This window comes from Phocaeicola massiliensis B84634 = Timone 84634 = DSM 17679 = JCM 13223 (genome assembly GCF_000382445.1).
Taxonomy (GTDB): Bacteria; Bacteroidota; Bacteroidia; order Bacteroidales; family Bacteroidaceae; genus Phocaeicola; species Phocaeicola massiliensis.
Map to the genome: position 1 here is coordinate 1,059,505 of NZ_KB905472.1, position 57,671 is coordinate 1,117,175.

Sequence of the window (57,671 nt, forward strand, 5' to 3'; positions counted from 1 at the left end):
GATAAGAGGTTTTTTCTGTATAGATTAGCAAAGGTGTATGCATAAAGGGAAATTAACAAATGTTAATCCCCCAAGAATTACAACTGAGCCCAAAAATGTGCTCTTTGACGCGGGAGCGATACGGTATTATGGCATTCCCATATCTGGTAAGCTTTAGGGGTAATCTGAAGATTGGTTTAACTTAAAAGTATTGAGGGGGGGCTTTGATAGCTTTCACACAGAATCCTTATGGATAGAAGGTTTCAATATCTGTTATGTGTGAAAGGAGATTATATTGACTTTACCGATGGGTAGAATTCCTTTCATCGACATAATATTACTTTCTCTTAGAAAGCATGTTGTGTCTTTCGGAAAGCATGTTGTTTTTCGCTGCAATACTATAATAGGAACTTTCGAAGTTTTTGATTTAATTTCCCGGGGAGGATAAACGGAACCGGACAGAAGCTTTGGCGGTCCGGTCCTAAGGGGCTGAATAAAAAAATCCGAGCTTTAGGGAAACTCGGATTTTTAAGCTTTTAGAAAAAAGTCTTTCTATGTGGTGTATAATTTCACAAACATAGATGGATGTGGAGGAACTTTTTTTCTTTTTACTTGCAATATTTCTGAATTAAGCTGTCCACTACAGTGTCTCCTAATTCTTTTGCTTTGGCAAAGTTCGTACAAGCTTCTTTGTTATTCTTTTGCTGCACCTGACAGTATCCCAGCATACGATATGCTGCAGCTGCTTTAGGATCGAGGGAAATTGCTTTCTTTAATGCTTCTACAGCTTCATTAAATTGTCCTACACGCAGATGTACAGAACCTTTTTCTATCCACATTTCTACATTTTCAGGAGACATTTCTACGGCTTTGTCGATGTCGTTGATGGCTTGTTGATACATTTTGCATTGAATTTCGGCTTGTTCACGTTGTAGATAGAAAGCAGCGGTGACACGCCCTCCGATGGCATCGTAAAATTTATCATAGTCAACCACCGCTTCACGATATTTGCCTGTTTGTGCTTTCATCTCGGCGCGTTCGTAAAAATAAGGAGCAGCTTCGGAAGTGTAAGGAGGAGTGAAACGGGCAATGGCACTATCCATAAGAGCAATCACTTCATTCATCTCGGTTCCTTCTATTAACTGCTTTGTTTTGGCGGCCGAATAGAAAGTGGCGGCAGATGCTAAAGGAGTCTGATTTACTTGCTCATAACTCTTATACGCATCTGTATAGTTGCGCATTGCAAATAAAATATCGCCTTCCAATTGAATATAAACCGGTTGTGCATCTGTTGCGATAGCTTCGCGAATGATATTTAATGCTTTGTCGTAACTCCAGTCTCCGTATGCTTTTTTGCCTTCTTCAAGGTTAATGCAATAAGAGTAGATTATCTTAGCCACATTATATTGTCCTTCTGTTTTGTTGCCTGATACGTCCATAGCCTTTTTCAAATCGGCTTCGGCCAATGCATTATGTTCATCATCTCCGATGTTCATGTAGTAGCCGGCACGACGTGTATACCCTTCGGTGCTGTTGGGGTATGCTTGTAAAAAATCGTTTAGAGTTGCCAGATAGTTTTTGGCATCCATCTGTGATGAAGACATATAAAGATATACCAAGGCCTGGTCTTCTGTTTCGGGTAATGCCTTTGCAATGCCTATTTTATTCAGATTGATGTCATTGGCAGATAAGGGGGAAATACTTAATGATTCGCCGTAAGATGCACCGATGGCATAGCTTTCTTTATCTTCTTCGGATGCACTTTTCTGAATCAGTCCCAGTACTTCGCCATTTGCATTCATAATGGGGCAGCTTACGGTTTTGTCACTTGTGGTCATTGTCAGTGTGTAGTAGTAAGCTTTGTCGGCAATAGTATCTACTTGGGTCACTTTACCGGTTTGGCAGGTAGCCGCTTTTTGTGTGGAGTAGGGGAGCAGATAAACAGTTTCTCCTACTGCGGCAGGTTGTGTGGCTACTTTCAGAGCGGTTATTTTTTTCTCGGTTTCTGTACGGAATTTAATGACATCATACATTGAATTTGCACCGGCAATGCGTGTTACCGGCAGTTCTTTGCCATCGGCGTTGATAATGACGGCACGTTCTGCGTCTTCAAACAAAGAGTAATCAGACAGGGCTGTACCGTTATTATTGATATAAAAACCGTTACCGGTATTTTTAATTTTGTTTTCTTTATCGTAAGTTACGATAGAAAAAACAGCTTTCTTAGCTTTGTCGGCCCATTTGGGAGTGTCTTGGGCATGAACCGATTGGATGGCCATGCAACACATCAGAATCAAAAGTACTTTCTTCATGATATAGTTTTTATTGTTATTCTTCAGTAGTAAAGCCACGCTGTTTCACGGCTTCGTAAATCAGGATACCGGCGGCAACAGATACGTTCAGTGATTCGATTTTGCCCAGCAATGGAATTTTAATCCATTCGTCACACAATGACAAGTGCTCGTAGGGCACACCCGTATCTTCTGCTCCCATAATAATACAAACAGGGTCTTTGTAGTTTGCCTTGGTATAGTCATAGTCGCCTTTTTCGGTAGCTGCGACAATCTTGAAACCGCTGTTCTTCAAGAATTTGATGGTTTCGGTCAGGCTTTGTTCACGGCAGACGGGCAGCGTATGCAAGGCTCCCGCAGAAGTCTTCATGGCATCTGCATTGACACTGACACTGTTTTTGGCAGGAATGATAATCGCATCTATTCCGGCACATTCGCAAGTGCGGGCAATGGCACCAAAGTTGCGCACATCGGTAATGCCGTCCAGCATGATGAGCAACGGATTTTTTCCTTGTTCAAAAAGGTAAGGAACAATATCTTCTGTTTTTTGATAAGTAATGGCTGAAATAAAAGCTATGACTCCCTGATGGTTTTTGCGGGTGATGCGGTTGATGCGTTCCACCGGCACGCGTTGCACAGGAATCATCCGTCCCTTCAATTCGGCAAACAATTCTTTGGAGAGTTCGCTTTGTATGTCTCTTTTTACTAATATCTTGTCTATCTCTTTTCCGGCTTGAATGGCCTCGATAACGGCACGTACACCGAAAATCATTTCATTTTTCTCTGTCATATTCTTTATTTATATCCTAATAAAACTTTTGCATTGTTCAGTGCGGCATCCGTCAAGGTAGCTCCACTCAACATATTTGCTATTTCTTTCACTCGTTCTTCGTTGGTCAGCCGGCGTATGTGGCTGTTGGTTCCTGTATCGGTATCTTCTTTATATACCTTGTAATGTGTGATGCCTTTGGCGGCTATTTGCGGTAGATGGGTAATGCTGATTACCTGTCGGTTTTGATTTCCCATTTTTTCCATGATGAGTGCCATCTTTTCGGCGATGGAGCCTGATACTCCGGTATCTATTTCATCGAAGATGATGGTGGGGAGTTTCACGGCTCCCGCTATCATGGCTTTCAGGGATAGCATGACACGTGCGATTTCACCGCCCGAAGCAACAGAAGCTACATTCTGCAATGTCCCGTTTTTATTGGCCGAGAAAAGGAAAGTAACACAGTCCATTCCTTTGGAATCCGGTTCTTTTCGGGGAGTAAGCTCTACCATGAAACGAACGTTGGGCATGCCCAAAGGGACCAGCAGTGATTGCATTTGTTTTTCAATGTCTTTGCCGGCCTGTACACGCAGTCCGGTCAGGACTTTGGCTTGTTCCAGTACTTTGTTGTACAAAGTGTCCTTTTGCGCAGTCAGCTGCGCAATGCGGTCATCAAATGAAGTAATGGCGTTGAGTTGTTCCCGATAATCGTTTGTCAGGGCGATTAACTCTTCGATGGTCTGCATACGATGTTTTTGCTGCAAAGAATAAATAAGATTCAGCCTTTCGTTCACAAAGTCGAGCCGGTTGGGGTTGAATTCTATTTCTTCCTGTGCACCGGCGATGTCGTGCGACAGGTCTTTCAGTTCTATATAGCAACTGTCCAGCCTGTTTATCCATTCTTGTGCCGGTGCATATACTTTGGCAATGTTTTGCAAGGTCTGCATGCACTCTTTGGTGGCAGAAAGAAGGCTTCCTTCATCTGAGGACATGATTTGGTCTACCTTATACAAGCCTGCTTTTATATCTTCGGCATGGCTTAATGTCTCAGCTTCCTGTTCCAGTTCCGTTTGTTCTCCTTCCCGTAATTCCGCTTCATTTAGTTGCTCCAATTGGAAACGGATATAATCTTCATTCTGACGGCTTTTTTCAGCCTGAGCGATAAAGTCTGCCAATTGCTTGCAGATACTTTTATACTTTGCATACAGGCTTTTGTAGGAGATGAGTTCTTGTTCGTCATGTGCCAGTATGTCGAGTACGTTCATTTGAAACTCTTCGTGGTTCAGCAGTAAGTTTTGGTGCTGGCTGTGCACGTCTATCAATTTCTCTCCCAGTTCTTTCATTTGTACCAGTGAGGCAGGGGTATCGTTGATAAAGGCGCGGCTCTTCCCCGAAGCATAAAGTTCGCGGCGTATGATGCATTCTTCGGGGTCATACTCCATGTCGTTTTCAACAAAGAAAGGCTCCATTTGATAAGTCGAAATATTGAAACGGGCTTCTACGATACATTTATTGGCACCTTTCTTGATTGCTTTGATATCAGCCCTTTGTCCGAGCAGCAAGCCGATGGCGCCCAAAATGATAGATTTACCTGCGCCTGTCTCTCCGGTGATGACCGAAAAACCGGGGGTAAAACTGATATCGAGCGTATCAATTAATGCATAATTTTGTATATAGATAGATTGCAGCATATTCTTTTTTTAATTCCTTACCAGTTTATCTATAATGTCACACGCCACTTCCCGCTTGCTTTTCAGGGGATAGTCAGTGTATCCTTGGCGGTCGATGATCGTTATTTTGTTCGTGTCATAACGAAAACCGGCACCCTTGTCATTCAGTGAATTGAGCACAATGAAATCAAAGTTCTTGCGTTCCAGCTTTCCTTGTGCGTTCTGCCGTTCGTCGTTTGTTTCCAGTGCGAAACCCACCAGCTTTTGGCCCGGCTTTTTTTGTTTTCCCAGCGAAGCGGCGATGTCTTGTGTCGGTTTCAGTTGTAATACCAAATCGTCTTTTTCTCTCTTAATCTTATGGTCGGCCACACTTTCCGGCGTGAAGTCGGCCACGGCAGCGCATAAAATGCCTGCATCGGCATCGGTAAATTCACGGCTGGCGGCTTCATACATTTCTCCGGCACTTTCCACATCAATGCGGCGGATGTGCGGATGCTGTGTTTTCAGTGTGACAGGACCGCTTATCAAGGTTACATGGGCGCCTCGTGAGGCGCATTCCTCTGCCAGCGCAAATCCCATTTTTCCCGAAGAATAATTGCCAATGAATCGCACCGGGTCTATTTTTTCATAAGTGGGACCGGCTGTGATAATGATTTTCCTGCCCGCCAGATCCTGTTGCTGTTCAAAGAACTTTTCCAGTTCTTCTATGATTTTTTCCGGTTCTTCCATTCGTCCTTTGCCTACCAAATGGCTTGCCAATTCTCCTTCTCCCGGTTCTATGATATGATTTCCATACGAGCGCAATGTCTCCAGATTCCGTTGGGTGGAAGGATGTGCAAACATATCCAAGTCCATGGCCGGAGCCACAAAGACAGGTGCTTTCATTGACAGGTAAGTCGTAATCAGCATATTGTCGGCTATTCCGTTTGCCATCTTTCCGATGGTGGATGCTGTTGCCGGAGCTATCACCATGGCGTCAGCCCATAAGCCTAAGTCCACATGGCTGTTCCAGGTGCCGTCCCGTTGTGCAAAGAATTCACTGATGACGGGTTTGCTTGTCAGTGCCGACAAAGTAATGGGAGTGATGAACTCTTTTCCTGCCGGTGTAATGACTACTTGCACTTCCGCTCCTTTTTTGATAAGTCCTCGAATGAGTATAGCCGCTTTATAGGCGGCTATACTTCCGGTTATACCTAATACGATTTTCTTTCCTTTCATGCTCATTTAGTAGTCAGTCCTGATTCGCGTAGTCTGATTTTAGTCAATACGTTTTTGGTGTTCAGCGTAAAGTCACCGTTTAAAATCCAGCTATAATAGCCGGGGTCTTTTTGCAGCACTTCGCTGACCGACATTCCTTTGTATTTGCCAAAGTTAAATACTTCCACGCCCTTTTCGTCATATACGATGCGGCCGGCAAAGTCTACATTTTTGTTGAAACTGGAGTATTCAGCCAAAAATGCCATATCATTCTGTAATTCTTCGGGATAACGGTCTAATTGTGCTTTCAGTACTTCATATGTAGCACGGGTGTCGGCCTCTGCAGTATGAGCGTCTTCCAGGTTTTTTTGGCAATAAAACTTATAAGCAGCCGATAAAGTCCGTTGTTCCAGTTTGTGATAAATTACCTGCACATCAATAAATTTGCGTTTCATCATATCAATATCCACTCCGGCGCGAAGAAATTCTTCTGCCAAAACAGGTATATCGAAGCGGTTGGAGTTGAACCCGGCCAAATCGCATCCTTCGATATCGCGTGCAATGTCTTTAGCTACTCCCTTGAAAGTAGGACAGTCGGCCACGTCCTTATCATAGATACCATGAATGGCCGAAGACTGTTCAGGGATATGCATTTCTGGGTTGATGCGCATGGTCTTGGTCTCTTCATTGCCGTTTGGATACACTTTCAGATAGCAAATTTCTACTATTCTGTCGGTGTTTATATTAGTACCTGTTGTCTCTAAATCAAAGAAGACAATCGGGTTCTTCAAATTCAATTTCATTCTGTTTCGAGTTGTAATTTATTATATTTAGTCATTCAGCATCATAGGCATCAGCAGCATCAGCACGTCTTCCTTCTCTTCCTGTTCGGCAGGAACAATGACACCTGCGCGTGATGGGTCTGCCAATTCTACAATTACCTCTTGGGCAGTCAGGTTATTCAGAATATCTATCAGGAAAGTCGATTTGAAACCGATGCTCATGGCATTGCCAGCATATTGGCAAATCAGTGTTTCTTCTGCTGAGGTTGAGAAGTCGATATCCTGTGCCGAAATCTGTATCTGGTTTTCGCTGAGGCGCAATTTAATCAAACTACTTGCCTGCGAAGAGAAAACAGAAACGCGGCGCAAAGCGCTGATAAGCATCTGCCGGTCGATAGTCACTTTATGCGGATTATCTTGCGGAATGACAGAATTGTAGTTCGGATAGCGCCCTTCAATCAGACGACATACCATTCTGTAGTTCTCCAGAGTAAATATAGCATTGCGGTCATCGAAGTCGATTTGTACATCTCCCTGTTCTTTGGGCAGGAGGTTCTTCAGCAAAGTGGCCGGTTTCTTGGGCAGGATAAATGCGGCCTTTTCATCGCCGTGAGCCACAAAAGTCTTGTTACGTACCAACTTATGGCCATCAGAAGCTACGAAGGTGATATCTTCGGTAGTGATATCAAAATAAATACCATTCATCACCGGGCGAAGCTCATCGTCGGCTGTTGCAAACAGAGCTCGGTTGATGCCTCCCAACATTACAGGTGCTCCTATAGTCACATGGACAGCATTGGCGCCCAGTGCAGGAGCCTGAGGATATTCATCTGCATTTTGTCCCATGAGACTGTATTTACCGTTTTGATATTGTACGGTGATTTCCAGGTTATTTGTATTCACTTCGAATGTCAGTGGCTGTTCCGGAATTTCTTTCAGGGCTTCGAGTATGGTTTTGGAAGAAACAGCAAAGCGTCCGTCACCGTCATTCTCAATCACTTCCAAAGAGGTGGACAGGGTTGTTTCACTGTCGGATGCAGTTAAGAACAGTGTCCCATCCGTCAGCTCCATCAGGAAACAATCAAGGATGGGCAGCGAGTTCTTAGAATTGATAACGCGGCTAATAGCCTGTAAATGACTGAATAATCCAGTACTTGAAACGATGAACTTCATAGTTTTATATTATTATATTTATATTCTACATATAGGTCTCATTTAACTGCCAAAGTTACGAAAAGATTATGGTTTGCACGCAAAAAATAGCGAAAAAATTAGTTTACTCGCCGGGAAAAGCGTAATTTCGTGCCGAAAATTAAATTTTATCATAATGGAATTAGCAGGAAAAGTTATAGCGGTTCTCGAACCGAGAAGCGGAGTCTCAAAAACTGGAAATGAATGGAAAGTGCAGGAATATGTGATTGAGACACACGATCAGTATCCGCGTAAGATGTGTTTTGATGTATTTGGTGCAGACAAAATAGCGCAGTTTAATATTCAGGTGGGTGAAGAATTGAATGTATATTTCGATGTTGATGCACGTGAGTGGAACGGGCGTTGGTTCAACAGTATTCGTGCTTGGAAAGTGGATCGTGTGAGTGCTCAGGCTCCTGTAGCACCTGATGCTCCGTTCCCGCCGATGAATGCAGCCCCGGCAGCTCCGGTAGATTTTGCTTCAACAGACGAGAAAGACGATTTACCATTCTAAATTCTACTAAAATATTAATATACAAATCCGGTTGATCCTTGATGAATTGACCGGATTTTTTATTGTATAATGTTAATGGAGTTTTTATTGGGGATATGATTTTATGAATTTGGAGGTAATAAGTGTTACGGACTAGCACCGAATGTCTAAATCTAATCAAGGTTATATGTATTTTTTTTAGCTTTATATTGGAAGGAAGATTATTTTCGATTTATGGATTGTGGGTATGGCTATTATTTGTAGGAAAAATGTATAGAAAATTAGTATGCATATATCGTTGTTCAAAAAACTATTTGCAAAATAATAGAAAGGTTTGTGTTGGTATTATTATAGATAAATAAAAAGACCACGTGCTCTGCAGGAGGTGCACGCAGTCTTTTTATAGTGTATATGAAACTATGATTTGTTTATGAGTTCATGCTCATTAGGAATTCTTCATTGTCACGCGTATTTTCCAAACGGCTTTTTACAAAATCCATAGCTTCGATAGGGTTCATATCTGCCAGATATTTACGCAGAATCCACATGCGGTCGAGTGTAGTCTTATCAAGCAATAAGTCATCACGGCGGGTGCTGGATGCAACGATATTGACAGCAGGGAAGATACGTTTGTTGCTAAGGTTGCGGTCGAGTTGCAACTCCATGTTACCTGTACCCTTGAATTCTTCGAAGATTACTTCATCCATCTTAGAACCGGTATCAATCAATGCGGTAGCGATAATGGTAAGTGAACCGCCGCCTTCGATGTTGCGTGCTGCTCCGAAGAAACGTTTGGGTTTATGTAATGCATTGGCATCTACACCACCCGACAATACTTTACCCGAAGCGGGGGAAACAGTATTGTATGCACGAGCCAATCGGGTGATAGAGTCTAAGAATATCACGACATCGTGACCACATTCTACCATGCGTTTTGCTTTTTCGAGCACGATACCTGCAATCTTGACGTGACGTTCTGCCGGTTCATCAAATGTAGAAGCGATAACTTCGGCATTGACACTGCGGGCCATGTCAGTTACTTCTTCAGGACGTTCGTCAATGAGCAGCATAATCATGTAGACCTCGGGGTGATTGGCAGCGATGGCATTGGCAATATCTTTCATCAAGATGGTCTTACCGGTTTTAGGTTGAGCCACAATCAGTGCACGTTGTCCTTTGCCGATGGGGGCGAACATATCTACCACACGGGCAGAAAGGTTATCACTGTAACCACCTTTGCAAAGTCTGAACTTTTCGTCGGGGAACAGCGGAGTGAGGTGGTCGAATGGAACGCGATCGCGCACTAGTCCGGGGTCTAGACCATTGATTTTTTCTACTTTCACCAGCGGGAAGTATTTTTCTCCTTCTTTAGGTGGACGGATAGAGCCTTCGACTACATCGCCTGTCTTCAGACCAAATAGTTTGATTTGTGACTGTGACACATAAATATCATCTGGCGAAGAAAGGTAGTTGTAATCTGATGAACGAAGGAAACCATAACCGTCAGGCATGATTTCTAAAACACCGGTTCCTGTCAGAATACCTTCAAATTCGTAAGGCTTTTCTACCGGCTTACGCTCGGGAGCCGATTGTTGGGGTTGCTGTGGAGATTCCAGACCTTCTGTGTTGTTATTGTTGGTCGGACGCTGGTTGTTATAATTATTATTGTTGCGTTGATTGGGGTTGTTGTATCTCGGGTTTTGTTCGCGTGGTTGGCGAGGCTGGAATTTAGAAGCTGGAGTGACAGTGGGAACAGGTGCCTCATTTTTGGTTGCTTCAAACTTTCCAAGTAATTCAGTAGGAAGTTCAATCTTTTCCGAAGGGAGATCTTCAATTGGAATGAAGTCGTCTGTATCGCTATCGAAATCCAATTCGGGAAGAATTACCTCTTTTTCTTTCGGAGTATTGGTTGCCGAAACTTTTTGAGGAGTAGTGTTATTGGTTTCTTCTGCTGTTGTAGCAGGTTGTTCTTCTGTCTTGGCAGCAGTTTTATTCTTCGTACCCGGCTTGCGGCCTCTTTTCTTCGGCTCAGACTTTTCAACTGCTTCTGTTACTGTTTTTTCTTGGATGGGTTGAGCTGTTTCAACTGTGGAAACTGCTTCTTTTTCAGCCTCTTCTGCGATGTGTGCAGCCGTTGTTGGAGTAGCTGCTTCTAGCTTTTGTGCTTTATCTTTGGTGGCAGTATATACCTTGTCACCTTCTTTTTTAACACTGATACGTGATCTCTTTTTAGGCTGGTTTTCTTTGCGGTCTTCATTTACTTTGGCCGCTGCTACTTTTTTGGTTGCTCCGACTATTGCTTGCTCGTCCAGAATCTTATAAACGAGTTCTTCTTTTTTCAGAGACTCTGTTTTAGTGATACCCAACTCTTTGGCGATTGATTGTAATTCTGACAAGTCTTTGTCGTTTAATTGAATGATGTTATACATATAGTATATGTTATTAGTAAAATATTTTTTTATTGTGTAATCAAAGAACGCAATCGGCACATGAAATGTCTTGAGATCGCAGTTCATAATTTATGATTACGGGATTTAATATGTTATAGATATTATATCGGAACGTAAACGAAACTTGCCAGATTGGCAAATTCTGCGTTTACTGATGCAAATGTAGCTGTTTTTTTTGAAAAACTCTTCAAATAGGAGAAAAAAATACCATATTTTTAAAATTAATAAAAAAAGACGCTTCAAAATATCGGCCTATGTTTCTCTCGGTACCGATGTTAAATGAACGTAAAAAAAAGTCAGATTGTTTAGGCATATCTGTGTTTTATAGCGGAAAAAGTGCTAATTTAGCCCATGAAAATTTGATTTTTATTATTAAAACATTGAATAAACATGAAAAAAGTGATTTTTACAGAAAAGGCTCCTGCAGCTATAGGACCTTATAGTCAGGCGATTGAGGCAAATGGTATGGTATTTCTCTCAGGTCAGTTGCCTGTAGATCCTGCTACCGGTGAATTTGTTCCGGGAGGAGTTGCCGAACAGACTGCTCAGGCTTTTGAAAATATCAAGCATGTATTGGCAGCAGCCGGTTTGACTACTGCAAATATTGTAAAGACTACTGTTTTTTTAGCGGATATGTCCTTATTTGCAGAAATGAATGCTGTTTATGCCAAGTATTTTGAAGGTGATTTTCCTGCCCGTTCTGCAATAGCAGTTAAGGCATTGCCGAAAGGTGCATTGGTGGAAATCGAAAGCATCGCTGCAAAATAACAGCTGTTATTTTGTCTATTGTAGGGGAGGAATATATCCGACCCTATAGTGAATATAAGTTTTAGTCTGGTGACGGTTATAGACTTCGGTTTCATGTCGGGTAAATGGATTAATGAATATGAGGAAAGTAAATTTGAAACAACTCGATAGATGGCAGTGGTCAACTATTGTGCTATCTATCATTTTGGTGATGGCATTTTCTGTATTTGTTTATCGCTATGAACCGTTTCGGAGTGGTTTCGAAATAACAGATCAATTAGGGGGGAATGTGTTTCCGGCTACTATACTTTCTACAGCTACTACGGATGGAGACTTGATTGTTCCTGCCGATTCCGATTATATTGGTAATCCGAAATCAGGTATTGCTATTCGTATAAAAAACAGCTATGCCAATAGTAAATTGCGTATTGAAGTGGCTGAAACTCCTTTCTTCTCTGAATCTGTTTCCGAATTTATTTTGCCTAAGCCCGGTAAGGAATATCTTGTTTTCCCCGACATCATTTGGAACTATCAGGCTTTGCGTGACAATAATCAGGCAGTGCCCGTTAGTATATCTGTCAAGGCGGAACTTAACAGAAAAAAAATGCCTCAGCGATTGAAAACCATTTCTATGCGGAGTATCAATGAGTGTCCGCTTGGTTATGTAGACGATAAAATGAAATTTCACGATACAGGTGAGTTTTTTGCCGCTTATGTGAACGAGGAACATCCGCAGATAGACAAACTTTTGCGTGAAGCATTGGACACGCGCTTAGTCAATCGTTTCCTGGGGTATCAGGGAGATACAAGTCAATCCGAAAATGTGGATAAGCAAGTTTATGCTTTATGGAATGTATTGCAAAAACGTAACTTTAAATATAGTTCCACAACCAATAGCAGTTTGTCGTCGAATGTGGTTTATACTCAGCGTGTGCGTACGTTGGATGATGCATTGGAGTCTTCGCAGATAAACTGTGTAGATGGGAGCGTGTTGCTCGCCTCATTGCTCAAGGCGATAAATATCAATCCTATATTGGTACGTATCCCCGGGCACATGTTTGTGGGTTATTACACAGACAAGACTCACACCGATATGAATTTTCTGGAGACAACAATGATTGGAGATGTGAATTTGGACGATTTCTTTCCTGATGAAAAACTGGATTCTACCATGGTGGGGAAATCGCAGAATCAAATGTCGAAACTTACTTTTGAGAAATCAAAAGAATATGCCAATAAGAAATATAGAGAAAACGAATCGCTTATCCATTCGGGAAAAGTGAATTATATGTTTCTGGAGATAGACAAGAAGACACGTGCGCAAGTACAACCTATTGGTAAGTAAGTTTGTTATAAAAGGTATGGAATTAGTTTATATTTATCATAGCGGATTTGCCCTGTTGGGCGATGGGTATACTGTTATCATGGATTATTACCGTGACACAGAAGATAAACAGGCGGAAGCTGCTTTGCGCAGGTTGATGAATGAACAGCCTGAAGAACCGGTGGTGGCACCTGAACAGGGAAAGGTGCATGATGAACTTTTGCACCGCCCCGGAAAGTTATATGTGCTGGCCAGCCATTTTCATCCAGATCATTTCAATAAGGAAGTATTGGACTGGAAAACACAGCGACCAGACATTATCTATATCTTTTCGAAGGATATTCTGAAACACAGAAGAGCGCAGAAAGAAGACGCCGTCTGGTTGAAAAAAGGAGAGGAATATGCTGATGAAACCTTATCGGTCAGGGCATTCGGATCTACGGATGTAGGAGTATCTTTTCTGATAGAAGTAGAGAATAAGAAATTTTTCCATGCCGGCGATTTGAATAACTGGCATTGGATGGAAGAAAGTACGGAACAGGAATGGAAGGGATATGAAAAGAATTTCCTTCATGAAGTGGATAACCTGTATGATTATACGCATGAACTGGATGTAGCAATGTTTCCTGTAGATCCGCGTTTGGGACGTGAATATATGAGAGGTCCCGAACAGTTTGTGAAGAGAATAAAAACAAATATTTTTGTACCGATGCATTTCGCGCCCGACTATGGGAAAGCAAATGCTTTCCGTGCTTTGGCAGAAACCCATGGAACACATTTTATAGAAATAAAGTATCCCGGACAGATTATAAAAATTTAAAGAAATATGAAAGTAAAAGGAAGATTTGATCATTTTAATATTGATGTAACGAATTTGGAACAGAGTATTCGATTCTACGAAACTGCATTGGGGCTGCATGAAGCCAATCGAAAAGTAGCTGCTGATGGTTCTTTTATTTTAGTATATATGGCTGATGATCATAGTAACTTCTTGCTGGAACTGACTTGGTTACGTGATCATCCGCAGCCTTATGAATTGGGCGAAAATGAAAGCCATCTTTGTCTGCGTGTAGAAGGAGATTATGACGAAGTGCGTAAATTCCATAAAGAAATGGGATGTGTATGTTATGAAAATACAGAGATGGGGCTATACTTCATTAATGATCCGGATGATTATTGGATTGAAGTATTACCGGTGAAATAAATAAATATAAAAAATAGGAACTATGAAATACATTGCTCCCGGTGGCTGGTTCTCGCTGGAATATCCTGCGGGTTGGCGTGAGTTTGAAGATACAGAAGAGAGTTTTTTATTTTATGACCCCGACAAATGGAGTGGAAATTTCCGTATCTCGGCTTATAGAGGTGCTGACACAAACTATGGAAAAGAATGTGTCAGTTATGAATTGAAAGAAAATCCGGCTGCTGAATTGACCCTGATAAGAGGTGTGCAATCGGCTTACAGTGTGGATAGCTTTCAGGAAGAAGGCATTTGGTACACCTCTCATTTTTGGGTTATTGATTGTCGTGATATATGCGTGGAATGTTCTTTTACGGTAGCTAAGGGTGGTGATAAAACTGTTGCCGAGAATATTATCGCCAGCATAGAAATACGCCGTGAAAATAAGGCTTATCCTAAAGAGATTATTCCTATTCGAGTGCTTGAGATAGGCGAGGTGAATAGTGCTTATGAATGGGCCTCAAGTACGATAAAGAAACAGCTTACAAAAGACTTCTCTTCGCAGGAAGAGGATATCGAAAAGATTCAGGAGGTAATGGATAGCGGGCGTTTCCAACCTCAACAGCGTATGGCTTGGGAGAACTTCGGTGTGGCTTTTGGCACAATTCTGGTTAATGAGATGGAAGGCATGGAATGGGTGACAGTGATAGACGGAAAGGAAGAATATCCGGCTTTGCAGTTTATGAATTCCGATATGCTGATTGATCCTGCCGCCATAGTATGGAATAAAGCGAAGAAAAACCTTCCTTGTGACCTGAAGGCTGAATTTAAGAAAATTAAGCGCGAAGCGGAAGCTGTGTTGGATGATATTAATTAAAAAAGAGAATGGTTCCATATTTACAGATAGACGGACTTACAAAATCGTTTGGTGATTTGGTTTTATTTAATCAAATTTCTTTGGGGGTAGCCGAAGGACAACGTATCGGTTTGATAGCCAAGAACGGTAGCGGTAAGACTACATTATTGAATATTATAGCCGGAAAAGAAGGTTATGATGAAGGCAGCATTGTGTTTCGTCGTGATTTGTGTGTAGGCTACTTGGAGCAAGATCCTCACTATCCCGAAGAACTGACTGTGCTTGAAGCGTGTTTCCATCACGGTAATACTACCGTGCAACTTATTAAGGAATATGAAAGGTGTATGGAAACCGAAGGTAATCCGGGAATGGAGGACCTGCTGGCACGCATGGAACATGAAAAAGCCTGGGATTATGAACGAAAGGCAAAACAGATTCTTTCGCAACTTAAAATCCGTGATTTCAATCAGCAGGTGAAGCATCTCTCGGGAGGACAGCTCAAACGTGTTGCTTTGGCGAATGTGCTTATCACGGAGCCTGATTTCCTGATTTTGGATGAGCCTACCAATCACCTCGACCTTGATATGACGGAGTGGTTGGAAGATTATTTGAGACGTGGCAATATCAGTCTTTTGATGGTGACTCACGACCGCTATTTCCTTGATCGCGTCTGCTCTGAAATTATCGAAATAGACAATAAGCAGGTTTACTCTTATAAAGGTAATTACAGTTATTATTTAGAAAAACGCCAAGAACGCATAGAGGCGACAAACGCTGAAATAGCCCGTGCCAATAATTTATATCGTACGGAATTGGAATGGATGCGCCGTATGCCACAGGCACGCGGACATAAAGCGCGTTATCGTGAGGAGGCTTTTTATGAGCTGGAAAAGGTGGCAAAACAACGTTTCAATGACGGTAATGTGAAGCTGGAAATGAAGGCGTCATATATCGGCTCGAAAATTTTTGAAGCAGACCATCTTTACAAGAGTTTCGGTGACTTGAAGATTTTGGACGATTTCTCTTATATCTTTGCCCGATACGAGAAGATGGGAATTGTGGGAAACAACGGTACGGGAAAATCCACCTTTATCAAGATTCTGATGGGCGAGCAGAAGCCGGACAGCGGTACGATAGATATTGGCGAGACGGTGCGTTTCGGATATTATTCGCAGGATGGCTTACGGTTTGATGAACAGATGAAAGTGATAGATGTGGTGCAGGATATTGCCGAAGTAATTGAACTGGGCAATGGTAAGCGCCTTACAGCTTCGCAGTTTCTTCAGCATTTTCTTTTTACACCTGAAACGCAGCACAGTTATGTGTATAAGTTGAGTGGGGGAGAGCGGCGCCGGCTTTATCTCTGTACGGTGTTAATGCGTAATCCAAACTTTTTGGTACTGGACGAACCAACCAATGATTTGGATATTATTACTTTACAGGTGTTGGAAGAATATCTTCAGAACTTTAAGGGTTGTGTGATTGTGGTGAGTCATGACCGTTACTTTATGGATAAGGTGGTAGACCACTTATTGGTATTCAAAGGACAAGGTGATATTCGTGATTTTCCCGGCAACTATTCTGATTATAGAGATTGGCGCGAAGTGAAAGAGCAACGTGAGAAGGAAGCCGAGAAGCCGAAAGAGGAGAAAACGGCACGTGTACGGTTGAATGATAAACGCCGTATGACTTTCAAGGAAAGGAAGGAGTACGAGCGGTTGGAAAAGGAAATAGGAGAACTGGAACAGGAGAAAGCAGATATAGAATCTGCCCTTTGTAGTGGAACCTTGAGTGTAGAAGAGCTGACCGAGAAATCGAAGCGATTACCGGAACTGAATGATTTGATTGATGAAAAATCAATGCGTTGGTTGGAACTGAGTGAAATAGAAGGGTAATGAGGTATTGTTTAGTTTGTAGGGGCGAGGTTTGCTCGCCCGAAAACAGTTTGCTTTGTGTCTTCGGGCAGGCAAACCCTGCCCCTACAGCTGACGATGGGATAGACCGGTTTGGTTTTGACACACTCCTACAGTTTATGATATAAGTGTAAGGAACTGTTGTAACTGCCTGCCTGAATATATCTTATACTTATTTTTTATCCTCTTTCCCATACTTACTGGGACTTACATTGAAGTGCTTTTTAAATACCTCTCTGAAATATTTGCTGTCGCAAAATCCTGTCATTTCTGCTACTTCTGTAATTGAGTACTTTTTTTTCTGCAACAATTGTGCAGCCGTATTCAGACGGAAGTCTCTGATATAATCGGCGGGAGACTGTCCTGTCAATGCTTTCAGTTTGTTATAGAAACTAGTGCGGCTCATGTTATGTAATGAGCATAAAGAGTCTACGGTAAAATCTGTATTATCAATATTATTTTTTATATTGTTCTTTACGTCGGTTATGAACTTCCAGTCCAGTGTGTTGGCTTCAGCAGGCAACAATCCCGGCTTTTCTGAATCCATTTTAGTGGCCATCGCATATCTTTGCCGTAATAAATCTCTGTTGGACAGTATATTGGATATTCTTGCCTTTAGCATTTTGATGCTGAATGGTTTGGTGATATAACCATCTGCACCGGTTGCCAATCCATTTAGAATATTCTTCTCATCGTTTAACGCAGTGAGTAATACGATAGGAATATGTGATGTTTCAATATTTGTTTTAATAGCTGTACATAGTTCATCTCCGCGCATTTCGGGCATCATAATGTCAGAGAGGATCAAGTCAGGCCAAAATTCTTTAACGATAATCAATGCTTCTTTTCCGTTGCTGCAAGCTTGTATGGTATAAGCTCCTGCAAGTGATGTGGCGAGATAACTGCGCAATTCATCATTGTCTTCTACGATGAGAATGCGTTGTAATAATGCGGCTTCAATCATTTCCTGTAGCTTTTCGGGCGTTTCTGTAACTTTCGCTTGTTCGACAACTTCTTTGACCGGCAGTTCTTGATTCGGCTCTACGATGCTGTAATGACGCAGATGCTCATAACCTTTATAGAAAATAAGTCTGATGTCTGTTCCCTGATGTTCGGTATTGTCGATATTGATTTTTCCTCCATGAAGCTTTACCAATTTCCATACCAACATTAGTCCGATTCCGCTACCGGTTATTTTAGAATTGATGGCATTGCTGCCACGGAAGTGCAGTTTGAATATTTTCTTTTTTTCTTTGGCAGGAATGCCAATTCCTGTATCAGATACCTTGACTTTCCAAGAGTCTTTGGTCTCGGTGACGCAGACGCTTACATGACCATAATCAGGAGTGTATTTCAAGGCATTGGATATGATATTCTTTAAGATGGAGTCCATCTTTTCTTTGTCAAACCATACTTTCGTTTCCTTGAAATTACTTTCGTAAGTAAAATCTATATTCTTTGTGGCTGAATAAGAATGAAAACCATTGCATAGGTTTTGCATATAAGTATTCAGCTCAAATTCAGCTATGTATAGCTTAGGTGAATAGACTTCGGTATGTTCGAAGTTGATAAGATTGGTGGTCAAACGTAACAAAGCGTCCACATTTTTCAGAGCAGTTTTCATACAGTTGAGTCCGCTTGCCGTCAACTGTGCTTTTTCACTCAACTCTTCTAATGGAGCTTTGATCAGGGTTAGCGGCGTGCGCAAGTCATGTGCGGTATTGATGAAAAATTGAGTTTTTTCATCGGAAATCTTTTTCTGTTTTTTTAGATAGATAATTCTGGTAATGATAAAAAGCAAGAGTATCCCTAGCACTATATAGCATAATATAGCCCAAAAACTGAGCCATGCCGGATGTGCGATTATGACATCGATGGTGCGTTCTTCGAATATGACATTCTGTTCCTCTTTGGACACAGCACGAATATACAGTTTGTATTTTCCGGGTTTCAGATTGGCGAAATGGATTATGTTTTCTGCTCTCGGGGGACTCCAGGTAGTATAAAAGCCTTCCAGTTTCCAGCTGTAAAGCACATTGGATGGAAAGTCGTAGTTGATGGTCGATACTTTTAGTGAAAAAGTATTTTGATTGTGAGACAGTTTCAATACTTTTATATCATCGATATCTTCCGTCAATGGAGAATTTTCTTCACCGGAGAATACAGGCTGATAGGATAGTCGGAAATCACTTAGAATAATTTTGGAAAATTGATAATGAGGAAATTTAATATCCTTGGGAAACTCGATGGCACCGTCTATGCTGCCGAATATAAATCCTTTATCTTTGAGTAATACACCGGCAGAAGCATTGAAGTTGGCAGACATAAGCCCTTGCTCTTTAGTCCAGTTATAGAATAATTTATCTTTGCTGGAAAAGCAGGTGATACCGTTTTCTGTACTCATTATGATATTTCCGTTCACTTCGGGCAGTATGGTAAAGATGCTGTTGGTGAGTAGTGCACAATTATCTGTGTGGAATTGTTTGAAGGTATTTTTGCCGGGGTTATAAATTATTAGACCGGAACCACTGGTACCGACGTACAATAATCCGTTGGGAGCTTGATAAAGAGTATTGATGTAAGTAGACTCTCCGGGAATCTCTATATATTTATATTGGCTTGTGTTCTTATTTAGCAGATACAAACCGGTAGCAGTGCCAATCCACATGTGGTCACTGTCTTTTTCTCTGATAGATGTAATTGAATTTACCCCGGGGTATAATTTTACCTTATTATTTTTTAAGTCAAAGCATTTTAGATTGTAATATCCTCCGGACCAGATATTTCCTTCGGAATCTTTTATCATATCTCGGATGTATTTGTCAGGGCGCATATTGATGGGCGTCAGCAATGAAGGAGAGAAGTACTCCACAGAAAGTGCTTTCTTGTTAATTTTGTAAATACCGGAAGTATATCCACCTGCCCAAATAATTCCGGGAGTAACTTCGCACAAAGCAATGAATATATGGTTCTTATCTTTGAGTTGTTTGTCAAAAGAACTCAGGAACGAATGCCATTGACGTGTTTTAGTATTGTAAAGACTGATACCGTTGCCGGTACCAAACCATAAGTCTCCTTCGCTATCTTCGATGATGGTATGCACATGATCATTAATCAGAGATTGCTTGTTGCCGATGGAATGTTTTATCCAGTGGTAGTTTTGATATCGGTTGTCGACTATGGTGATTCCCGTAGGATAATTGGCAAGCCATATTCTCTTTTCCTCATCCACATAGATATCATTGATGATATTTCCCATCATCTCGTTATTGCTTTCGTAGTTGGTGGTGAGATAAGGATGTATCACGCCACTGTTAGCCTGAATTTTGTAAATCCCCATACCTTCGGTAGCAATTAAAAGTTCATTCTCGTTCAGGGCACTGATTTGGGTAATATTGACATCGCTTAAATCTGTTTCGGAATGAAGAATTTGGCGCGTGGGCAAATCATAGGCAAAGATGCCCTTTTCGAATGTTCCGATAAACAGTCGTTTCAATACTCTGTGATAATAGAGTTCGCTGATTTGCCCTTTGATTTCATCCAATGGAGGAATGGGAATTGGCTGTAACTCATTGTCATTTATACAGCAATAGCGTATTCCCTTTTCTGTCGCAATAAAGAAATGGGAGTTGTCTGATTGTACCATAGAGGTAATGTTGCTGCTCAGTGGGTTGTAAATACGTGAAATTTGATCACTCTGCGTATTATATAGTATAATCGAATCTTTGTCGCACAGCCATATATTGCCTCGATTGTCTAAATAGCTGTATGAAATAGACAAGGATAAGTTGGCAGGTTTATAGGTGGGTATAAATCTGTCAAACTGATGATGATATTCAAATATTTTTCCGGTTTTACCTACAATCCATAAGTTTTCTTTCTCTCGAAACAGCCATGTAAGATGATTTTGGGCATTTCTTTTATTTTCTTCGTCAGCTAATTTATAGTGTTTTATTTCTTTGCCATTATAGCGGTCCATTCCCTCATTGGTAAGAAACCACATATATCCTTTTGAGTCTTTTTGAATGTTGAATATTCTTCGGTTGCTCAGTCCGTCTTCTATCCCTATATATTTGTACGTTTGCCCCATAGCGATAAAAGGCAGTAAAAAGAACATGAATAATATATTCCTTTTCATGCTAATTTTGGTTTTCAAATATGTAAACGCGATAATACTGATATGTTAGTTTTACAAAGTAAGAGAAAAAGAATAGAAGATACAACTAAAATGTATTCTAAATTAAGAAACAGTTTTGATTTTCTTATTTCTTTACTCAGTAACAAAAGTCTGTGGCAAGTATTGGATATGTTTTTTTACTTCGAAATCAAAAATAGGCTTTTCCTTTAAAGAAAAACTGGGTGTAAGCCACATTCTAAAAGATAGAGAACAAGCCGAGAAATAGGTTGAAAATATAATTCTTTGGCAGAAAAAAAGTGTAATTCTGATTGTTAATGAATTGCACTTTTATTATTTTTGTATACATATTATTTCATAATAAAATGCAACTACAGAGTTATGAAAAAGATTATTTTATTATACTTCATATGTTCTTTTTCTATATATGCGCAAGGACGGAATTTTCTTGCAAATGAAAAAACGAATGGAACAAGTACTATAGATAGTTTGTTCTCTTCGGTTAACAAACAATTGTCTGGTTATCCTTCAGAGTGTATATATCTGCAAACAAGCAAAGGAATTTATGAAGCAGGTGAAGACCTTTGGTTCAAAGCTTATCAGCTGGATGTACAAACCTTCGGCTTATCGGATAAAAGTAAGACTCTTTATCTGCAAATGATTAATCCGAAAGACAGCGTAGTCTGGCAAGAAAAATATCAAGACGGTATCGCCAATGGTATCAAAGGCGGTATCATAATAGGTGAAAATATCGGTAAATACTAGTAAGATTTTGGTAAATATATACTTAATTGGGATTAAGTCAAAAAGTGTGTGAGCATAATATTTTGAGAAAATTCGGGTCACTTATTATTCTTTGGGGGGTAAATGTCATACCACAAGCAAAGGGAAGAATAAGCCGTTTCCCATGGTCGGCCAAGGTCTTTTAAACGGAAGATTATTACAGTCTGCGACGGCAGACAGTACAGTCTACTGCAATGGACTGTACGGTCTACAGTAGCGGACTATACAGTCCGCTGCCGAAGACTATAGTAATCTGACGGACAGACAGGCATAATAGAAAGGATGAAAACGCTTAGTCCGGCTAATGAAACAACGTAGGGAGGGCGCCTATTTATGTAGATATCTTCGGCTTAACGAAAAAAGGAACCCGTTTTTAGCGGATTCCTTTTTAGCGGTGCGGACGGGACTTTAACTTACACAATCAAGAAATCTCATAAAACTGCAATATACTGATAATAATCAAGTTATTATAAATCGGCTATATTACTAAATATCATTAAATACCTTTTGCTATTCCAATTATTGGGTGTATATTTGGGTGTTGAATTTCAAACGCACCCAATTATGAATATCAAACGAAACATCATCTTTTCATTGGAAAGCCGGAAGAAGAACGGAGTGCCAATCGTGGAGAATGTCCCTATCCGTATGCGTGTGGTTTTCGCCAGCCACCGCATTGAGTTCACAACGGGCTACCGCATTGATGTCGCCAAATGGGATGCCGACAAGCAGCGGGTAAAGAACGGATGCACCAACAAGCTGAAGCAAAGCGCATCGGAAATCAATGCGGACTTGCTGAAATACTACACCGAAATACAGAATATCTTCAAGGAGTTCGAGGTGCAGGGATTCATGCCCACTACCGAACAGGTAAAGGATGCGTTCAACAGATTGCACGATGGGAAAAAGGAAGAGGAGGAAGCCCCGGTGGTGTTTCTCCCTTTGGAGGTGTTTGACGAGTTCATCAAGGAGTGCGGCACGCAAAACGGCTGGTCTGATGCCACCTATGAGAAATTTGCCGCAGTAAGGAAGCACCTTGAAAAGTTTGACAAGGGACTGACTTTTGAATCGTTGGACGAACCCAAGCTGACAAAGTATGTGAATTTCCTGAAAGACATCGAAGACATGCGGAACACATCCATCATGAAACAGGTCGCTTACCTGAAATGGTTCCTGCGCTGGTGTACCAAGAAAGGGTATTGCATGAACAATGCCTATGAGGATTTCAACCCTAAATTGCGGAGCACTCCGAAGAAAGTGATATTCCTCACATGGGACGAACTTAACCAACTCAAAAACTATCAGATACCCGAAACCAAGCAATATCTGGAACGGGTGAGGGACGTTTTTCTGTTCTGCTGCTTCACCGGACTCCGATATTCAGATGTGCATAACCTGAAGAAAAGCGACATCAGGGACGGATATATAGAAATCACCACGGTAAAGACCGCCGAAAGGCTTATCATCGAGCTGAACAACCACAGCAAGACGATACTTGATAAATATAAAGATGTGGAGTTTGAGGGGCATAAGGCTCTTCCGGTCATCAGTAACCAGAAGATGAACGATTATTTGAAGGAGTTGGGCGAGCTTGCCGGAATCAACGAGCCAGTAAGCGAGACCTATTATAAAGGGAGTAAGCGGATAGACACCATTACGCCCAAATACGCATTGCTGGGCACCCATGCCGGAAGAAGGACTTTCATCTGCAATGCCTTGGCTCTCGGCATTCCGGCTCAGGTGGTCATGAAATGGACGGGACACAGCGACTACAAGGCAATGAAACCTTATATTGACATCGCTGACGATGTGAAAGCCAATGCGATGAACAAATTCAACCAACTATAAAAAAAACAATCATCAAGTCTCATGGAAAGCCTGTAATTGGGCTTACCTTTGTGACTTTCAAAGCATACAACAATGAGTAACAACGATACCAATATAGAGAAAAGAAGTTTCGAGGCTTTCGTCAATGCCATCGGTTCAGAGATAGAGCAGGCGCAAGTCCGGCTCATCAGTGCCGCCAATGCACAGATGCTGTTCCATTACTGGAAGATGGGCAACTACATATTGTACCATCAGAACCTGCAAGGCTGGGGCAGCAAGGTCATCAAGAAACTGGCGCAGGCGATACGGTTCAATTATCCCGAAAAGAAAGGATATTCGGTCAGGAACTTGGCTTATATGTGCCAGTTCGCACGTTCATATCCATTGACCGTATTACGGAGTTTCATCGAAACCGATGCGAAATTGATTACTCCAAGTGTGCGGAAAATCACGGATGAAATCCAAAGCCTGAACAATGCTTCATTTACGCAAGAGCCTCTTGCGCAAATTCAATCCTCTGACAACAAAGAAGTTGCAATTATGCAAGAACCTCTTGCACAAATTCAGAATGTAGCACAGACAGTAGCTACCGTTTGCCGAATACCGATAGAGGATATAGAAAAACTGTTCCTTGCATCACCTGTGGCAAGAATCAATTGGGCGAGCCATGTGATTCTGCTGAACAGCTCACTCCCATTAGGCGTCGATTACTGGTATATGAAGCAATCCGTGGAAATGGGCTGGAGCAGCAATGTCCTGAAAATGCAGATTGAGAGCAAATTGTTTGAACGGCAAATCAACAGCCGCAAGGTCAATAATTTTACCGCCACGCTTCCCGCACCCCAAAGCGACCTTGCCAACTACCTGTTGAAAGACCCGTATATCTTCGACTTGGCAGGAGCCAAAGAACGTGCGGACGAAAGGGACATAGAGGAACAGTTGGTAAAGCACGTCACCCGATACTTGTTGGAGATGGGCAACGGATTTGCCTTTGTCGCAAGGCAGAAGCATTTCCAGATTGGCGACAGCGATTTCTATGCCGACCTGATTCTGTACAACATAAAGCTCCATGCATACGTAGTTGTGGAACTGAAAGCTACCCCGTTCAAACCGGAATACGCCGGACAGTTGAACTTCTACATCAATGTGGTGGATGACAAACTGAGGGGAGAGAATGACAACAAGACCATCGGGCTGCTGTTGTGCAAGGGCAAGGATGAGATTGTCGCGCAATATGCACTGACAGGCTATGACCAGCCTATCGGCATCAGCGATTACCAGCTCAGCAAGGCTGTGCCGGAAAGCCTGAAATCGGCGTTGCCAAGCATAGAACAGGTGGAAGAAGAACTGACTATGCTTCTTGACAATGAAAAGAACAGACAAAAGTAGGACACCTATGGCAGACAAGATACAGACGATGATTCTCCGATACGGGGAACTCAATAGAATATACAGGGACTATATAGACAATCGCGTTTTCTCTTTTGACAGACAAAAATTCATTTCCGATTTCTGTCAGGAATACAATGACATGAAGTCTTTTGAGGCTGCTATCCTTGAACTGGTGCTTGACAGGCAAAAAGAACAATACACCTTGATACTCAACAGCCTGAAAACCGAAATAGAAAAGAGCATACAGGCTTATGAGGTGTGCCCGTTGAGTGATAGTGCCGTAGAGCGTGCTTGCTATCGACACATGGAAAGGTATTCCCTTGAAATTGAAGCCCAACAGGATGTAACAAGGAGCCTAAGCAAGCCGCTGAATGAAGCCAACAACAGGTATGATTCCATTGGCTACAGGGAACATACTGCCGAAGAGGAAAAACAGGCTGAAAAAGAATATGAACGCTGCAAGGCTGAATATGACAAGGAAAGAGCCAAACTGAATGAACTCTATGACCAGCAAAAGGCAGCAAGGAAAGAGGCATTCCAATATATGAAGAACCGTTGTGCGGACATGTACCGTCAAAGCTGCCTTTTTCTGGATATATTGAAGAAATACATTCCTGACGGGAAACGACAGGACGAGCCGGGCAAGCCAATCAGTCAGCAGGAAACGGCGGATGAACAACAAGAGTATTTCAGCATGAAATTGCTTTCGCTCATTCATGAGGTATGTGTTGGAGAACAGTTCGAGGAAATTTCCGCACCGGATTTTTATGCCAATATGAACTTGCACCCCTGCAACTGCAAGTTGAGAATTAAACCGAGAGAGAAGATACGTGTATGCTATCTGATATTCCTCATGAGCGAAAAACTCTCCAAACAGGACAAGGACAAATGGAAAGCCGGGATACTGAAACTGCTGGATATTGATGACAGCTACTACAAGTCCAAGTACAAGGAGCCAGTTTCTGATTTCCCCAGTGACAGCAACCAGAAATTCGCCAAAGAAATGGAGCATATATTCAGATAATCGGTGACATATCCTGATATTTTACGAAAGTTCCACTTTTACCACTCAAATTAATTTTTGAGTGGTATTTTTATTTTCTGATATTCAATAATATACAGCGATGCTCGGATTATACCGCCCCCATCCTTACCACCCATAACCCTACCTAATTTTGCACCGTTCGAGAACAGAAATAACAGCCAGTGCGCAGGGCTGATTGTTGAATCAAAAAAGTAGAACTATGCAAAATCTACAAGAATTATTATCCAAACCCGTCTGGCAGATGACGGGTGAAGAGTTCATAATGTTAAGCAGACACGCTTCCGTTCAGACGGAAGCGCAGCCACAGCCCGTAACGGACACAAACAGAAAGTATGTGTACGGAATACCCGGCATAGCCAGACTGTTCGGATGCAGCCTGCCCACCGCCAACCGCATAAAGAAAAGCGGAAAAATAGACAAGGCTATCACCCAGATAGGGCGCAAGATTATCGTGGATGCGGAACTTGCCCTTGAACTGGCAGGGAAGAAAACAGGCGGACGCAAGTAACGGGAGGAATTGCTATGGACTATATGAAAGACATCCGGGAAATATCGGACGAACAGGCGGTAATCCTCTGGCAAGCCTCACGGTTGAGCCTGTCGGGAAAATACGAGAAAGCGCCAGAAATCCTCAGCGTGAAAGGTTCTGTAATCGGCACGTTGGGAAATTTCAGTGCATCCATCGGCAAAGCCAAAAGCAAGAAGACATTCAATGTGTCGGCTATCGTGGCTGCGGCTTTGAAGAACGGCACGGTGCTCAGGTATGCGGCTGAACTTCCCGAAGCCAAGCGGAAAGTGCTTTACGTGGATACGGAGCAAAGCCCCCACCACTGCCTGAATGTGATGGAACGCATCATGCGCATGGCAGGGCTGCCCGATGACAGGGACAACGAGAACCTTGAGTTCCTTGCCCTGCGGAAATATACGCCGGAGCAACGCATAAGGATTGTCGAACAGGCAATCTACCATACACCGAACCTCGGTATGGTAGTGATAGACGGCATCCGTGACATGGTGTATGACATCAACAGCCCCGGCGAATCGACACGCATCATATCGAAACTGATGCAGTGGACGGACGACAGGCAGATACATATCCACACGATACTCCACCAGAACAAGGGGGATGAGAACGCAAGGGGACATATCGGCACGGAACTGAACAACAAGGCTGAAAGCGTACTGCTCGTTGAAAAGGACAAAAGTAACGGGGACATCAGCAAGGTTTCTGCCATGCACATCCGTGCGATGGACTTCGAGCCGTTTGCCTTCCGCATCAATGAAAGGGCATTGCCTGAACTGATGGAGGATTACCAGACAGAAGCCAAAGCGCCCGGCAGACCCCAAGGTGAAAGGTTCGATGCCTGCAAGGACATTTCCGAGCAACAACACCGGATAGCACTGGAAGCCGCATTTTCGTTGCAGGACGAATACGGATATAAGGAACTGAGCAAAGCATTGAAAGAGTCGTATGCCTTGGTGGGTGTTCCGTTAAGCGACAACAAGCTGGTTAAACTCATCACAGTGTTGAAGAACAAGCGGATGATAGTGCAGGAGAACGGCAGGAAGTACAGATACGAACCGGATTTCCACTATTGACACGCTTCCTGCAATCACTTCACTTTATTCTCCGGGTCTATATATTAGGATAAAGCGAAGTGGTTGCAGGAGCGCATCAAACCGCTTCACTTTAAGCCGTATCCTATATATACGACAATAAAGTGAAGTGGTTATACAGCCAGTAACCTATAAACAGATACTGGCGAAAAGAAAAACAAACAATAACCGATAAAGACAATCATTTATGGACATACAGACAGCAAAACAAATCAGGCTGGAAGAATACCTTCACAGCTTGGGATATAGCCCGGTGAAGCGGCAGGGCATCAATCTATGGTACAAATCACCGTTCAGGGAAGAAACCGAAGCCTCGTTCAAGGTGAACACCGAGCGGAACCAATGGTATGATTTTGCGCTCGGCAAGGGCGGCAACATCATCGCGCTGGCTTCGCACCTCTATGCAACGGACAGCGTGCCGTACCTTTTGAAACGCATAGAGGAACAAGCACCGCACGTGCACCCCGTTTCTTTCTCTTTTCGCAAGCAGTCATTTACAGAGCCGAGTTTCCAACAGTTGGAAATCGTGCCGCTTTCTTCTCCTGCCTTGCTCGCTTACTTGCAGGAAAGGGGGATAAATCTGGCACTGGCGAAAAAAGAATGTAAGGAAGCGCGGTTTACGCACAACGGCAAACGGTACTTCGCCATTGCGTTTCCCAACATGTCGGGCGGCTATGAAATCCGCAACCGATATTTCAAGGGCTGTATCGCACCGAAGGAAATATCCCACATCAGACAGTCGGGAGAGCCAAAGGGCACGTGTTTCGTTTTCGAGGGATTTATGGACTACCTCTCATTTCTGACCCTGCGGCTCGAAAGCTGTCCGCAATACCTTGAATTCGACAGGCAGGATTACATGGTTCTGAACTCTGTTGCCAATGTTTCCAAAGCACTTTATCCATTGGGAAGCTATGAGCGCATCCACTGCTTTTTTGACAATGACCGTGCAGGAATGGAAGCCCTTCAGCAAATCCGCAAGGAATACGACAGCACCCGGCATATACGGGACGCTTCACAAATCTACAGCGGATGCAAAGACCTGAACGAGTATTTGCAGAAACGCATGGCGGATAGAAAAGAGCAAATGCAATTCGTCAAAAAGAGGAATGATGCGTTACCCAAGAAACCGAAAGGCTTCCGGTTATAGCCCACTATAACTACGCGCTTCGCTTGCGTAGTTGTGGGCTCTCCCGAGGGGCTTAGGACGCTGCCCTAAGAACCCGGCAAGGGCTTTCAGCCCTATGCAACCCGACCAAAGAGTGACCCTCTCTTTGGAAACTCCGCTTATGGGTTACACCCCTAAGAACCCCTTGCGGATATGCGCGGAAAGCAACAAACAGATTTAGTAAACAACTCAATCAGAATTAAAAGATGGCAACAAAATCAAGCATACATATCAAGCCTTGCAATGTGGCATCAAGCGAGGCTCATAACCGGAGAACTGCCGAGTATATGCGCAACATCGGAAAATCCAAGGTATATGTGGTATCCGAACTCTCTGCGAATAACGAGCAGTGGATAAACCCGGACTTCGGCAGTCCCGAATTGCAGGCGCACTATGAGGACATCAAACGGATGGTCAAGGAAAAGACTGGTCGTGCCATGCAGGAAAAGGAGCGTGAGCGCAAAGGGAAGAACGGCAAGATTATCAAAGTGGCAGGATGTTCCCCCATACGTGAGGGAGTATTGCTCATCAGACCTGACACCACACTGGCAGATGTGCATAAATTTGGCGAGGAGTGCCAAAGACGCTGGGGCATTACACCGCTCCAAATCTTCCTGCACAAAGACGAAGGACATTGGCTGAACGGACAGCCTGACCCGGAGGACAGGGAGAGTTTCAAGGTAGGCGAAAGGTGGTTCAAACCGAATTACCATGCGCATATCGTATTCGATTGGATGAACCACGATACAGGTAGGAGCCGCAAGCTCAATGACGATGACATGATGCAGATGCAGACCTTGGCATCCGACATCCTTCTGATGGAGCGTGGTAAGTCAAAAGCCGTAACAGGCAAAGAACATCTGGAGCGGAACGACTTCATCATTGAGAAGCAGAAAGCCGAACTGCAACGCATAGAAGCCATAAAGCGGCATAAGGAACAGCAGGTAGACCTTGCCGAACAGGAACTCAGACAGGTGAAATCGGAGATACGCACGGACAAGCTCAAAAGTGCAGCCACCGATGCCGCTACGGTTATAGCAAGCGGAGTGGGTTCTCTTTTCGGCAGCGGAAAAATGAAGAAACTGGAGCAGTCCAATGAAGAATTGCGTCAGGAAATTGCCAAACGGGACAAGGGCATTGATGACTTGAAAGCCCAAATGCAACGTATGCAGGAACAGCACGGCAAGCAGATACGCAACCTGCAAGGAATACACAATCAGGAACTTGAAGCCAAAGACAAGGAAATATCACGGTTGAATACCCTGCTTGAAAAGGCTTTCAAGTGGTTTCCGATGCTCAGGGAGATGTTGAGAATGGAAAAGTTGTGCGCTGCCATCGGCTTCACCAAAGAAATGATAGAGAGCCTCCTGACAAAGAAAGAAGCTATCAGGTGCAATGGCAGGATTTATTCCGAAGAACACAGGCGGAAGTTTGATATCAAGAATGATATTTTCAAGGTAGAAAGGAATCCGACAGATGACAGCAAACTGGTACTGACCATAAACAGACAGCCGATTGGCGAATGGTTCAAAGAACAGTTTGATAAATTACGGCATAGTTTACGTAAATCAGCAGAAGAGCCAAGAAAAAGTAGAGGATTTAGGATGTAATTCGATGGTACTTGATTGGATTTCAATAAAATTCTGTATTTTTGCAAACGGATTGAGGCAACTCTTTCCAAGACATAAGAGAAAAAGAAGAAGCGTTATGCTTATCTTGTACTTGAAAACGTAGGAAATTTTCAAATTAGATGCAAGGATAGCATAGTGGTTCTCACGCTATAGCGTGGGCTGCTATTGTTACATCTGCATCTATGGTTTCCTACGACCTTCAAGTTAAGACGTAGCATAGTTGGCTCACGTTTTCTGCTATTATTAACTTAACATCTTGACAGGGTCAATCAAGAACATAACAGTCAGAATATGAATAAACTTATCACTTCATTTCTTAATAGTCCGTTAAAAATTCAACATATCGGCTAAGCGGCTTCCGCCACAAAGCCAAAGAGTTCTTTGATAAGTTTAGTATTAAAAGTTCTGTTCGGTTTCAGACCGGACTTACTAAAAATTCTTTTGAGTATATAAACATTACTCAGATAGGCCTTTAGCAGTCCGATGGAAAGCGACGGATAGTATCGTTGGCGCATGACCTTTGCGATGTTTACCGAGGCCAGTGAAGCATTGAAAGCGAAGTCAAGTTTCCTCAAGTCTCTTGCCTGACAATCGTTGAGTCCGGTAAACTGCTTGGAATCCCGAAAGCAAAACTCAATTTGGAATCTTGTACGGTAGTATTCGATGATGTCTTTGGCCACCATGTCAAGGTCGGTGGAGAAATAGATTTTATGTCCTCCTGATTCCGGATAATGAACCACGACTTTGATGTTGCGTTTCATTGTCTTTGAATAGGCCTTGATTGAGTAAGCCTTTCCTCTTTCAATATCGAGAACTTCACAACGCTGAAGGTCGAGTTTCTCAAAATCAATCTTCTCGCCTTTGATACGCGGCCGTCCCCGCTTGCCCGTGCGGACACCGTCATGTGCATACCACAAGGCGGCATCATCACGCAGGCGGCTGATGACATGGAATCCCATCAGGCAGGTTTCACCCACGAACTTTGCCTTTGAGAACCATGCGTCTGCAACGACATAACGTGTTATGCGCAGCAGCTTATCCTTGTATTTGCGGAGCACGTCAAGATACCAGTCCACAAGGCTGTAATCTTCGCCTTGCTTTTCCAGATACGCCTTGTCCGGTGTCTGTTCCGCACGCAGCGTCATACAGTCCCGACTGTCAATGTCGACAATGCCGATACCGAGAATTTCCAGACCTCGTTTCATAGCAGAAGCGCATCCCGACCAGAACTTGCCAATATAAGGAGTCTTCTTTCCCGACTTTGAAATGTAGCTCGCGTCTATGGCAATGGCTTTTCTAGCATTTTCACCAAACCGCTGCCGCATAAGAAAGAGATTGAACTGCATCCAGTCCAACTCACGTTCAAACAACTGCCGGAAACGTTGTTCCGAACTGTCCGAGTAACGGCCCATTTGGGTGAAATTTATCTTTCTTGGCAGTGCCATATACAAAATCATGAGTTGGATGAATGCTGTTTTAAAACTTTTGCGTAACTTCGCTGAATAACTTTTCAAAGCATCGGTTACGATTTCCTCATATTGGTCAAGTGCTGTTCCTTTCATTGCTTTAATGTGTGGTAGGATACCATTAAAGATAATGAAAATCAGACACTTGACCTATTTTATTATGCTAAACTTTATCAATCAGCGTGCTTATTTTCAACGGATTAGTTACAATTTTAACGAAGTATTAATTTCTGTTCATCACAGTTTTTCTGTTATCAGCTTGCAGTGATGATGAGCCCCAAGATTCAGTCAAAGAGATTAGAATGCTGGTTTCAGCAGAAACAGGCGTAATGTATGCATGGGGCGACGACAAAAAGGAGAATCCCATAGAGTGCATGCTCGTCAAGACGGAAGGTGATTCCGAAGAATGGCAACCTCTCGGATTCAACAGCATTGAGGGCTTTACTTACATAAAAGGACACGAATACTATCTATCGGTAAAGCGGACAATTCTCGCCAATCCACCTGCGGATGGTTCCGACCGTACGTATTCGCTTATCCGTATTCTCCAAGACAGACTTGTGACAGAACCGGAAATTCCGGTCGATGAGGAGATAACATCCGAAGAAGATATTGAATATCAAGATTTGTGTCCTTTTGAGAAATATGCCATCAGCAAAGGGTATATTGTTGATGAGAATGGTAAAATAGTCTATGACGATGGGTATGATTCAATGCTGCCATCCTACAGTTCAGCGCGTATATGGCTGGAAGATGTCCTTGACAAAGAAGACCCGAATTGGGTGAAATTTGAGTCCGTGCCTTACATGGCTATTTATTCGTTTGTTCTGTCTCCGTTTACAGATGAAATTCGTTTGGTACGCAACGAATCACACGGTCCGATGTTCAAAGATGTTGTACCCGAAGATGAGTTTACCCACATTACACAATCCATGCAGTCCGGCGAAGAAGTTCGTTACGCACTCATCCTTGCCAATGTTTATAAAAAGGGACTTCAAAAGGTGGAATTTACCATAAAAAAACAATAACACATAGTCATGATGAATAAACTTATCGCTCCCTTTTTTATTATCATCAGTCTATTTATCTCTGCATGTAACGATGACAATAATGAAAATGAACCAATGTCCCCGTTCAGCCTTGAAAAGACCTATTATGAAGTAAGATTGTGGCGCGGCATCACTGAGATTCCCATTACCAATGGAAGCGGCGACATCAGCCTGTCCGTAGCGGACGAAACGATAGTAGAAGCCAACAAGGTTCAGAATGAAGGAGGAAGTACCTATGTTGCCTTGCAAGGCAAACAGAAAGGAACTACTACGCTTACTCTGACGGACAATGTGACAGGCGACAAGGAAACAGTCGAAGTGAAAGTCACAGACTGCTACATTGCATACGGCATTGCTGAAAGCAATCATCCCACGCTGACTTCAAACCTTATGCTCTATCTGGTTAACAATAAAGCGCGGGATTGCTATTTTTTTACAATGGACAATATGCAGCACCAATTGAATAATACACCACTTGCCGAAGGCACTTATGAGTTCTTTGTCAAGCAGAATGGAGAGGAAACAGTTTCTTATTTGCGTCTGAGTTATTCAGCCGATCCATCCGGAAACTTTGCACAAAATGCTCCAATGGAAATCCATGACTTCGCCCTATCGTTTAGTGATTCTCAAGCAGTACTGGAAATTATCAAAAGCTATTTGGATGTGGATTGGGTGGAACTTATCAGCAATGCCACGACAAAAAGCGTTCCCCCAAGAGACTACACCATGATACTGACCGTTCCCGAAACAGACTATGAAATAATAGGAGCATTTGCAACAGCATCCATTCCTGAATACATCCTGAATTGATAATGATATATTAAGCAGATAAGCCTGCATATCATATAAAGCAAATGAAGAAAACTTGGTTGTTCTTTTCGTTTGCTTTATTTTTATCCTCTACCACAAAGATGATAAATTAAATAATACAAAAAAACACCCGACTTTACATTCTTGGGTGTAAAGTCGGGTGTTTGTTCTGTAAAACATTGATTTTCAATGTTTATTGCGGTGCGTACGGGACTCGAACCCGTGACCCCATGCGTGACAGGCATGTATTCTAACCAACTGAACTAACGCACCAATATATTTGTTATCGAAAAAAAAGTTGCGGTGCGTACGGGACTCGAACCCGTGACCCCATGCGTGACAGGCATGTATTCTAACCAACTGAACTAACGCACCAATATTTCAACTTGTATTTCTTTCAATGCTTTCTCTCTCGATTGCGGGTGCAAAGGTACGCAATAATTTGAATTCTGCAAATGTTTGGACGTTTTTTTTCTGAACTTTTTTCTATTGGTCTTGATAGTGAATCATTTACATTTCAAGGAAAATAATTTTTCAAAAAAAGGAGAGGAGATGTTTTTTTAATTTGATTTTATTCCGTATATTGGTATTACAATTAAAAAAGAGAAGAAGTTAACTATGGATATGCGTGTTTTTCAGATAGAGTCTGGTAGGGTATTACCTATGAAAGGGGATATACTTATTTCATCTCCTTTTTTTCGTGGTCATGATTTAACCCGGTCGGTAGTGTTGTTGCTAGAACATAATGAAGAAGGTAGTATGGGAATAATTTTGAATAAAGAATTTCGTAACCATATCTTGTTGAATGAACTGTTGCCTCCATTGGAATTTGCACAGCGTGTGCCTATATATAAAGGAGGTCCGGTAAGTAGAGAAACTATTTTCTTTTTGCACACGTTAGAAGATTTGAAGGGAGCAATACCTTTGGCTAATGGATTATATGTGAATGGCAATTTTGGCGAGGTGCAAAAATATATTCTTGATGGTAAACCGGTAGAAGGGGTATTTCGGTTCTTTTCGGGATATGTCGGATGGGAGAAAGGGCAATTGATTAAGGAGATAGAAGAGAAATCATGGTTGATAGTGGATAGTAATAAAGAGATGTTGCAGGATTTGAATTTCTGTGATTTATGGCATACCATGCTTGCTAAATTAGGAGGTAGATATGCTATTTGGGCACGTTATCCTCAATATCCGATGCTTAACTAGAAATTTATTTTTTGGAGCATTATCACATCCCGATAACTTTTGCCGGTATGCATCCAATCTTTTAATAGTGCACACTCTTGATAACCGCAAGTAGTAAATAGCTTGCGGCAGGGTTTGTTTGCGGTGTCTACATATGCAAACAGCTGATGGATACCCAAGTAATGGAAACAGTGGCTTTCAAGGAGAGATAGCGCCTGTCTGCCTATTCCTTTCCTCCGTTGTGCTTCGTCTATGACGATGCCTACCTCTGCCCGACTGTGCAGAGGGTCAAAATTGCAAATATCTACAATCCCTACCACCTGTCTGTCGCTATTTTCAATCATTAATCGGAGTTGGCGGTCTGTAAATAAATCATTTTGCGTTTGCTCAATGTATTGTTTCAGATGGAAACGGGAGTAAGGTCCTGTGGTATTACTGATATCCCATAAATCAACAATGTTTTCGAATCGGAACATGCAGTCTAAATCTTCCGGCTCGGGAGCGCGAAGCTTAATTCCGTTTTCTTCTAATTGTCGTGCCATTATTCTTCCTCCTTTTCTTCCTTTAATAAGTCGAGTTCGTTCCATATACGTTTGCGGGTAGGGACACAAAACAGGGAAGCAATGAGAGACATGGCAGCACAAAAGAGACCGGTAGTATTGAGTGTGAGGTAGTAAAACGACAAGTTTGTCAATACAGGCACTACCAATAGTCCCAATCTGATTTCGCTCCAACGGCGATAGCTGCTCAGGGCATCGGGGAGTGAAAGTAGTTTGACACATTTTACCAGTGACAGGCTGAATAGTCGGAGGGATAAAGGTATTAATCCTACTGTCAGCAGTATACCGATTGTCTGTAGTATATAGTCCATGCGGGCATCACCGGCATAGTCTCCTTCCGTCATTATTCCCGTTTCGTAGAGGATGACTAACACTATAGGCAAGATCCATATCATGATATATTCTGCCTGGAGATATTTCACTGTTTTATTTATTCTTTCTTCCATTGTATCTTTTTTAATTCAATAATTATACTGTTCCTGTAAATAATGTGCGGTTTGCAATGGAGCGTCCTAAAGTAACTTCGTCTGTATATTCCAACTCATCGCCAATGGAAATTCCTCGCGCGATAACACTGAGTTTGACATTGGTGTCAGCTAACTTGCGGAAAATGTAGAAGTTGGTTGTATCTCCTTCCATAGTAGAACTAAGTGCCAGAATAACTTCTTTCACTTCATTGTTTTTGACACGTTCCACCAAACTTTCTATTTGCAGGTCGGAAGGCCCTATACCGTCCATTGGCGAAATCACTCCGCCCAGTACATGATACAGTCCTTTGTATTGCTGTGTAGCTTCCACGGCCATTACGTCACGGATGGTTTCAACCACGCAAATGGTGGAGGCGTCACGTACCGGGTTTGAACAAATACAGCATGTTTCGGTATCTGATATATTGTGGCAGATCTTGCAATATTTCACTTCGTGTTTTAATGTAATAATGGCATTGCCAAATGCTTCTACAGTAGCCGTATCCTGTCTCAGAAGATGAAGAACGAGGCGCATGGCAGTCTTTCGTCCCACCCCCGGCAGTTTGGCAAATTCTCCTACTGCTTTTTCTAATAATATGGAAGGGTATTGTTGGTTCATCGATTAAATTCCTATATAATGGCTGCAAACTTACGGAATTTAAGTGATTTTGCGTACATTTGCAGTCAAAAAAATAACATGAACGGAATTTATATTCTGCTGACCATATTTCTTTATTTCGGAATGTTGTTGCTTGTGGCTCGTTTCACCGGCAAGAATTCCGATAACGATGCTTTCTTTCGTGGTAACCGCCGTTCTCCCTGGTATGTTGTTTCTTTCGGCATGATTGGAGCTTCGTTGTCGGGAGTTACTTTTGTCTCTGTTCCGGGCATGGTGCGTAGCATCGATATGACTTATATGCAGACTTGTATGGGCTTTTTTGTAGGCTATCTTATTATAGCCCATGTGTTGCTGCCGCTTTACTATAAACTGAATCTCACCTCCATTTATTCCTATTTGGATGATAGGATAGGGAGATGTTCCTATAAAACGGGAGCTTCTTTTTTTCTTCTTTCAAAGATTATAGGGGCGGCAGCGCGTCTTTATCTGGTCTGCCTGATACTTCAGCATTATGTGTTTGATGTATTCGAGGTTCCGTTTGTCGTGACGGTGATAGGGATTGTATTGCTGATTTGGCTGTACACGCGCAGAAGCGGCATTCGCACGATTGTGTGGACTGACAGCTTGCAGACCTTGTGCCTTTTGCTGGCATTGGGACTTATAATATATAATGTGGCGGGACAACTCGAACTCGATTTTTCGGGAGTGGTGCAGACCGTGAAGGACAATGAACATAGTCGCATTTTCGTTTTCGATGACTGGCATTCCAAACAGAACTTTTATAAGCAGTTTTTCAGCGGCATCTTTATCACGATTGTAATGACAGGACTTGATCAGGATATGATGCAGAAAAACTTGTCATGCAAGAACTTGCGTGAAGCACAAAAGAATATGTATTGCTACGGCATTTCTTTTGTCCCGGTCAATTTCCTGTTTCTGTCTTTGGGAGTTTTGTTGCTGTTGCTGGCAAGTCGGACAGGGATGGCATTGCCGGCGGGAGGCGATGATATTCTTCCTCTGTTTGCGGCAGAGGGGCATTTAGGATATGCAGTGTTGATTTTCTTTACAATCGGGATTATCGCGGCAGCCTTTTCGAGTGCCGATTCTGCATTGACTGCTCTGACCACTAGCTTTTGCATCGATATTATGGGTATCAGTCATTTGCCCGAACAAGAAGCGGAAAAACGCAGGAAGATAGTTCATTTCTGCATTTCGGCAATTTTTATTGGGTTCATTCTGCTATTTAAAGTGGTGAATAATAAGAGTGTGATAGATGCGATATATGTTATAGCCTCCTATACTTACGGACCGTTGCTGGGGCTGTTTGTGTTCGGACTGTTCACCAAGTTGCACCCGCGTGACCGCTTTGTGCCTTATGTGGCGATAGCATCTCCGCTGGTGTGTTATGCCATAGACAGGGTGGTGTTTAATTACACCGGTTATCAGTTTGGCTACGAGATGCTGATGTTCAATGGATTCTTAACTTTTATGGGGTTAACTTGTTTAAGTATTAAAAATAAAAAAATATATGGAAATACTCAGTGCTGAATTTGTAATAAGTAATACAAAGGTAGATAAGTGTCCGCAAGGTAATTTGCCGGAATATGCTTTTATAGGCCGTTCCAATGTGGGCAAGTCCAGTTTGATAAATATGCTGACCAAACGTCCTAAGCTGGCAATGACTTCATCCACTCCGGGAAAAACGTTGCTTATTAATCATTTTTTAGTGAATAACGAATGGTATTTGGTGGATTTACCGGGGTATGGCTTTGCTTTGAGAGGTAAGAAGCAGGTAGATAAAATTCAGAAAATTATAGAAGATTATATTTTGGGGCGCGAGCAAATGACAAATTTGTTTGTGCTGATAGATTGTCGCTTGGAGCCACAGAAAATCGATTTGGAATTTATGGAGTGGTTGGGAGAAAATGGAGTCCCTTTCGCTATCATATTTACTAAAGCAGATAAATTGTCGGGAGGGAAGGCAAAAGATAATGTGAACAAATATCTGAAGAAGCTGAGTGAACAATGGGAAGAATTGCCTCCTTATTTCTTGTCTTCTTCTGAGAAAAAACTAGGGCGCAAAGAAATATTGGATTATATAGAAAGTATTAATCGGAGTGTGAAGGGATAGTTGCTTTCTATTTGAACTATATTCTCATTTACCGTAGGGGAACCTTGCGTATATTTTCGTGGGAAAGGGAATATTGTGTGATTATATTTGAGTTTACGAAGAAATTTATATCTATAACTTTTGCTGAAAATACGTTAAATAGTAAAAGGGTATATGCAGTAATCCATCATTTTCATTCTTTAATGAATAGAATATAAAAAACAGAGAGATTATGAAAAAGTTAGCTCATTTTTGTGGAATCATGCTGGCTGCTACTTCTTTTATGTTTCAGTCATGTGACGATAGTGATGGATATTCAATAGGTGATATTGCTGTTGATTGGGCTACAGTGGAAGCTAAAGACAGCCACACTTATTCACTGACAGGTGATACGTGGGGGACTCTGTGGCCTGCTGCATCGGCTTTTCCTTGGTCGCCGGAGGATGGAGAGCGTGTTGTTATCGTATTCAATCCGTTGTATGATGATTTTCAAGGATATGATTGCGCTATCAAGATAGAGGGTATTCGCTCCATTCTGACTAAAGATGTTGAGGAGCTTACGGAAGAAAACGATGCAGAATTGGGGAATGATCCTATTTATATTGAAAAGAGGAATATGTGGATAGGTGGCGGATATATGAATATTGTTTTTACGCAGAATCTGCCTGCACAGGAAAAGCATCGCATCAGTTTGGTACATACAACTCCCTTAGCTTTGGATTCTGAAGGTTATCTTACATTGGAGTTGCGTTATAATACCTATGATGATATGACCGGTCTTTATGGAAATGGAGCTGTTTCATTTAACCTTAATTCTATTGAGGCTCTTCCCGGAATGAAAGGTGTTAAGATAAAATTGAATTCGGCTGTTAACGGTGAAGTGACAGTTCCTTTTGAACTGATGGACGAGCCGACTCCGAATGAAGTGAAACAGATGGATTTTTCAAAAATGGAAATCGAATAATTAGGGTTTAAAGAGAGAGTTTGTGACCGTGTGTCAAGAGCGAAATGACGTTGGAATACGAGGGATATTTCGAGCTCTTGGCACACTTTTTTTAAGAAATGTCCACATCCCCAATTATTTTTTCTCTATTTCAGTATTATTTCAGAATTATCTTATTTCTTTGCTTGTCATAAATATCAAAGGTTATGAAGATATTATTAGTAGAAGATGATGTTAATTTACGTGAAGTAGTTCAACGTTCATTAGAAAAAGAACGCTATATAGTAGAAGTAGCTCCTGATTTTCGGACAGGTATCCAAAAAATAGAGGATTATACTTACGATTGCATTTTGCTGGATATAATGTTGCCTGATGGTAATGGATTGGAGTTGCTTGAACAGCTCAAAGAGATGCGTAAACGTGAGAACGTGATTATTATTTCGGCAAAAGATTCTTTGGAAGATAAGGTCTTGGGATTGGAGTTGGGGGCAGATGATTATTTACCAAAACCTTTTCATTTGGCAGAACTCAATGCACGTATCAAGAGTGTTATCCGACGGAATCAGCAGAATGGTGAAATTACCATAAAATATGGAAACATAGAAGTTTTTCCTGATAAATACCGTGTACAGGTAGATGGTAAGGAACTGGATTTGAATCGTAAGGAGTATGACATTCTGGTCTATTTCATGAATCGTCCGGGACGTTTGGTCAATAAGAATACGATGGCCGAATCTGTTTGGGGTGATCACATAGATCAAGTAGATAATTTTGATTTTATCTATGCTCAAATAAAGAATTTAAGAAAGCATTTGAAGGAGGCCGGTGCGACTCCTGAGGTGAAAGCCGTTTATGGGTTGGGTTATAAAATGACTATGGACTGATGAAGCTGATTTATTACATACTGGTTCGTATATCGCTTGCCCTGACAGTTATTCTGACCGGATGGGCTATCTTTTTTTATATCGCTGTCATGGATGAAGTTAACGACGAGGTGGATGATGCACTTGAAGACTACTCGGAAATTATTATTATCCGTGCATTGGCAGGCGAAGAATTGCCATCCAGGAATACAGCTTCCAATAATCAATATTTCTTAAAAGAGGTAACAGAAGAATATGCTGTCAGTCGTGAAAATATACTCTATAAAGATTCAATGGTGTATATTCCCGAAAAAGGAGAAACAGAACCGGCACGTATCCTGACTACGCTCTTTAAAGATGACGGAGACCGTTTTTTTGAGCTGACGGTTGCAACACCTTCTATTGAAAAGGAGGACTTGAAAGAAGCCATTACGGGATGGATTATATTTCTGTATGTTATTATGTTGCTTATTACCATTTTGATAAATGTGTGGGTGGTTTATCAAAATATGCGTCCGCTTTATGTGTTGTTGAATTGGTTGGATAAATATAGAATCGGAACAAAGAATGAACCTTTACATAATCCTACTCAGGTTTCGGAATTTAAAAAGTTGAATGAGGCGGCCATTCGTTATGCGGAGCGTAGCGAAAAGATGTTTGAACAGCAAAAGCAATTTATTGGTAATGCTTCTCACGAGATGCAAACTCCACTTTCTATCTGCCTCAATCGTGTGGAAATGTTAATGGAGGATGAGGCTCTTTCCGAAGCTCAACTGACAGACTTGATGAAGACTCACCAGACCTTGGAACACATCACAAAATTGAATAAAACTTTATTGTTGCTTTCCAAGATTGAAAATGGACAGTTCTCGGAGACCTCTCAGATAGAAATTAATCGCTTGGTTAAGCAATATCTCACTGATTATAAAGAAGTATATGCTTATCGTCATATCGAAGTACAGGTGGAGGAAGAAGGGACGTTTTTCATTACTATGAATGAAATGTTGGCAGTGGTGTTATTTACCAACCTGTTGAAAAATGCTTTTGTTCATAATGTAGAGGGTGGCTATATTCGGATTATCATTACGGAATGTACTATCACTTTTTGCAATCGGGGGACAGAAGCAGAACTGGACAGTCGTCATATATTTGAACGTTTTTATCAGGGAAAGAAGAAAGAAGGGTCTACCGGTTTGGGACTTGCACTTGCCGATTCTATTTGTAAAATGCAAGGTATATATCTACATTATTATTATCGGGAAGGGGAGCATTGTTTTGAGGTAAGATTATGACTTGGTGTCGTAAATCGATGATAAGCGTTGTTTGTGCCAACAATTTAAGAGGGAAAGTTTGGTCAACTTTTTAAATTCATAAAAAAAAGTTCGTAAAAAAGGCGTTTCCTGTGCTTCTTTTCAAATTCTTTTCAGAATCTCTTTTAATCTTTGCATCAGAGAAAAGACAATGATGTATAACTTATAAAACAATCAGATTATGAAAAAGGTATTTTTATTTTTAGTGTGTTTATTCGCGTTGCAAACTGTAGTTATGGCCGATGATGACAAGCCTATACAAGTTAACCAATTACCGCAACCGGCTCAAACTTTCATCAAACAGTACTTTTCGGCTGCTAAAGTAGCTATGGCTAAAATGGAAACCGATCTCTTTGATAAAAGTTATGATGTAATTTTTACGAATGGCGATAAGTTGGAATTTGATAAGCGGGGAGCATGGACAGAAGTGAATTGTAAATATAGCTCTGTTCCGGGTAATGTGATTCCTGCTCAAATTCAGAAGTATGTGTCAACCAATTATCCAGACGCTAAAGTCCTGAGGATTGAAAAGGATAAAAAAGACTATGAAATAAAGCTCTCCAATGGATGGGAAATCAAGTTTGACTTAAAATTTAATGTGATTGATATCGATAATTAATACTACTTGGGGTTGTGTTAAAACGTGGATAATGCTGTCGTTTGGTTCGCAGGGGCGAGGTCCGCTCGCCCGAAAACAGTTTGCTTTGTGTCTTCGGACAGGCAAACCCTGCCTCTACAGCTGACGATGGGATAGGCCGGTTTAGTTTTGACACACTCCCAATGTTTAAATTAACCATATAGTAACTCCCTTGACATTATCTTGTAATGAACAACATGGATATTTGCATAGTTTTTAAAAGATAACCGGAATGAATGTGAAACTTTTAATATATGCTGCTTCATGAAATTTTTATTTATTGTTCAAGGAGAGGGAAGGGGACATCTTACCCAGGCAATCACTTTGGAAGAGATTTTGCTTCGTAACGGCCACGAGGTTGTGGAAGTGTTGGTGGGAAAGAGCAGTTCGCGGCGTTTGCCGGGATTTTTTAACCGTAGCATTCATGCACCCGTAAAACGTTTTGTCAGTCCGAACTTTACGCCTACGCCAGCCAACAAACGGGTGAGTTTGATACGCAGTGTTGCTTGTAATTTGGTAAAACTGCCTGTCTACATGAACAGTATTCGTTATATTTTCCAGCGTATCGAAGCCAGTGAAGCCGACATGGTTATTAATTTTTATGAATTGCTCACAGGTTTCACTTACTTATTGTTTCGCCCTTCGGTGCCTCAGGTGTGTATCGGACATCAATATTTGTTTCTTCATAAAGATTTTGAATTCCCTCGTGTCGGAAAGTTGAATGTGGCATTACTGAAATTCTTTACCAGATTGACTGCTATCGGAGCACGCGAACGATTGGCTCTTTCTTTTCGTGTCATGAAAGATGATGATAAGTGTCACATTCGTGTTGTTCCTCCATTACTCCGTCGGGAAGTTTTATTATATGAGTCTTGTAAGGGGGATTATGTGCACGGATATATGGTCAATTCAGGTTTTGGTGAGAACATAATGGAATGGCATAAAAAGCATCCCGATATTCCGCTTCATTTCTTTTGGGATAAATGGGAGGAAGAACCGGTGAAGAAAGTAGATGATACTTTGACTTTTTATCAGTTGGATGACGTGGAATTTTTGCGTCAGATGGCAGGTTGTAAAGCCTATGCCAGCACTGCCGGGTTTGAATCCATCTGTGAAGCTATGTATTTGGGAAAACCCATTATGATGGTTCCTGCACACATCGAACAGGACTGTAATGCTTACGATGCGTCTTTGAGTGGTGCGGGTATTGTTTCTAATGATTTTGAACTGGAGCGGTTACTGGAGTTTGCCGAGACTTACGAACCCCGGCGTGAGTTTGTGTATTGGGTTCGCAGAGGAGAATATTTGTTGCTTGATTTATTGCAAAAAAACGCTGCCGATTACTCGCAAACACTTTTCAATGAGATGTATTTGGTCGAAGAATTCATTTGATTGCAATTACTTTATATAAATTCATAAAACTCTCTTTTAAAGTTATGGCTGCGTGATGCAGACATAGCTTTTTATGTAGGTGCGAATTACATTATCATTCAGGGGAAATGGAAATTTATAGAGCTTGAAATGGATAAGGTTTCATGAAAGGTTTTATATTTGCAGTCATTAATCATTGATAAAGCGAAACTGTTATGATGAAAAACCTTTGTGCCGTGTCTTTTTTGGTGGCCTCTTTGTATGCCGGAAATGTATATGCTCAACCTGCCGCCGTGAAGAAAATAATAGAAATAGGAACGACCGATAATCGTGTAATGCATCAGCTGGATGTCCTGACTAATCGTTTTGGAGGTCGTCCCATTGGCTCTGATGCCTATGATAATGCTGCCGAATGGATGCTCCGCGAATTTAGGAGTTGGGGTATCGAAGCTCATTTGGAAGAAGCCGGTGAGTTGCCTGTAGGTTTTAACCGTGGTCCATGGTTCGGACGCCTTATCGGGGGCGACCAACCGATGAATCTGCATTTTGTCACTCCTTCTTATACTTCGGGAACCAAAGGGCTGCAACGTGGCCATGTGCTGATAGAACCCGCAACGGAAGCTGAGCTGAAACGTATGAGACATCAGTTGAAAGGGGCGTGGGTGTTGGTCTCGGGAAAAAATGTGGGCTGGCCTGTCGATCATTCTGCCAAAGCTGATTCAATTCGCAATGCGATAAAAGCGGAAAACGTGAAGATTGAACAAATGAATGATTCGTTGATGAAGGAGAATTGGACAAAGGGTGCACATCACAAGACGATTCCTTTGCGTCGTATGCCGGGGTTATTCTATAAAGAGATGTGCGAAGCCGGTGTGCTGGGTTTCATACAGTCTGCTTCCGTACCCTTGCGTGCACTCTATGACCGGCCGTTGGTGAACGACAAGAATACCACTTTTGATAATTTACCCGAAGTATGTGATATTAAATTGGATGAGCATCAGTATGCCGTTATAGAACAGATGGCAAAAGAACGCCGGGAGTTTTGGTTGGAGTTTGATATTCGTAACCATTTCAAGCTTGGCCCGGTGAAATACCATAATGTAGTAGCTTCCATAAAGGGTACAAAATATCCGGATGAATATGTGATAATCAGTGGTCATCTCGATGCGTTTGATGTGGCAACGGGAGGAATTGACTGCGGTACGGGAATCGGTCCTATGATGGAAGCTGCCCGACTTATCGCCCTTTCGGGAGCGAAGCCCAAACGTACCATTCTATTCATTGCTTTTGCCGGAGAGGAATTCGGTTTGCTGGGTGCAAAAGCATATGCCCGCACACATCAGAATGAGTTGGGAAAGATTGCGAATCTGTTCAACCGGGATGGCGGACCTACTCCTCCGATTGGTATTTCCGTTCCACAAGCTATGTATGATGATTTTGTAGAAATCTGTAAACCGGTGAAGAATATCAATCCTGATTTCCCGTTCGAGGTGAAAGTTGCCAAACCCCGTAAACGCCCCACTTCAACGGGAGGAACCGATGCCAGTGTGTTTGCCGTAGAGGGTGTTCCTACTTATGGTTTCACGACAGATGATATCAAAGGATATAATTTTTCTTACGGAGAAATCTGGCATACCGAACGTGATCTTTACACAAAGAATATTCCCGAATATCAGGAGCATACGGCAGTTGTGACTGCAATAGTGGCACTCGGAGTTGCTAATCTGGACAAGCAATTATCCAGAGAAGGTATGTATAAGGAGTAGTATGCATACTTTTTAATGTTTTTCTCTCCGGAGCTATGTGTCAAACGGTTACTTATACATATTGCTTCGGGGAGAATAATTATAATCTTTCACTTCTTTCTATCAAAATTGTTCTGTTTTTCCCCTTTTAATGGATATATGTCGTTTTAAAGTGTAAAAAATGTTAGTCGGGGAATAATGATTGAAGATAATTTCTACCTTTGCCACGCACGTTGGTGCATAACCGACCTAAACAATTCGGTGAAAAGATTGTTTCTATAGCAAAGATAAATTATAAAATAAAACTAAACAGAAGCTTATGTCACAAATCGTTGGACATATATCACAAGTAATCGGACCGGTAGTCGATGTGTATTTCGAAGGCAAAGATATCGATACCGACCTTCTTCTTCCTAGTATTCACGACGCTTTGACCATTAAACGACCGGACGGCAGAACGCTGGTTGTCGAAGTGCAGCAACACATCGGTGAGGACACGGTGCGTACCGTAGCCATGGACAGTACGGACGGACTGCAACGCGGCATGGAAGTAATACCGACAGGACATCCCATCACCATGCCGGTGGGCAATCAGATTAAAGGACGTTTGATGAACGTAGTGGGCGATGCCGTGGACGGAATGAAGCCGTTAAGTAAAGAAGGTGCATACCCTATTCATCGTGAACCTCCCAAGTTTGAGGATTTGTCTACTACACAGGAAGTGTTGTTTACCGGAATCAAGGTAATCGACCTGTTGGAGCCCTATTCAAAAGGGGGCAAAATCGGGTTGTTCGGTGGTGCCGGTGTAGGAAAAACCGTACTTATCATGGAGTTGATCAACAACATTGCCAAGAAGCACAACGGTTTTTCCGTGTTTGCAGGAGTGGGCGAACGTACCCGTGAAGGTAACGACCTGTTGCGTGAAATGATTGAATCAGGCGTTATCCGCTATGGAGAAGAGTTTAAAAAAAGCATGGAAGAGGGAAATTGGGATCTCTCTAAAGTAGACTACAACGAAGTAGAGAAATCACAGGCCACCTTGGTGTACGGACAGATGAACGAACCTCCCGGCGCACGTTCTTCCATCGCCCTTTCCGGGTTGACCGTTGCCGAATCGTTCCGCGACCGTAAGGGTGGGGATGCCAACGGACCGCGTGATATTCTGTTTTTCATTGATAATATTTTCCGTTTCACACAAGCCGGTTCAGAAGTATCTGCCTTGTTGGGACGTATGCCGTCTGCTGTGGGGTATCAGCCGACACTGGCTACCGAAATGGGACAGATGCAGGAGCGAATCACTTCCACCAAGAATGGTTCTATCACCTCCGTACAGGCGGTATATGTGCCTGCCGACGACTTGACAGACCCGGCACCTGCCACTACATTCAGCCACTTGGATGCTACAACGGTATTGAGCCGTAAGATTACCGAGTTGGGTATTTATCCTGCGGTAGACCCGTTGGAATCCACTTCGCGTATTCTTGACCCGAATGTTGTGGGACAGGAACATTACGACACCGCGCAACGCGTGAAACAAATCCTTCAGCGCAACAAAGAGTTGCAGGATATCATCTCTATTCTGGGTATGGATGAGCTTTCGGACGAAGACCGCCGGACGGTAAACCGTGCACGTCGTGTACAGCGTTTCCTGTCACAGCCCTTTGCCGTGGCCGAACAGTTCACCGGTGTGCCGGGGGTGATGGTTTCCATCGAAGATACCATTAAAGGATTCAATATGATTATGGACGGGGAAGTGGATTACCTGCCCGAACAAGCGTTCCTGAACGTAGGAACAATAGAAGAAGCAATAGAAAAAGGTAAGAAATTGCTGGAAACAGCCAATAAAAAGAATTAGTGCTTTATGAAACGGTTTCTGAATATGACAATCGCCACTCCCGAAGGAGTTATTTTCGAAGGAGAGGTTGAGAATGCAGAGTTTCCCGGTACGTTGGGTGCATTTACTCTTCTGCCGTTACACGCAGCTCTGATTTCTTCCCTTACCGGGGGACAAATCGTTTATGTGAAAGATGGGAAACCGGAAAAAGTCGCTATCAAGGGTGGTTTTGTTGAGGTAAAACAGGATATAGTATCGGTTTGCGTAGAACAATAACATTTAAAGAGTCAAAACTATGGGATTTACACTGACAAAAAAGCGATTTTTAATCTGGAAGACCGTTATGATGGTGGTCGCCGGACTGGTAGTAGGAGGAGCAATCAAGTTATTTTGGCCGGAGCATTATTTTGCCTGGTTTCCTTTTATTCCTCTGTATTTTTATATCTTCGGATGGTATTATATTTTTATGTTCGACTACTGTCGGAAGTATACGCCGCATAAGTTGCTTTCCGTCTATATGGGAATGAAGTTTGTAAAAATGGTATTCTCGATGATAATCCTGTTGTTCTATGTGTTGCACGTCAAAGTGCATAAGGAGGATTTCGTATTGACTTTCTTTTTGTTTTACCTTTTCAGCATGCTGTATGAAAGTATATTCTTCTTCGTGTTTGAAAGCAATTTGAAGATTAAACTAAAAGACAAAAAAGAAAAAAATGGATAAGGTAAGGTATTTGATAGGTATTGTTTTTTGTTTGCTGATGATGGGTGTCGGTACGGTGAAAGCCGAAGATATCAATGTGAGTCAGCAGCAGGAAAATGTGGATGCGAAGGATATCGTGTTCGGCCATATTCAGGATTCTTACGAATGGCATATCACTAAGTGGGGTGATAAGGATATTGTGATTCCTCTTCCGGTGATTGTATACAGTAAGGAGACGGGATGGCATACCTTTCTTTCTTCCCGTATCGCACATGAAGGCAGTGAGTACGAAGGGTTGCGTATCGCTACCGATGGAGACCATAAAGGAAAGATTGTAGAAGTGAATGCTGCCGGACAGGAGGTTCGCCCGTTTGATATTTCTATTACAAAAACAGTACTTGCTCTGCTAATCAACAGTGTGTTGCTGGTTGCCATTATTCTGGGTACTGCCCGTTGGTATAAGAAGCGCACGCCTGATTCTCCCGCACCGAAAGGTTTTGTCGGTTTCATGGAAATGTTTGTGATGATGATAGAAGATGATGTAATCAAGGGCTGTGTGGGAAAAGATTACAAGCGTTATTCTCCCTTTCTGTTGACGGCATTTTTCTTCGTGTTCATCAACAACCTCATGGGGTTGATTCCTATCTTTCCCGGTGGAGCAAATGTGACGGGGAATATTGCCATTACACTGGTATTGGCATTGTGTACGTTCATTGCTGTCAACGTGTGGGGCAACAAGGCATATTGGAAAGAAATCCTTTGGCCCGATGTGCCTACATGGTTAAAGTGCCCTGTGCCGTTGATGCCGGTAGTAGAGTTGTTCGGTATCTTCACAAAGCCTTTCGCCTTGATGATACGTTTGTTTGCCAATATCATGGCAGGTCACTCGGTTATCTTGGCGCTCACCAGCCTGATATTCGTAACAGTCGGCATGGGACCTGCCATAAACGGCACGATGACAGTGGTATCCGTTCTGTTCTGCATCTTTATGAACTTTGTGGAACTGCTGGTAGCCTTTATTCAGGCGTATGTGTTCACCATGCTGTCGGCAGTGTTTATCGGACTGTCCCGTGTAGAAGAAACAGAGAAAGAAAAAGCATAAAATAAATCATTAAAAAATAGAAAAGTTATGTTACTATCAACAGTATTATTACAAGCAGCAGCCGGAGTCGGCTTGAGTAAAGTAGGTGCAGCACTGGGTGCAGGTTTAGCAGTAATCGGTGCAGGTTTGGGTATTGGTAAGATTGGTGGCTCGGCTATGGAAGCTATTGCACGCCAGCCGGAAGTTTCAGGTGATATCCGTATGAATATGATTATCATCGCCGCCTTGGTAGAAGGTGTAGCCTTGTTCGCCATTGTGGTTTGTTTCCTTGCATTATAAAAATAAAAAGAAGTTATGTCATTATTAGTGCCCGATAGTGGTTTGTTGTTTTGGATGTTGCTTTCCTTCGGCATCGTGTTCTTTGTGCTCGCCAAATACGGTTTTCCCGTCATTGTCAAGATGGTGAATGAGCGTAAGGAGTACATCGACCGTTCGTTGGTGGTGGCAAAAGAAGCAAACGAACAGTTGGCTAACCTGAAAGCCGAAGGTGAAACCATCATGGCTAAAGCTCATGAGGAACAGGCACGCATACTGAACGAAGCAGCGGCGACACGAGACCGTATTATCAAGGAAGCCAAAGAACAGGCACGGATAGAAGGAGATAAAATGATGGAAGAGGTGAAGCGCCAAATCCAGGCAGAAAAAGAAGATGCTATCCGTGACATACGCCGTCAGGTAGCGGTTCTGTCCGTTGATATTGCCGAGAAAGTGTTGCGTAAGAACCTCGACGACGAGAACAAGCAGACGGCAATGATTGACCGGCTGCTGGATGAATTGACTGTTTCTAAAAACTGATTTGCCATGTATATAGGAGTAGTTTCTATGCGATATGCCAAGGCATTGCTGGCGTATGCCGATGATGCGAAGGTGGAAGATGCTGTTTACCGGGAAGCGTTGTTGCTGAAAGACAGTTATGCGCAAGTTCCCGAGTTGCGGCAGGCTATGGACAATCCTGTACTGGCGCCCGATGTAAAGCTGAGGCTGGTAGTGGAAGCTGCCGGAGGGAAAGTGACAAAGGAGCTGGAACGCTTTGTACAACTGGTGTTGAAGGAAAAGCGTGAAAAGTTTCTTCAGTTTATGATAAATTCATATATCGACCTGTACAGGAAACAGAAAAATATCAGCATAGGCAAGTTGACCACGGCTTATCCGGTAGCTCCCGAAGTAGTGGAGCGTATCCGTAAGATAGTAGTCAGCCGTACGAAAGGAACTGCTGAATTTGCTACAAAAGTAGACGCCTCGTTGGAAGGTGGTTTCATATTCGAAATCGGTACCTACCGCTTGGATGCAAGCGTTGCCAGCCAGATACGCAGAGTGAAACAGCAGTTTATAGAGAAGAACAGAAGAATAGTATAAAAAAGAAAAGTAAAGACTATGTCTGAAAATATAAGACCCAGCGAAGTATCCGAAGTATTGCTTCGACAACTCAAGGATATCGATACCTCACTTCAGTTTGATGAGGTGGGTACGGTGCTTCAGGTGAGCGATGGCGTGGTTCGTATCTACGGCTTGCTCAATGCCGAGGCGAATGAGTTGCTGGAGTTTGAGAATGGCATCAAAGCCATTGTGATGAATTTGGAAGAGGACAATGTGGGTGCGGTGTTATTAGGACCTACCGATCAGATTAAGGAAGGTATGATTGTAAAACGCACCAAACGAATCGCTTCCATCAAGGTGGGCGAAAGTATGTTGGGACGCGTTATTGACCCATTGGGCGAACCCCTTGACGGACGCGGACAGATAGGCGGTGAGCTTTGTGAGATGCCGTTGGAGCGCAAGGCTCCGGGGGTGATTTTCCGCCAGCCCGTCAATCAGCCGTTACAAACCGGCTTGAAGTCTGTCGATGCCATGATTCCTATCGGTCGCGGACAGCGTGAATTGATTATCGGCAACCGTCAGACGGGAAAGACCGCCATTGCCATCGATACCATCTTGAATCAGAAAGCGAATTACGAAGCAGGCAAACCTGTTTACTGTATTTATGTAGCCGTGGGACAGAAAGGTTCTACTGTTGCCAATATCGTGAACGTGCTGAAGGAGCGTGGAGCATTGGACTACACTATCGTAGTTGCCGCTACTGCTGCCGACCCTGCCGCCTTGCAATATTTTGCTCCGTTTGCAGGAGCTGCCATCGGAGAGTATTTCCGCGATACCGGTCGGGATGCGTTGGTCGTTTACGATGACTTGTCCAAGCAGGCTGTTGCCTACCGTGAGGTATCGTTGATTCTCCGCCGTCCTTCGGGGCGTGAGGCTTATCCGGGAGATATCTTTTATTTGCATTCCCGTTTGTTGGAGCGTGCCGCGAAGATAATCAACCAGCAGGAAGTGGCAGAACAGATGAACGATCTTCCGGCAAGCCTGAAGGGAAAGGTGAAAGGTGGTGGCTCGTTGACAGCCCTGCCCATCATCGAGACGCAGGCGGGAGACGTTTCGGCCTATATCCCGACAAATGTGATTTCCATTACCGATGGTCAGATATTCCTCGAAACGGACCTCTTCAACCAGGGATTCCGTCCTGCCATCAATGTAGGTATTTCTGTATCCCGTGTAGGTGGTAGCGCACAGATAAAGAGTATGAAGAAGGTAGCGGGTACATTGAAGATAGACCAGGCACAGTATCGTGAACTGGAAGCATTCTCCAAGTTCAGCAGTGATATGGATGCCGTGACTGCCATGGCCATCGACCGTGGACGTAAGAACAACCGGTTATTGATTCAGCCCCAGTACAGCCCGATGCCGGTGGGCGAGCAGATTGCCGTCCTTTATTGCGGGGTACATAGCTTGCTGCATGATGTACCTTTGGATAAAGTGATTGAATTCCAGAATACTTTTTTGGAAACGATGCGCGCCAATCATCAGCAGGATGTAATTGATGTGCTGGCAAGCGGTGTCATCAATGAGGAAGTAACCGGAATCATAGAAAAAGTGGCTGCGGAAACAGCTCAATCTTATAAAGAACAATAATTATCATGGCATCACTGAAAGAAGTAAAAGGAAGAATAGCCTCGGTAAACAATACCCGAAAGATTACTTCGGCTATGAAAATGGTGGCTTCAGCCAAATTGCATAAGGCTCAGGCTGCCATAGAAAGTATGCTTCCTTACGAACGCAGGCTGCACCATATACTGACCGATTTTATGAGCAACTGTACCGAGGTGACGTCTCCTTTCATTGTGAAGCGTGAAGTAAAAAAGGTGGCTGTCGTGGTGTTTGCTTCCAATACCAGTCTGTGCGGCGGGTTTAATGCCAATGTCATCAGGCACCTGGTCGATTTGCTGACAGAATACAAGCCGTTGGGATTGGAGAATATTCTGGTTTTCCCGGTAGGAAAGAAGGTGGCGGATGCTGTCAGGAAGCTGGGATTCCGCATTGAAGGCGACTTCCAGCACATGGCAGACAAACCTTCTTATCAGGAGGCTGCCGACCTGGCTGCCGATTTGATGAAACGCTTCCTGCATGGCGATGTGGATAAAGTGGAATTGCTCTATAATCATTTCAAGTCCACCGCTTCGCAGATATTGACTCGCGAGACGTATCTTCCCATTGATTTAAATAATGAAAAGAAGGAGGAAGAGAGGACGATAGACTATATTCTTGAGCCTTCTGCCGAGGAACTGATGCAGGAAATGCTACCCAAGGTGTTGCGTATGAAGATGTTCACCGTATTGCTGGATTCGAATGCTGCCGAACATGCGGCACGGACCATGGCCATGCAGATTGCAACAGACAATGCCAATGAGTTGTTGCAGGAGCTGACGGTGATGTATAACAAAAGCCGCCAGCAGTCAATTACCAATGAATTGCTTGATATTGTGGGCGGCTCGATGGCTTAATGAGGAAACCGCGAATATTCGGAATTCGATTTCGGACATTCGCGGTTTTATTTCATCCGCAGACAAGCCAGGTAATCATAGTGCTTTCCTTCTTTTATCAGCTCTGCTTCAAAGCCATACTCGGCAGCATAGAGACTGAGTGTTTGAAAATCCACATAGAGCCAGTCGAAACGGTCTCCTTTGATATTCTTATATTGCATCCGGAAATCAATTTCGCCATAGTAATCTCCTGCAAGGTCTATCAGGAAGCTGCCGTCTTCATCCTCGAAAAGATAGCGCAGGTCGCTCGAATCCATTAAAATACATCCTCCCGGACGAAGCAATTGTTTCATTCTCAGAAAGAAATCGGGCATATTTTCTAATTTCCCGATGATGCCCGAACCATTCATCAGCATCAGGATGGTATCAAATGTTTCAAGAAATCCTACATCAAAAAGGTTGATTTGACGGACATCACGTACACCGCGTTCTGCCATAACCTTGACTGAAAGCGGGGAGATGTCAATGGCGCAAACTTCCTTTCCCATTTCTTGCAATGCCAGGGTATGGCAACCGCTTCCGGCACCGGCATCCAGAATCTTTCCGCTTGCCATTTGCAAAGCTGTCTTCTCCGGTTCGGACATTTCGTCGAACGAACGGAAAAGCTGGTTAATGGGAATTTCATCTTCTTCAAACTGAGATGAGAATACACGTAGTTTTCCTGCCTTCTGATGGTGAAAATAGTCGGTAATAGCTGCCCCCATCGGGTCTTTATCGGGAGAGAGAAGGTTTGCTTTCATTTGCTGTGTCATTTTTATCGGTTGGTATTTACAAATTTCTCGTATTGTTTTTTTGCCTTTTCCAAACACGCTGCATCCGGCTTATCATTTTCAAAAAAAGTAACGCTTAATTCTTTCCTTGACCAGTTGCCGGCTATCCGATGCTCATGCAGAACCACCGGATAGAAAATGCCGAACGTATTGTAGGCTTTCCTTTCGTGCTCCTTGGAGAGTACGGCGGAACGGTCTTTGTAGCCGATGAGCAATTCATCGTAGGGAGGCAAAAGTGTAATGCTGTCCTTTTGCATTTTGCCATATCGATTACTCTCGTGCAGGAAATATTCCGTACCGTTTATCATTTTTACGGTCAGCGCAGAGGATATCTGTTCCATTCCTATGCGGCATTCTTTCACCGGTAATCCGCTCCACCATACAAAATCGGCGAGTGTGGCGGGGGCGTGGCTTTGGAAATACTTTGTTGCCAAGCGTGCCAATGCTTCTTCTTTCGGCAGGCAACCGAACTTGTTTTCATCTTTTCCGTAAAGCCGGTAGGTTATCTTCCTGCCGTCGGTGCAACCGTTATGGATGATGCCTTCCGCCTCTGCCACTGCCAACAGGTGGCGGACGGTGTGAGCATTGTCGATGTCTATTTCCTGATAGAAAGGTATGATATCTTCTCGTGTCAGATGCTTCTTTCCACCTAATATATTAGTCAGAAGCTCACGGCTGTTGTCCATCATTTTGTCGGAAATCGGGTTGCCCGACTGTTTGGCAAATGCACACCACGAACGGATGGAACGCTCCCGATGGAGTGGCATCATCCAATGATAGTCTTCTTTAGTGACCAGTTGCCAGGTGGAACGGTTCAAGTGTGAGCGGATGATGTCGCCCTTGTTGAGTGCCTCGATAACGCCGGCCTCCGAGGGCTTCCGCATCCTTACTCCGACGGCCCACCGGCACATGGAGAAATCCTGTGCCTGCATTGCTCCCATCCACGACACTACCTCTTGTGGGGCAGTGAATAGCGGGCGAAGCAGATGTTGGTTCAGCAACCTTGCCGTTGCAATATCTTTTAATGTTTTCATGGTTTGTCAATGTTGGGCGCAAAGATAGATAATTCGGCGTGAGAAACAAGATAAGAGCCGGATTTTATCTTTTATCTGAATAAATGCACTACTTTTGTGACTGCGTTTTGAAAAGAATCGGCAACAGCACAATGAAATTTCAAAGGAAAAAGTAAAATGAATGAATTAAAGCTTCGTATAGAATCCCTGTTACAACAACTTAACGAACGTGTTTTCGAGAAAGAGCATGTGGTGGCACTCTCCCTGCTGTCGGCAGTGGCAGGAGAGAGTATCTTCCTGCTCGGCCCTCCGGGAGTTGCCAAGAGTATGGTGGCGCGCCGCCTGAAACTGGCTTTTCGGGATGCCTACGCTTTCGAGTATCTCATGTCCCGTTTTAGTACGCCCGATGAAATATTCGGGCCGGTATCCATCTCCAAACTGAAGGATGCGGATACCTACGAACGCATTGTCGATGGTTATCTGCCTTCGGCTACCATTGCCTTTCTGGATGAAATATGGAAAGCCGGACCTGCCATTCAGAATGCTTTGCTGACCATTATCAATGAAAAGATTTATCGTAACGGACAGTTTTCTATTCGGGTTCCTCTGAAAGGTCTGATTGCAGCATCCAATGAACTTCCGGCACAAGGGCAGGGACTTGAAGCTCTATGGGACCGATTCCTGCTTCGTTGTCTGGTGGGAGGAATAGAAGATATGGGTGAGTTTGACCGCATGATTTCGTCTACCGACGAAACGGAACCGGTGGTGGATGAACAACTTCAAATAACCGGTGAAGAATATGTCCGTTGGGAAAAGGAAATAGCTGCCATAAAGATTCATTACTCCATTTTTGAAGTGATTCATGCACTGAAAGACGGCATTGAGCAATATAACCGGCAAGTGCAGAACGAGGGTGGTATTTCAGCTCCTCTCTATGTGTCCGACCGTCGCTGGAAGAAGATGGTAAAGCTGCTCAAGACGTCCGCTTTCCTGAACGGTTCGGATACCATCCGCCTGTCGGACTGTACGCTTTTATCTTATTGCTTGTGGAGCGAAACGGAGCATATGGAAGCCATTGAAGAAATGGTTGCCGCCGCCATACGGAAGAGTGCCGAGGGCTATCTGCTCAACATAAAGGGGCTGGAACAAGATATCGAGGAACTGAAAGACTGTCAATCTTCGGAACACAGTTTGCGCGAGCTTAATGATCCCGGCATTCAGGTGGTGGATACCTATTACTATCAGGTGGAGGGAGTCCGCATGAGAGAGCGTTTGCTGATTTTTGCTTCCGATTACCGGCATCTTGACAAAACAGGGAAACTGTTCTATTTGCACAAAGACAAGTACAAAGCAAATTGTTGTATTCTGAAAAAATATGATTCGGTGCTTCATGCCAAAGTTCCCCGTAGCAAGATATATACGTTGAAGCGGGGAACTCGCTCCGTTTATATAAACAATTATGAATATCATCTGATGTGTTATGAGAACTGTCCGCCTCCGTCTCCCGAACCGGAGCCGGAAGACCTGGGCATGAAATACCGTTCGGTGACCGAAGCTTTGAAGAGAATGGAGAAAGACTGGAACGAGTTGCTTGCTGCCGAAACAGAGTATTACGAAAATCATCTTTTCCTGAGTGCAAGGCAACGCCTCCTGATGCGGAGGATGCTCACCTATCAAAAGAACAATATAGAACGATATAAGAACGAATTGAACGAAATGGCTGATGCGTACCGAAAAGAGAACCAGGAATATAAGGTTGAGAGACCTGAAGATGATTTATTCACAGGAGCTTAAAGACAGAACGTTTAAAGCATACGGGGATGATATCGGCAGCGGAGTGGTGCGCCGACACGAATTGGAGGAAAAAGTGCTTGCCTACTATCGCCGCACAACGCCTTCCCTGCAGGAATATTATTCGCGCTACACTCCCGAGTGGGATGCTTTTTATTCCTCGGAACACTTGCCGGACATGGCATTCCTGCAATTCCTGAAACAGATGCGCAGTGCATTCAAGAAGCGTTATGAGCTTTCCGAACTCAATATTGATTACTATATCTCACGAATGGAAGGTTGCTCTCTGCTAAAAGGGGAAGCAACGCAGACAAAGGAGTTTTTCCTGGATAAATGGCATCAGTTGCTCACCCGCAAGGAGTACGACTATCAGTATATGCACATCGACAGCCTTTGCGAGAGTTTCGATCTGTTGGTAAAGAAACATGGGCAACAGTCGGGCAATCATCTGCTCGGGTCGCGCATGGAGTGGCTGCTTCACAACTACCCGGATTTGTATCGCAAGATGCTCCCCTTTGAGCAAGTGATGAAACGCAATCCTGCCATCCGGCAACTGGCGCATCTTTTGGGGAGAAAGCACCGGGAACCATTGAAATATGATTCTCTTTCGGGAGTGGATAAGAAGATGCTGATTCGCCATTCTCCGCACAGCGATATAACGGGCGTCACTTTGGGCAATGACCTGAACAGTCTGTTGCCGATAGAATATTGTTATCTGGCGGACGATTCGCTGCGTGCCGTGTTCATGGAACGGTATGCCGAGAAGCGGTTGCAACTGTTTGATTATAAATCGAAAGAAGCAGACCCGGTGAAGAATGACAAGCAGAAAGTTTCGGGACAAGGGCCTTATATCATCTGTGTGGATACGTCCGGCTCCATGCAGGGCGACCGGGAAATCCTGTCCAAGTCTGCGATTCTTGCCATTGCTCAGTTGACGGAAAAGACTCACCGCAAATGTTATGTCATCAACTTCTCCGATGAGGCTGTAGCTCTGTTGGTGGAAGATTTGTCGCG

General features: G+C 43.0%; 50 protein-coding genes, 2 tRNA genes and 1 pseudogene (1 of these 53 running past the window's edge). 37 read left to right on the top strand and 16 right to left on the bottom strand.

Annotated elements, in window-relative coordinates:
- Window positions 1–587: 587 nt before the first annotated feature.
- From HMPREF1534_RS14540 to dnaN, 6 genes are read right to left on the bottom strand one after another with little or no spacing between them, the layout of a single operon-like run.
- Complete coding sequence (locus HMPREF1534_RS14540; RefSeq protein WP_005937580.1) at window positions 588–2,291, bottom strand: serine protease; 1,704 nt, start codon at window positions 2,289–2,291, stop codon at window positions 588–590.
- 16 nt (window positions 2,292–2,307) lie between these two features.
- Complete coding sequence (rlmB, locus tag HMPREF1534_RS14535) at window positions 2,308–3,060, bottom strand: 23S rRNA (guanosine(2251)-2'-O)-methyltransferase RlmB (protein ID WP_005937581.1); 753 nt, start codon at window positions 3,058–3,060, stop codon at window positions 2,308–2,310.
- Between the two features lie 5 nt (window positions 3,061–3,065).
- Window positions 3,066–4,730, bottom strand: coding sequence for a DNA repair protein RecN (gene recN / locus HMPREF1534_RS14530; protein ID WP_005937582.1), 1,665 nt, complete (start codon window positions 4,728–4,730; stop codon window positions 3,066–3,068).
- Window positions 4,731–4,739: 9 nt separating this feature from the next.
- Window positions 4,740–5,933, bottom strand: a complete 1,194-nt coding sequence (coaBC, locus tag HMPREF1534_RS14525) for a bifunctional phosphopantothenoylcysteine decarboxylase/phosphopantothenate--cysteine ligase CoaBC (protein ID WP_018452786.1) — start codon at window positions 5,931–5,933, stop codon at window positions 4,740–4,742.
- Entirely contained in the window at window positions 5,930–6,709 is a 780-nt protein-coding gene (locus HMPREF1534_RS14520; protein WP_005937586.1) for a 3'-5' exonuclease, read from the bottom strand. The genes coaBC and HMPREF1534_RS14520 overlap by 4 nt, the downstream gene beginning before the upstream one ends.
- A 27-nt stretch (window positions 6,710–6,736) precedes the next feature.
- Window positions 6,737–7,861, bottom strand: a complete 1,125-nt coding sequence (gene dnaN, locus HMPREF1534_RS14515) for a DNA polymerase III subunit beta (protein WP_005937589.1) — start codon at window positions 7,859–7,861, stop codon at window positions 6,737–6,739.
- A 154-nt stretch (window positions 7,862–8,015) separates the two neighbouring features.
- On the opposite strand from dnaN, the gene HMPREF1534_RS14510 reads away from it, so the two are divergent.
- Window positions 8,016–8,393: a DUF3127 domain-containing protein gene (locus tag HMPREF1534_RS14510; protein WP_005937591.1), complete on the top strand. Its 378-nt coding sequence runs from the start codon at window positions 8,016–8,018 to the stop codon at window positions 8,391–8,393.
- A 407-nt stretch (window positions 8,394–8,800) separates the two neighbouring features.
- Here HMPREF1534_RS14510 and rho read toward each other — a convergent pair whose 3' ends face one another.
- Complete coding sequence (gene rho / locus HMPREF1534_RS14505) at window positions 8,801–10,801, bottom strand: transcription termination factor Rho (RefSeq protein ID WP_018452787.1); 2,001 nt, start codon at window positions 10,799–10,801, stop codon at window positions 8,801–8,803.
- A 411-nt stretch (window positions 10,802–11,212) separates the two neighbouring features.
- On the opposite strand from rho, the gene HMPREF1534_RS14500 reads away from it, so the two are divergent.
- The 6 genes from HMPREF1534_RS14500 (at window position 11,213) to HMPREF1534_RS14475 (ending at window position 16,824) form a co-directional block, all read left to right on the top strand.
- Window positions 11,213–11,590, top strand: coding sequence for a RidA family protein (locus HMPREF1534_RS14500; protein WP_005937597.1), 378 nt, complete (start codon window positions 11,213–11,215; stop codon window positions 11,588–11,590).
- Window positions 11,591–11,708: 118 nt separating this feature from the next.
- On the top strand, window positions 11,709–12,914 hold the full coding sequence (locus tag HMPREF1534_RS14495) for a hypothetical protein (RefSeq protein ID WP_005937599.1): 1,206 nt from the start codon (window positions 11,709–11,711) through the stop codon (window positions 12,912–12,914).
- A gap of 16 nt (window positions 12,915–12,930) precedes the next feature.
- Window positions 12,931–13,713: an MBL fold metallo-hydrolase gene (locus HMPREF1534_RS14490; RefSeq protein ID WP_005937602.1), complete on the top strand. Its 783-nt coding sequence runs from the start codon at window positions 12,931–12,933 to the stop codon at window positions 13,711–13,713.
- Window positions 13,714–13,719: 6 nt separating this feature from the next.
- Entirely contained in the window at window positions 13,720–14,097 is a 378-nt protein-coding gene (locus HMPREF1534_RS14485) for a VOC family protein (RefSeq protein ID WP_005937605.1), read from the top strand.
- A 22-nt stretch (window positions 14,098–14,119) separates the two neighbouring features.
- Window positions 14,120–14,950 (top strand): DUF3805 domain-containing protein, encoded by an 831-nt coding sequence (locus HMPREF1534_RS14480; RefSeq protein WP_005937608.1) that lies wholly within the window; start codon window positions 14,120–14,122, stop codon window positions 14,948–14,950.
- Window positions 14,951–14,958: 8 nt separating this feature from the next.
- On the top strand, window positions 14,959–16,824 hold the full coding sequence (locus HMPREF1534_RS14475) for an ABC-F family ATP-binding cassette domain-containing protein (RefSeq protein WP_005937611.1): 1,866 nt from the start codon (window positions 14,959–14,961) through the stop codon (window positions 16,822–16,824).
- A 190-nt stretch (window positions 16,825–17,014) separates the two neighbouring features.
- Here the strand turns inward: HMPREF1534_RS14475 and HMPREF1534_RS14470 are convergent, their stop codons facing one another.
- A complete protein-coding gene (locus HMPREF1534_RS14470; RefSeq protein ID WP_018452790.1) occupies window positions 17,015–20,980 on the bottom strand; it encodes a hybrid sensor histidine kinase/response regulator transcription factor in 3,966 nt (1,321 codons plus the stop codon).
- Between the two features lie 420 nt (window positions 20,981–21,400).
- Here HMPREF1534_RS14470 and HMPREF1534_RS14465 point away from each other — a divergent pair.
- The 8 genes and pseudogenes from HMPREF1534_RS14465 to HMPREF1534_RS14430 all read left to right on the top strand — a co-directional run.
- Window positions 21,401–21,697 (top strand): annotated as a pseudogene (locus tag HMPREF1534_RS14465) (hypothetical protein); the annotation flags it as partial.
- Window positions 21,698–22,324: 627 nt separating this feature from the next.
- Complete coding sequence (locus HMPREF1534_RS14460) at window positions 22,325–23,608, top strand: site-specific integrase (protein WP_018452791.1); 1,284 nt, start codon at window positions 22,325–22,327, stop codon at window positions 23,606–23,608.
- Between the two features lie 72 nt (window positions 23,609–23,680).
- On the top strand, window positions 23,681–24,976 hold the full coding sequence (locus HMPREF1534_RS14455) for a PDDEXK nuclease domain-containing protein (protein ID WP_005937626.1): 1,296 nt from the start codon (window positions 23,681–23,683) through the stop codon (window positions 24,974–24,976).
- 7 nt (window positions 24,977–24,983) lie between these two features.
- Entirely contained in the window at window positions 24,984–26,003 is a 1,020-nt protein-coding gene (locus tag HMPREF1534_RS14450) for a hypothetical protein (protein WP_005937628.1), read from the top strand.
- A gap of 220 nt (window positions 26,004–26,223) precedes the next feature.
- On the top strand, window positions 26,224–26,532 hold the full coding sequence (locus HMPREF1534_RS14445; RefSeq protein WP_025066904.1) for a DUF3853 family protein: 309 nt from the start codon (window positions 26,224–26,226) through the stop codon (window positions 26,530–26,532).
- 14 nt (window positions 26,533–26,546) lie between these two features.
- On the top strand, window positions 26,547–27,623 hold the full coding sequence (locus HMPREF1534_RS14440; protein ID WP_005937631.1) for an AAA family ATPase: 1,077 nt from the start codon (window positions 26,547–26,549) through the stop codon (window positions 27,621–27,623).
- Between the two features lie 205 nt (window positions 27,624–27,828).
- On the top strand, window positions 27,829–28,788 hold the full coding sequence (locus HMPREF1534_RS14435) for a toprim domain-containing protein (protein WP_005937633.1): 960 nt from the start codon (window positions 27,829–27,831) through the stop codon (window positions 28,786–28,788).
- Between the two features lie 224 nt (window positions 28,789–29,012).
- Entirely contained in the window at window positions 29,013–30,416 is a 1,404-nt protein-coding gene (locus HMPREF1534_RS14430) for a coiled-coil domain-containing protein (RefSeq protein ID WP_005937636.1), read from the top strand.
- 368 nt (window positions 30,417–30,784) lie between these two features.
- On the opposite strand, the gene HMPREF1534_RS14425 is transcribed toward HMPREF1534_RS14430, so the two are convergent.
- Entirely contained in the window at window positions 30,785–31,999 is a 1,215-nt protein-coding gene (locus HMPREF1534_RS14425) for a transposase (protein WP_005937638.1), read from the bottom strand.
- A gap of 206 nt (window positions 32,000–32,205) precedes the next feature.
- Between HMPREF1534_RS14425 and HMPREF1534_RS14420 the strand changes: the two genes are divergently transcribed.
- The gene (locus HMPREF1534_RS14420) at window positions 32,206–32,931 is read left to right on the top strand and encodes a DUF4377 domain-containing protein (RefSeq protein WP_005937639.1); all 726 of its coding nucleotides are present in this window, start codon (window positions 32,206–32,208) and stop codon (window positions 32,929–32,931) included.
- Window positions 32,932–32,940: 9 nt separating this feature from the next.
- The gene (locus tag HMPREF1534_RS14415; protein WP_018452794.1) at window positions 32,941–33,762 is read left to right on the top strand and encodes a hypothetical protein; all 822 of its coding nucleotides are present in this window, start codon (window positions 32,941–32,943) and stop codon (window positions 33,760–33,762) included.
- A gap of 199 nt (window positions 33,763–33,961) precedes the next feature.
- Here HMPREF1534_RS14415 and HMPREF1534_RS14410 read toward each other — a convergent pair.
- Both HMPREF1534_RS14410 and HMPREF1534_RS14405 read right to left on the bottom strand, forming a co-directional pair.
- Window positions 33,962–34,035: transfer RNA gene (locus HMPREF1534_RS14410), tRNA-Asp, on the bottom strand.
- 28 nt (window positions 34,036–34,063) lie between these two features.
- Window positions 34,064–34,137: transfer RNA gene (locus HMPREF1534_RS14405), tRNA-Asp, on the bottom strand.
- Window positions 34,138–34,380: 243 nt separating this feature from the next.
- Between HMPREF1534_RS14405 and HMPREF1534_RS14400 the strand changes: the two genes are divergently transcribed.
- A complete protein-coding gene (locus tag HMPREF1534_RS14400) occupies window positions 34,381–34,971 on the top strand; it encodes a YqgE/AlgH family protein (RefSeq protein WP_025066823.1) in 591 nt (196 codons plus the stop codon).
- On the opposite strand, the gene HMPREF1534_RS14395 is transcribed toward HMPREF1534_RS14400, so the two are convergent.
- From HMPREF1534_RS14395 to recR, 3 genes are read right to left on the bottom strand one after another with little or no spacing between them, the layout of a single operon-like run.
- Complete coding sequence (locus HMPREF1534_RS14395) at window positions 34,968–35,492, bottom strand: GNAT family N-acetyltransferase (protein ID WP_005937647.1); 525 nt, start codon at window positions 35,490–35,492, stop codon at window positions 34,968–34,970. The two genes, HMPREF1534_RS14400 and HMPREF1534_RS14395, sit on opposite strands and share 4 nt — an antisense overlap.
- Entirely contained in the window at window positions 35,492–35,956 is a 465-nt protein-coding gene (locus tag HMPREF1534_RS14390; RefSeq protein WP_005937650.1) for a hypothetical protein, read from the bottom strand. Before HMPREF1534_RS14390 ends, HMPREF1534_RS14395 begins: the two co-directional genes overlap by 1 nt.
- A gap of 22 nt (window positions 35,957–35,978) precedes the next feature.
- Window positions 35,979–36,596 (bottom strand): recombination mediator RecR, encoded by a 618-nt coding sequence (gene recR / locus HMPREF1534_RS14385; RefSeq protein ID WP_005937652.1) that lies wholly within the window; start codon window positions 36,594–36,596, stop codon window positions 35,979–35,981.
- Between the two features lie 78 nt (window positions 36,597–36,674).
- Here recR and HMPREF1534_RS14380 point away from each other — a divergent pair, with 78 nt between their 5' ends.
- The 17 genes from HMPREF1534_RS14380 to HMPREF1534_RS14300 all read left to right on the top strand — a co-directional run bounded on the left by HMPREF1534_RS14380 (window position 36,675) and on the right by HMPREF1534_RS14300 (window position 53,044).
- On the top strand, window positions 36,675–38,144 hold the full coding sequence (locus HMPREF1534_RS14380) for a sodium:solute symporter (protein ID WP_018452796.1): 1,470 nt from the start codon (window positions 36,675–36,677) through the stop codon (window positions 38,142–38,144).
- On the top strand, window positions 38,125–38,727 hold the full coding sequence (gene yihA / locus HMPREF1534_RS14375) for a ribosome biogenesis GTP-binding protein YihA/YsxC (RefSeq protein WP_005937659.1): 603 nt from the start codon (window positions 38,125–38,127) through the stop codon (window positions 38,725–38,727). The genes HMPREF1534_RS14380 and yihA overlap by 20 nt, the downstream gene beginning before the upstream one ends.
- Before the next feature lie 211 nt (window positions 38,728–38,938).
- Window positions 38,939–39,670, top strand: a complete 732-nt coding sequence (locus tag HMPREF1534_RS14370; RefSeq protein ID WP_005937662.1) for a NigD1/NigD2 family lipoprotein — start codon at window positions 38,939–38,941, stop codon at window positions 39,668–39,670.
- Window positions 39,671–39,855: 185 nt separating this feature from the next.
- Window positions 39,856–40,533 (top strand): response regulator transcription factor, encoded by a 678-nt coding sequence (locus HMPREF1534_RS14365; protein WP_005937665.1) that lies wholly within the window; start codon window positions 39,856–39,858, stop codon window positions 40,531–40,533.
- Complete coding sequence (locus HMPREF1534_RS14360; RefSeq protein ID WP_005937668.1) at window positions 40,533–41,804, top strand: sensor histidine kinase; 1,272 nt, start codon at window positions 40,533–40,535, stop codon at window positions 41,802–41,804. Before HMPREF1534_RS14365 ends, HMPREF1534_RS14360 begins: the two co-directional genes overlap by 1 nt.
- Before the next feature lie 199 nt (window positions 41,805–42,003).
- Complete coding sequence (locus tag HMPREF1534_RS14355) at window positions 42,004–42,441, top strand: PepSY-like domain-containing protein (protein ID WP_005937671.1); 438 nt, start codon at window positions 42,004–42,006, stop codon at window positions 42,439–42,441.
- A gap of 282 nt (window positions 42,442–42,723) precedes the next feature.
- Window positions 42,724–43,851, top strand: a complete 1,128-nt coding sequence (locus HMPREF1534_RS14350; protein WP_005937674.1) for a glycosyltransferase family protein — start codon at window positions 42,724–42,726, stop codon at window positions 43,849–43,851.
- Between the two features lie 197 nt (window positions 43,852–44,048).
- Window positions 44,049–45,596 carry a M28 family metallopeptidase gene (locus HMPREF1534_RS14345; RefSeq protein ID WP_026231522.1) on the top strand — a complete coding sequence of 516 codons (1,548 nt, stop codon included), beginning with the start codon at window positions 44,049–44,051 and terminating at the stop codon, window positions 45,594–45,596.
- A gap of 298 nt (window positions 45,597–45,894) precedes the next feature.
- A complete protein-coding gene (gene atpD / locus HMPREF1534_RS14340; protein WP_005937680.1) occupies window positions 45,895–47,430 on the top strand; it encodes a F0F1 ATP synthase subunit beta in 1,536 nt (511 codons plus the stop codon).
- 6 nt (window positions 47,431–47,436) lie between these two features.
- Window positions 47,437–47,685: a F0F1 ATP synthase subunit epsilon gene (locus HMPREF1534_RS14335; protein ID WP_005937683.1), complete on the top strand. Its 249-nt coding sequence runs from the start codon at window positions 47,437–47,439 to the stop codon at window positions 47,683–47,685.
- A 19-nt stretch (window positions 47,686–47,704) separates the two neighbouring features.
- Window positions 47,705–48,130, top strand: coding sequence for a hypothetical protein (locus tag HMPREF1534_RS14330; RefSeq protein ID WP_005937686.1), 426 nt, complete (start codon window positions 47,705–47,707; stop codon window positions 48,128–48,130).
- Window positions 48,123–49,211, top strand: coding sequence for a F0F1 ATP synthase subunit A (atpB, locus tag HMPREF1534_RS14325; protein WP_005937688.1), 1,089 nt, complete (start codon window positions 48,123–48,125; stop codon window positions 49,209–49,211). Before HMPREF1534_RS14330 ends, atpB begins: the two co-directional genes overlap by 8 nt.
- Before the next feature lie 27 nt (window positions 49,212–49,238).
- A complete protein-coding gene (gene atpE / locus HMPREF1534_RS14320; RefSeq protein WP_005937691.1) occupies window positions 49,239–49,490 on the top strand; it encodes an ATP synthase F0 subunit C in 252 nt (83 codons plus the stop codon).
- Window positions 49,491–49,505: 15 nt separating this feature from the next.
- A complete protein-coding gene (gene atpF / locus HMPREF1534_RS14315; RefSeq protein ID WP_005937695.1) occupies window positions 49,506–50,006 on the top strand; it encodes a F0F1 ATP synthase subunit B in 501 nt (166 codons plus the stop codon).
- A 6-nt stretch (window positions 50,007–50,012) separates the two neighbouring features.
- Entirely contained in the window at window positions 50,013–50,567 is a 555-nt protein-coding gene (locus HMPREF1534_RS14310; protein ID WP_005937698.1) for a F0F1 ATP synthase subunit delta, read from the top strand.
- A gap of 18 nt (window positions 50,568–50,585) precedes the next feature.
- Window positions 50,586–52,175: a F0F1 ATP synthase subunit alpha gene (gene atpA / locus HMPREF1534_RS14305; RefSeq protein ID WP_005937701.1), complete on the top strand. Its 1,590-nt coding sequence runs from the start codon at window positions 50,586–50,588 to the stop codon at window positions 52,173–52,175.
- A gap of 5 nt (window positions 52,176–52,180) precedes the next feature.
- Window positions 52,181–53,044 carry a F0F1 ATP synthase subunit gamma gene (locus HMPREF1534_RS14300; protein ID WP_005937704.1) on the top strand — a complete coding sequence of 288 codons (864 nt, stop codon included), beginning with the start codon at window positions 52,181–52,183 and terminating at the stop codon, window positions 53,042–53,044.
- A 47-nt stretch (window positions 53,045–53,091) separates the two neighbouring features.
- On the opposite strand, the gene HMPREF1534_RS14295 is transcribed toward HMPREF1534_RS14300, so the two are convergent.
- Complete coding sequence (locus HMPREF1534_RS14295) at window positions 53,092–53,823, bottom strand: class I SAM-dependent methyltransferase (protein ID WP_005937707.1); 732 nt, start codon at window positions 53,821–53,823, stop codon at window positions 53,092–53,094.
- Between the two features lie 14 nt (window positions 53,824–53,837).
- The gene (locus HMPREF1534_RS14290) at window positions 53,838–54,887 is read right to left on the bottom strand and encodes a winged helix DNA-binding domain-containing protein (protein WP_005937710.1); all 1,050 of its coding nucleotides are present in this window, start codon (window positions 54,885–54,887) and stop codon (window positions 53,838–53,840) included.
- A gap of 156 nt (window positions 54,888–55,043) precedes the next feature.
- On the opposite strand from HMPREF1534_RS14290, the gene HMPREF1534_RS14285 reads away from it, so the two are divergent.
- On the top strand, window positions 55,044–56,660 hold the full coding sequence (locus HMPREF1534_RS14285; protein ID WP_005937713.1) for an AAA family ATPase: 1,617 nt from the start codon (window positions 55,044–55,046) through the stop codon (window positions 56,658–56,660).
- Window positions 56,638–57,671 carry the 5' portion of a vWA domain-containing protein gene (locus HMPREF1534_RS14280; protein ID WP_005937716.1) on the top strand. It continues 280 nt past the right edge of the window, so only the first 1,034 of its 1,314 coding nucleotides appear in the window; the start codon lies at window positions 56,638–56,640; the stop codon falls past the right edge of the window. The genes HMPREF1534_RS14285 and HMPREF1534_RS14280 overlap by 23 nt, the downstream gene beginning before the upstream one ends.

Bases quoted from the DNA above. Each gene is read 5' to 3' on its own strand.
- HMPREF1534_RS14540 (WP_005937580.1), bottom strand. From the start codon at position 2,291: ATGAAGAAAGTACTTTTGATTCTGATGTGTTGCATGGCCATCCAATCG.
- rlmB (WP_005937581.1), bottom strand. From the start codon at position 3,060: ATGACAGAGAAAAATGAAATGATTTTCGGTGTACGTGCCGTTATCGAG.
- recN (WP_005937582.1), bottom strand. From the start codon at position 4,730: ATGCTGCAATCTATCTATATACAAAATTATGCATTAATTGATACGCTC.
- coaBC (WP_018452786.1), bottom strand. From the start codon at position 5,933: ATGAGCATGAAAGGAAAGAAAATCGTATTAGGTATAACCGGAAGTATA.
- HMPREF1534_RS14520 (WP_005937586.1), bottom strand. From the start codon at position 6,709: ATGAAATTGAATTTGAAGAACCCGATTGTCTTCTTTGATTTAGAGACA.
- dnaN (WP_005937589.1), bottom strand. From the start codon at position 7,861: ATGAAGTTCATCGTTTCAAGTACTGGATTATTCAGTCATTTACAGGCT.
- HMPREF1534_RS14510 (WP_005937591.1), top strand. From the start codon at position 8,016: ATGGAATTAGCAGGAAAAGTTATAGCGGTTCTCGAACCGAGAAGCGGA.
- rho (WP_018452787.1), bottom strand. From the start codon at position 10,801: ATGTATAACATCATTCAATTAAACGACAAAGACTTGTCAGAATTACAA.
- HMPREF1534_RS14500 (WP_005937597.1), top strand. From the start codon at position 11,213: ATGAAAAAAGTGATTTTTACAGAAAAGGCTCCTGCAGCTATAGGACCT.
- HMPREF1534_RS14495 (WP_005937599.1), top strand. From the start codon at position 11,709: ATGAGGAAAGTAAATTTGAAACAACTCGATAGATGGCAGTGGTCAACT.
- HMPREF1534_RS14490 (WP_005937602.1), top strand. From the start codon at position 12,931: ATGGAATTAGTTTATATTTATCATAGCGGATTTGCCCTGTTGGGCGAT.
- HMPREF1534_RS14485 (WP_005937605.1), top strand. From the start codon at position 13,720: ATGAAAGTAAAAGGAAGATTTGATCATTTTAATATTGATGTAACGAAT.
- HMPREF1534_RS14480 (WP_005937608.1), top strand. From the start codon at position 14,120: ATGAAATACATTGCTCCCGGTGGCTGGTTCTCGCTGGAATATCCTGCG.
- HMPREF1534_RS14475 (WP_005937611.1), top strand. From the start codon at position 14,959: ATGGTTCCATATTTACAGATAGACGGACTTACAAAATCGTTTGGTGAT.
- HMPREF1534_RS14470 (WP_018452790.1), bottom strand. From the start codon at position 20,980: ATGAAAAGGAATATATTATTCATGTTCTTTTTACTGCCTTTTATCGCT.
- HMPREF1534_RS14460 (WP_018452791.1), top strand. From the start codon at position 22,325: ATGAATATCAAACGAAACATCATCTTTTCATTGGAAAGCCGGAAGAAG.
- HMPREF1534_RS14455 (WP_005937626.1), top strand. From the start codon at position 23,681: ATGAGTAACAACGATACCAATATAGAGAAAAGAAGTTTCGAGGCTTTC.
- HMPREF1534_RS14450 (WP_005937628.1), top strand. From the start codon at position 24,984: ATGGCAGACAAGATACAGACGATGATTCTCCGATACGGGGAACTCAAT.
- HMPREF1534_RS14445 (WP_025066904.1), top strand. From the start codon at position 26,224: ATGCAAAATCTACAAGAATTATTATCCAAACCCGTCTGGCAGATGACG.
- HMPREF1534_RS14440 (WP_005937631.1), top strand. From the start codon at position 26,547: ATGGACTATATGAAAGACATCCGGGAAATATCGGACGAACAGGCGGTA.
- HMPREF1534_RS14435 (WP_005937633.1), top strand. From the start codon at position 27,829: ATGGACATACAGACAGCAAAACAAATCAGGCTGGAAGAATACCTTCAC.
- HMPREF1534_RS14430 (WP_005937636.1), top strand. From the start codon at position 29,013: ATGGCAACAAAATCAAGCATACATATCAAGCCTTGCAATGTGGCATCA.
- HMPREF1534_RS14425 (WP_005937638.1), bottom strand. From the start codon at position 31,999: ATGAAAGGAACAGCACTTGACCAATATGAGGAAATCGTAACCGATGCT.
- HMPREF1534_RS14420 (WP_005937639.1), top strand. From the start codon at position 32,206: ATGCTGGTTTCAGCAGAAACAGGCGTAATGTATGCATGGGGCGACGAC.
- HMPREF1534_RS14415 (WP_018452794.1), top strand. From the start codon at position 32,941: ATGATGAATAAACTTATCGCTCCCTTTTTTATTATCATCAGTCTATTT.
- HMPREF1534_RS14400 (WP_025066823.1), top strand. From the start codon at position 34,381: ATGGATATGCGTGTTTTTCAGATAGAGTCTGGTAGGGTATTACCTATG.
- HMPREF1534_RS14395 (WP_005937647.1), bottom strand. From the start codon at position 35,492: ATGGCACGACAATTAGAAGAAAACGGAATTAAGCTTCGCGCTCCCGAG.
- HMPREF1534_RS14390 (WP_005937650.1), bottom strand. From the start codon at position 35,956: ATGGAAGAAAGAATAAATAAAACAGTGAAATATCTCCAGGCAGAATAT.
- recR (WP_005937652.1), bottom strand. From the start codon at position 36,596: ATGAACCAACAATACCCTTCCATATTATTAGAAAAAGCAGTAGGAGAA.
- HMPREF1534_RS14380 (WP_018452796.1), top strand. From the start codon at position 36,675: ATGAACGGAATTTATATTCTGCTGACCATATTTCTTTATTTCGGAATG.
- yihA (WP_005937659.1), top strand. From the start codon at position 38,125: ATGGAAATACTCAGTGCTGAATTTGTAATAAGTAATACAAAGGTAGAT.
- HMPREF1534_RS14370 (WP_005937662.1), top strand. From the start codon at position 38,939: ATGAAAAAGTTAGCTCATTTTTGTGGAATCATGCTGGCTGCTACTTCT.
- HMPREF1534_RS14365 (WP_005937665.1), top strand. From the start codon at position 39,856: ATGAAGATATTATTAGTAGAAGATGATGTTAATTTACGTGAAGTAGTT.
- HMPREF1534_RS14360 (WP_005937668.1), top strand. From the start codon at position 40,533: ATGAAGCTGATTTATTACATACTGGTTCGTATATCGCTTGCCCTGACA.
- HMPREF1534_RS14355 (WP_005937671.1), top strand. From the start codon at position 42,004: ATGAAAAAGGTATTTTTATTTTTAGTGTGTTTATTCGCGTTGCAAACT.
- HMPREF1534_RS14350 (WP_005937674.1), top strand. From the start codon at position 42,724: ATGAAATTTTTATTTATTGTTCAAGGAGAGGGAAGGGGACATCTTACC.
- HMPREF1534_RS14345 (WP_026231522.1), top strand. From the start codon at position 44,049: ATGAAAAACCTTTGTGCCGTGTCTTTTTTGGTGGCCTCTTTGTATGCC.
- atpD (WP_005937680.1), top strand. From the start codon at position 45,895: ATGTCACAAATCGTTGGACATATATCACAAGTAATCGGACCGGTAGTC.
- HMPREF1534_RS14335 (WP_005937683.1), top strand. From the start codon at position 47,437: ATGAAACGGTTTCTGAATATGACAATCGCCACTCCCGAAGGAGTTATT.
- HMPREF1534_RS14330 (WP_005937686.1), top strand. From the start codon at position 47,705: ATGGGATTTACACTGACAAAAAAGCGATTTTTAATCTGGAAGACCGTT.
- atpB (WP_005937688.1), top strand. From the start codon at position 48,123: ATGGATAAGGTAAGGTATTTGATAGGTATTGTTTTTTGTTTGCTGATG.
- atpE (WP_005937691.1), top strand. From the start codon at position 49,239: ATGTTACTATCAACAGTATTATTACAAGCAGCAGCCGGAGTCGGCTTG.
- atpF (WP_005937695.1), top strand. From the start codon at position 49,506: ATGTCATTATTAGTGCCCGATAGTGGTTTGTTGTTTTGGATGTTGCTT.
- HMPREF1534_RS14310 (WP_005937698.1), top strand. From the start codon at position 50,013: ATGTATATAGGAGTAGTTTCTATGCGATATGCCAAGGCATTGCTGGCG.
- atpA (WP_005937701.1), top strand. From the start codon at position 50,586: ATGTCTGAAAATATAAGACCCAGCGAAGTATCCGAAGTATTGCTTCGA.
- HMPREF1534_RS14300 (WP_005937704.1), top strand. From the start codon at position 52,181: ATGGCATCACTGAAAGAAGTAAAAGGAAGAATAGCCTCGGTAAACAAT.
- HMPREF1534_RS14295 (WP_005937707.1), bottom strand. From the start codon at position 53,823: ATGAAAGCAAACCTTCTCTCTCCCGATAAAGACCCGATGGGGGCAGCT.
- HMPREF1534_RS14290 (WP_005937710.1), bottom strand. From the start codon at position 54,887: ATGAAAACATTAAAAGATATTGCAACGGCAAGGTTGCTGAACCAACAT.
- HMPREF1534_RS14285 (WP_005937713.1), top strand. From the start codon at position 55,044: ATGAATGAATTAAAGCTTCGTATAGAATCCCTGTTACAACAACTTAAC.